A 56151-nucleotide genomic window follows, 5' to 3' on the forward strand; every position below is an offset into this window, starting at 1 on the left:
TTTGCGCCTTTGAGGTTCGCAATAAAGCCAACACCACACGCGTCGTGTTCTTTGGCTGGATTGTAAAGCCCCTCAGTGGCAGCAGTGCGGAGTTTTTCCGTAACGGTGCCTGTCGTGGTAGCACGGGTATTCATAGTTTCCCCCCCACTCATATGCATCGTGTTTCCTCCTTTTTCTGCCATTTTGGCCTCACTTTCACTCATCTCAATGTGACCGACAAAGGTCACTTCCTCGTTCGGGTCGCGGGGATGTCTTCCTCGCGGCTCGTTCGAAGCCCCGGCACGGCTTGCCCCGGATCTGTCGAATGAAGCACGGCCTCTGTGTTGTAGGGCCGCCCATTCGGAGTTTCCTCCGATTTATCTTACCCCTTTGGCGCGTGCATTGCGATATGTCCGCATGGCACACATTTGGGGGAGAATGTGGCGGCGTTGGGAACGCGCCTACATTCTTCTTGCTTGCGTTGGCTGGATCTCTGAGTTGGATCAGCTGGAAGGTGTATTCCAGATCACCATCAACGCGTACGGGATAACAAGGACAGTACTCCTGTCCTTTTCCGCTTCGCGAACATGCCAGATTTAAACAGGTAGAGCAAGAGCATTTCAGGAAGTCTTTATTCCTATTCTTTTAATTTTATTAGGCCGTTTGTCGCATTGCCACCTAAAACTCAATTTAGATGCAATAATATTTCAACTATTCACGAATCTGTGAGGGCGATGACCTAAAACTACTGATTTAATCGCGTGAAAATAACACGCCTTTGATTTCCCATTGATGGTTTAGTTTGCCAAAACTATCTGCAGGGGTGAGCCAAATCTATTGAGCACATCGTCGAATTTCAATTTGAGGAGTTTTGAAATGTCCCAGAAAATGTTTTCCGCTGCTGTCCTTGCAACTGCTGTTACTGCTGCTGTCGCTGGCGCGAATATTAACGCTGCCGAAGCTGCTGCTAAGGAAAAGTGCTACGGTGTTTCTCTTGCGGGTGAGAACGACTGTAAAGCTGGTGCTGGCACAACATGTGCGGGTACATCCACTGTTGATTATCAGGGTAATGCCTGGACGTTGGTTCCAGCCGGTACCTGCGCGAGTATGGAACTTCCTGGCGACCGGAAAGGTTCTTTGACTGAACTTTCCCGCGATCTACCAAGTTAATTTCTCTAACAAACACTTTACTGCGTTGCACCGGGGCGGGGCATCCCGTCCGGTGCTTCTAAAATAAGACGCTTGCCAGAAGATGAGGTGCGGGTATGGTTGCACAACGGGTTAATGCAAAACTTCCTGCACGAGGTGGCGTCGGCTTAAAGGCTGATCACTACCGCACCATTCTCGATGACAAGCCTGATATTGGTTTCTTTGAGGTCCACGCTGAGAATTACATGGGTGCCGGTGGTCCTCCGCATGGATATCTTGAAGCTATCCGCCGGGATTATCCACTCTCTATTCATGGTGTCGGCCTGTCCATCGGTGGTGCGGATCCACTGAACAAAGACCACCTTGCTCGGGTGAAAGACGTTGTTGACCGGTATGATCCGGGGCTCTTTAGTGAGCATCTGGCCTGGTCAACGCATGACGCTGAGTATTTCAACGACCTTTTGCCGCTGCCATATACTGATGCGACCCTGCAGCAGGTTGTTGAGCATATCGACGAAGTGCAGACCTTCCTTGGTCGCCAGATGTTGCTTGAAAATCCAAGCGCTTATGTGTTTTTCAAAGAAAGCACCTTCGAGGAGACCGAGTTCCTTCGCGAAATTGTCAAGCGGACTGGCTGCGGATTGCTACTGGACGTGAACAATGTGTTCGTTTCTGCGACGAACTCTGGTGGCTCACCAGAAGATTATATAGACCGTTTCCCGGTTGACCACGTTCACGAAATCCATCTTGGCGGGCACGCTCCTGATACCGATGAGGCGGGGCTCCCTCTTCTCATCGACGCGCATGATCGTAAAGTCGCTGATCCTGTGTGGGCACTTTATGCGCGGACAATCAATCGAACGGGGCCTCTACCCACACTCATTGAGTGGGACGCAAATGTTCCAAGCTGGGAGATCCTGGCATATGAGGCCGCGCAAGCCGATGTGATGATCCAGTCTCACTGTCAGGCCCATTCGACAGCCTCAGCTGAGCGGAGTGGCCATGTCTCAGAGGTCTGATAACACAGAGGAAAACGTCACAGTGAAAGGCTATGGCGTTCCATTGGAAGATTTGCAGTTGAACCTGCAGCATTTTGATAGATTTTCGGATGGGTTGATGAACCCTGAGGTGCCCGTACCTGACGGGGTTGTCGGGCGCGATGGTCATCCCTCCGAGAAGCGGTATGGCGTTTACCGCAATAACGTGATGGCAAGTCTGATTGACGCATTGGCCGCCAACTTTCCGGCGGTGCATGATCTGGTTGGACGTGATTACTTCCGGGCGCTTGCTGCAGAGTTCATTCGTGAAAATCCGCCAGAGCAACCTGTTCTGAGCGAGTTTGGCAGCAACTTCTCAGAGTTTATCGGCGCTTTCCCTCCGCTAGCAGACTATCCTTACCTAAAGGACGTGGTTGCGATGGAATGGGCGTGGCTGCGTGTGTATCACGGCGCAAATGCAACGGCTGTTGCGCCAGATGTTCTGACTACCGTTGATCCGGCGAAACTTGGGGACGCGGTGTTTACTCCTATCCCTGCATATAGATTGGTCTACTCCCGCTTTCCGCTCAACAGGATCTGGAAGCAGACACGTTCCGATCACGTGGAGGGTTTTACACCGGAAGCTGATCAAGCGATTTTGATTTGTCGCCCGGATATGGACGTGACACTGACCGGGTTGCCTCAGGACGTTGCGGCATTTGCCGATTTGTTGTTCTTCGGCAAGACATTGGGTGAAGCAGCTGAAGCGGTTGCGCCTGCTTACGAAGGTTTTGACTTGTCACAGGCATTGGGCAGCCTACTGAGTGCGCGCGTTTTTGCGCGTGTCGATGTCAAAGCATAATATTGGTTGCAAGGGGCCAGGTGGTGAGGCTTTTGCATGTGCCTGGACGCACCAGAGGGGGAAACAGATGAGAATGCTTGTAAATCTATATCAAGGCATATTTGGTTGGCTGGAGCGGGTGACAGACGGCTGGTTTCTCGGACTGACAGCACGTTTCCTTTTTGCGGGCATCCTGTTTATGTACTTCTGGAACTCGGCCATGACCAAATTGGGTGATGGATTTTTCGGTTTCCTGTCTCCTACTGCCGGTGCTTATGCGCAGATATTGCCGCAGATTACCGAAGCTGCTGGTTATGATGTCTCACAGATCCCGTTTCTCCCGTATGGCCTGATTGTGCTGCTTGGAACGTGGGCAGAGATCGTCATTCCTGTCCTGATCGTTTTGGGCTTGTTCACACGGGCTGCGAGTGTTGGTTTTATTGGCTTTGTGATTGTCATGTCTGTTGTGGACGTGGTTGGGCACGGCGTTGCTGGGGCTACAATCGGGGCGTTCTTTGATGGTAATCCGTCTTCAGTGATTGTGGACCAGCGTGCGCTTTGGATCTTCCTGGCAATCGTACTTGTGGTCCGCGGCCCTGGTGTATTCTCACTGGATTGGGTTCTGGGGAAATGGTTCGGCGTTCAGCATGAGGCCGGCACTAAAGATTCCAAGAGCCTTGCGTAGAGCTTTCATCAAGGGCTGACAGAGCAGCGAGCTTTCTTAAAGACCGAAAGAGCGTATCACTGATGCGGTGGTGCGCTCTTTTTCGTTTTCTTACAAATGGCTTGAGTTTCCTCGGTTTATTGCTATTCAGGCCCTATGATTTTTGCGAGTGATAACTGGGCAGGTGCGACGAGTGCAGTAATGACAGCTCTCTCGAACCATACAGGCGGCTTTGCCACCGCTTATGGGGTTGATCCATTGAGCCGCGCTATTGAGCAGCAGTTCAATGATCTTTTTGAAAAAGAAGTTGCTGTGTTTCTGGTTTCGACCGGTACTGCGGCCAATTCACTAGCGCTTGCGACCTATGCTAAGCCCGGTGGGGCAGTGTTCTGCCATGAAGATGCGCACATCAATATAGATGAGTGCCATGCGCCAGAGTTCTTTACCGGCGGTAATAAGCTGATCGGTATTGGCGGGGAGCATGGAAAAATTACGCCTGACGCTCTGCGTACCGCTATGAACAAAGTGCCCGACAACAATCCGATGCATGGTCGTCCTGCTGCAGTCTCCATTTCTCAGGTGACCGAGTACGGTACCATCTACCAGCTGGATGAGATTCAGGCGCTGGCGGATGTCGCGCATTCCCGCAATGTGCCGCTGCATATGGATGGTGCCCGGTTTGCGAATGCGTTGGTTTCCCTAGATGTTTCGCCCGCAGAGATGACATGGAAATCGGGCGTGGACGTGCTGTCGTTCGGCGGCACCAAGAATGGTTGCTGGTGTGCTGAAGCCGTTGTCTTCTTTAATCCGGAAGAATCTGAGGGCTTTGAGTATCTAAGAAAGCGTGCAGCACAGGTCTTTTCAAAGGCGCGGTTCATTTCAGCGCAGTTTGAAGGCTATCTAAAGGATGACAACTGGCTGGCAACTGCTCGCCATGCCAATGAGATGTGCATGCGCCTTGCCAATGGAATGCGTGATATTGATGGTGTGCGGTTGCCGATTGCGCCAGAGGCAAATGAGCTGTTCCCGGTCTTCACCAAAGCACAGGCTGCGCGTTTGCATGAAGCTGGTGCAAAGTTCTATGAGGTTCCTGCGGATTTTGTTTCCGAGGATGAGGTCTTCCTTCGCCTTGTGACTTGCTTTGCCACCACATCTGAACAGGTCGACGAGTTCCTGACGCATCTGCGTGGCTAAGAGATTTTTTCTGCCTACATCTCGATTGAATTTGATGATTGGGGTGTGGGTGCCTCTGGGTGTGATGGCGCAAGATCCCTGATCTTGTTGAGGTCGCATAAAAAGAACGCCCCGCTGGGGCAAGCGGGGCGTTGATTGTGTCTGGCCGTTTTCGGGGGGAGAGATGACCAGACAGATCCGCATGGGAATAGTGCGGAGGAGGAACCTGTTGATTTGGGGAGGATTGGTTGGCAGGGGCGTACCAACCAATCTTTGAGAGACTTTCCAGAATGTTACAAGGGTGGCCACTCGCGAGGTCGGGAGTTTGGGAGGAAGGTTCCTCGCGAGGGCTGCCGGTTGTTAGTGAGCTACTGTTTCGCCTTCAATCTGTTTATGTTCTTTTTTGTCTCCTGCTGTGATGTTGATTTTGCGCGGTTTCATTGCCTCAGGAATTTCCCTGATAAGGTCAATGTGGAGCAGTCCATGCTCCAAACTTGCGCCAATCACTTTCACATATTCCGCGATCTGGAAGCGGCGTTCAAAAGCGCGGGAGGCGATGCCGCGATATAGAACTTCTTTTTCGTCGCTTTCAGGCTTTTTCTCGCCGGAAACAGTCAAGACATGCTCTTTTGCTTCAATCGTCAGTTCATCTTCCTTGAAACCAGCGACTGCCATGGAGATGCGGTAGGCGCTCTCTCCTGTGCGCTCAATGTTATAAGGAGGATAAGCTGATCCCTGCTGCTCCGTTCCTGCATCCAGCATGGAGAAAAGACGGTCGAAACCAACAGTAGAACGGTAGAGGGGAGTAAGATCGAAATGACGCATTTTATTTGTCCTCTTTTATGTGACCTTCTGGTCATCTGAGCAACATTCACCATTCGCCGCCAAGCGCGCGGACGATGAAATTTTCCTTTTGCTTACAGTGCCTTCCCATTATTGGCGAAGGTTCTAAGCGGTGTCAGACCCACTCTGTGGCGCCTGTGATTTTGAGATAGGAATGGCTCAAATAAGTTTCAAGAGTGATTTTTCAAAATAGGTGTTTTTGCTGGATTGGGCGAAGAGCTCCCAAGATTAACAGAACCTGAACAGGAGCTTCTGATCCCGTACATCCACGGCTTGCTAGTTTCTTCTTGTGTTTAGGCAAGCGCTCTTGCCAACAAGGAGAAAACAGATGAATGCATTCAAGAAAAAAATCACGAGCCTGGCTGTTGCTGCTGCTGTTGCTGTTGGAGTTTCCAGCGCGGTGGCTCCGGCAAACGCGGGTCCCACGCTGTCCTTCGACTTCCCTAATGCGAGCGTTCAGTTGGTGCAGGATCATGGCAAGAAAGCAAAGCACTGGAAAAAGGAAAAGCGTCAGGCGCTGAATAAAAAGCAGATCAAGCGTAAATTGCGTGCCTGGGGTTACCGGGATTTTGATAAGATTGAACGCAAGGGTGATCGATACATTGTTAAGGCAAGCTGGCGTGGGCTCCGTAAGTCACGTCTAGTGATTGATGCTTACAATGGCCGCATTCTGAAGAGACGCTAATTGCGCACTTCCCTCTAATATCCAGGTTTTAATCTGTTCTTCGCCGGACCTGCCTTTATTGATAAAGGCAGGTCTCGCGGTGTTTGGGTTTAGTAAGCCGACTCTTTTATGCGGGCGGGATATGCTTTGTCGTAGGCCTCCCCGTCAAACTCGACTTTTGAGAGAGATTGAGCCATTTGCCCTGCTGATGGAATTGTTTTGCGGTCTACCTTTGCTTCGTCCGTCCATAGGCCAGAGCGATAGATCGCTTTTTGGCATTGGAAGTAGATGGTGTCGACAGTGACTCTTATGACCGATTTGGGCAGTTTGCCTTCCATCTTGTGTTCTTCCAGAAGGGCGGGTTCCGTCGATATTTTGGCTTTGCCGTTGATGCGGATTGTTTCGCCGACGCCGGGGATCATGAACAGGAGAGACACACGCGGATCCTGAACGATATTGCGGAGACTATCGATGCGGTTGTTGCCGCGGCGATCGGGGAATTCAATGGTTTTTTCGTCGATGACCTTTACAAAGCCAGCCGGATCACCGCGTGGTGAACAATCAGTCCCTTCTTCAGAAACGGTGGTCAAGGCGAAGAAGGGTGACGCTTCGATAAAGGTTTTATAGTGCTCTGAAATGTAGCTTACTTCTTTATCGATAGAGATTTGTTTTGGGCTGCCATAGAGTTCTTCGAGTTGAGCTAAACTGGTAACTTCGTGGGAAACAGATGTCAGGTCCGTATCTTGCATATAAATATCCTTGTTGCCGAACGCTGATCTGAAGAAAACTTTCAGAATTTCCGGTTGCGGCCTGTTGCAAGGAAAGGCTATCAAATTGGGTGTGAGAGAACTAGGGGTTAAGCGCTAATGGTACTGTTTGATACGGATCTCAACCCGGTTCCTGAGGGGACACAGTCTGGCTTTATCAAGACGGAAGACAATGTGAAAATCCGTTGGGCACGCTGGGCTCCGACCGGGTCTCCGTTAAAGGGGACCGTGACCATTGTTCAGGGCCGGACCGAGTTTATTGAGAAATATTTTGAAGTTGTTGAGGAATTGCGGTCCCGCGGTTTCTTTGTGGTGGCTTTTGATCTGCGCGGGCAGGGTGGTTCTGAGCGACTGCTAAAGAATGAGCGCCGTGGTCACGTTGAAAGTTTTGATGAATTCGCGCTTGATCTGCACGCTGTGCTCGACAATGTGGCGCTCTCCGACTGTCCGGGTCCCCATTTTCTGTTGGGGCACTCAACTGGTGGTGCTGTGGTCATGCATGCAAACCGGCGTTTGAAGACGAAGATTGACCGGGCTGTGTTAACAGCGCCTCTCGTTAGTCTGGCTATGAAGGGCCGTCTGTTCAAGATGGCGGGAGCGCTTGCAAAATCGCTCGTCTGGGTCGGTATGGGGAACGCTTTTGTTCCTGGTGGTAATGACAAGATCCTTTTGGATTACGATGGTAACACGCTGACGTCTGACCCTGACCGTTTCAAGCGTATGAACGCAATTCTGGAATCCGCGCCTCAGTTGGGGCTGGGTTCTCCAACTGTGAGCTGGTTTCGCGCTATGGGCTTGGCCACGGAGCGTTTCAGAGAACCGGAATTCCAGATTGAATTCGGGGTGCCTTCGTTGGTCATTGGAGCCGGGAATGATCAGATTGTTTCCACGGATGATGCCGAGGAACTCTGTCGTTCCTGTCCAGGCATGAGCTTCTTGGAGATTCGAGGATCCCGCCACGAGATTTTGATGGAGCGAGATCCATATCGCGAGCAGTTCTGGGCTGCGTTTGACGCATTTATACCCGGAAGTGCGGATTAGGCAGCAGCGCTGGCCAATTTGGTGAGGAGCTCGTCGTGGAGGTGCTTGTCGCCTGTCGCTACGACCTGACCGCCGTCCGCTGCGTTGCCGCCTGTCCAGTTGGTGACAAACCCACCAGCGCCTTCAATGATCGGGATCAGGGCAAGGATGTCATAGGTGTTCATGCCGGATTCGATAACCGCATCAAAGCCTGCTGCTGCGACCATGGCGTAGCCGTAGCAGTCTGTGCTGTAGCGGGTAAGGCGGGCTTCTGAGCAGATGGTGTCCCAAACAGGACGTTCGCTTTCAGTGAATAAGGCTGGCTCGGTGGTGGTGATGACTGCTTCTGACAGGGATGCGCAGCTGCGGGTTTTAAGTGCGCGTTCACCCAGAGGGCCACTGATGAAGGCTTCGTCGCAATTGCCCCAGAAACGCTCTCTGGTATAGGGCTGGCTCATGATGCCCTGAACGGCTTTGCCGTTGGTTTTAAGGCCGATCAATGTGCCCCACAGTGGTGTGCCGCAGATGAAAGAGCGGGTGCCGTCGACGGGGTCGAGAACCCAGACGTTTTCTGCGTTGTCGCGGGTCTTGCCGTATTCCTCACCGATAATCCCATGGTCGGGGCGCTCTGCTTCCAGAACTGCGCGAATAGCCTCTTCTGCTGATCGGTCAGCGATTGTAACCGGGTCGAAACCTGCCTCCAGTTTGTTCACGACTTCGTAGCCGCTGCGGAAATGCTGCATGGTCTTGGCGTCTGCCGCGTCAGCAAGTTTGTGAAGAAAAGCGTAGTCAGGATTGGAAGAGGTCATATCAAGTCATCCGGTAGGAGCAGTCGATCGCCTGCGCACAATAGTCGGGATTTTGAAAAGTGCAAATGCGTTGGGCGGTTAGCTCCAACTTAATTCACGATGTCTTATATTGTGCCAGGGCGGCAAGGCCTGCGACCTACCGCTCGTTGGCCTCTGGTAATTCATAGAAACAGCGATAATCCGTGAAAAATCGGGGTGTGGTCATCAAGATACAAACTGGCCAATTCGTCTAGGATCAACCCAAGTGTTTCGCTGAGCGCTTGACGTTTTTGCGACGCGGTGCGAGCTTTGTTGCAGCGCGACATTCGATGTCTGCGCCGCCCTTCGCGAAAAAGGGCGCTCCTCCCTAGACTAAAGGCCGCCTCCCGGATGAGCGCGGCCTTTTTTTTGTTTGGCTGATGCTGTTCTCCGTCGTAGGAAGGGGCCCGTGACAGGGGAGGTTATTGGTGCCGAATTATTTTGAAAGTCCGTTCAAAGGGATACCGCTCCGAGAGCAGGTGTCCAACCCCAATATTATTGTCGGGAAGCATTCCTATTATTCCGGGTATTATCACGGTCATAGTTTTGAATCGTGTGCCCGATACCTGCGCTCCGATGTGGAGGTGCAAGATAAGCTGATTATCGGTTCTTATTGCTCTATCGGCTCTGGTGCTGTGTTTATGATGGCCGGAAATCAGGGGCACCGCGCAGACTGGGCTTCAACATTTCCATTTCACTACTTTGATGAGGATACGTTTGCAGGTGCTCAGGATGGTTTCAGGCCATCTGGTTCAACCTCAATAGGCAATGATGTCTGGATCGGGTCAGAAGCCATGGTTATGCCGGGGGTGCGCATTGGTGATGGAGCGTTGATCGGCAGCCGTGCGGTGGTGACGAAAGATGTGCCAGCGTATGCCGTTGTTGCTGGTAATCCGGCCAAGGTGGTGCGCTCCCGCTTTTCTGAAGGTCAGGTTCAGATGCTTCTGGAGATGAAGTGGTGGGATTGGTCTGATGACGTTCTGAAAGATGCTATACCGCTGTTGTGCTCGTCTGACATCGAGAGGCTTTACGACTACTGGCTTGGGTTCTGAGGGGGATAGGGCAGCAGATTATTCTGCTGCCAGTGTTTCTCTCGTGAAGGTTTCTGTGACCATTTCTACAAGCGCAGTCAGGAAGACCAGAAGATCTTCACGCAAGTCATGAAAACCTGAATGCGGGTGGTGTGTGTGCTCATCCATGTAGAGCGCCCGGTTGATCTCGACCTGAAGGGCGTGCACACCGCGTTCCGGTTTGCCGTAGTTTTCTGTAATGTAGCCGCCGGCATAAGGACGGTTCAGGGTGACGTTGTAGCCCATGTTTTGCAAGATACCGACGGCGCAGGACGAGAGCCAGCTGGAACAGCTGGTGCCGAAGCGGTCTCCAATGACGAAGTCTGCTTTAGGATCGTGGTTCTTATTCGAGTTTGCGGACGGCATTGAGTGGCAGTCGACGAGGACCGCGAGACCAAACCGGTCCTGCACGTTGTTCAACAAGCTACGCAGGGCGTTGTGATAGGGTTTATAGACCTTCTCGATGCGGTCCAGACCTTCTTCTGCCGGAATGCGCGTGCGGTAGATCTCTCTGCGCTCTCCAACGATGCGTGCGATGGTTCCAAGACCTCCTGCAACGCGCAGAGAGCGCGAATTGATGTGCTTGGGGAGTTTGCCCTCAAACATTCTGGGATCTAACTCGTAGGCTTCTCTGTTCACGTCAAGATAGGCCCGCGGGAAGTTTGCCTTCAGGACAGGTGCACCGAGTTGCTCAACGTCCTTGATGAGCAGATCAACAAAGGCGTCCTCGCTTTGCCTGATCTGTGTGGTGTCTAGACGTGATGCCTGAAGGAACGAGGACAGGTATGCCCGCCCGGAATGGGGGCTGTTGAAGACAAATGGGACAGAGTGTTCATCTGGGGAGAGGACCTCAAAAGCGGGTACCTGATCTCCGGCGCCTTGCGTCTGACTGTAGTTCGCTATGGCTTTAATCTGATGATCTTCCAAAACTGACACAGAGCCAACATTCCTTAATTGCCGCAATTCTCACCAGTATAGAGCCAGATCTACGTATGGGCCAGACTTTAGAACGTGAGCTTGTGAAATAGGCAAGAGAGACCGAAGATTTTGCTCAGGCGTGACAGGGAGGTCGCAGTGGGCCTTCATTTGACGCAGAAGTCTCTTTAGAAGTGAACCTGTTTCATTTGCCCCTATTGTTTTGACTGGTATTCCCGAGTAGCTTCCTGAACCTAACAGCGTACGGTATTCGGAATCTGTCGGATTGCGAGGGGGAGTGCGTCTGACATATTCTATTGATTTACGGGGCCGCTCTAGTAGGGGACCCTCGTCGTTGCACCTGGAGTTTTAAGGTTGTCGAACATGTCTCGAATTCTGCTCGCGGAAGACGATAATGACATGCGCCAGTTCTTGTCCAAGGCACTTGAGAAGGCTGGGCACACTGTTGTTTCCTTTGATAATGGAAAGAGCGCATACGAACGTATTTGCGAAGAGCCCTTTGCCCTCTTGCTGACTGACATTGTGATGCCAGAGATGGATGGCATTGAGTTAGCTCGCAAAGCTACTCAGCTGGATCCGGACCTCAAGGTCATGTTTATCACAGGATTTGCTGCTGTTGCGCTTAATCCTGATTCCAAGGCGCCTCAGGATGCAAAGGTACTTTCCAAGCCCTTTCACTTGAAGGATTTGGTGCGCGAAGTGGAAAAAATGCTCATTTAGTTAGTTTTTAGGGCTGAATGTGGAAAGAGACCGCAAATTTCCATTTTTGGACTTGCACGTTCTCCAAATTCCACTTATACGCCTCTCCACCGCAGCGTTAAACCGCTGACGGACGAGCTTCTTAGAAAGTTTCGGGCGTGTAGCTCAGCGGGAGAGCACTACGTTGACATCGTAGGGGTCACAAGTTCGATCCTTGTCACGCCCACCATTTTTCGTCGGTTAACATCTTAGATGTATACCCGGCGGAGCGGGCCCTGACTTCAGGTCCTGCGCCGCTTCGTAAGAATGCAGCGCGGCGAAGTCAAAGGCTGTACACTGGAGGCGCTTTGCGCCTCTTTTCACTGGCGGATCGTGGTACTTCAGGATCCCTAAGTTATTGTCCCTAACCGGGGGTAGGATAATGAAGATTAAGAACTCTCTTAAGGCACTCATGGGCCGCCATCGTGACAACCAGATGGTACGTCGCAAGGGTCGCGTTTACATCATCAACAAAAAGAACCCACGCTTTAAAGCGCGTCAGGGTTAAGTTTGTTGCGCTGAGTTGACTCAAACCAGCGCGAAAAACCCTTGGTTCTAAGAGTTGCGAGCCGCATGGCAAAAGTGAGATGCTTTTGCCATGCGGTTTTTTTTGTTTGCTCGCTCAAATAGCTCCGTTTGTGGTGCATTGACGCCTAAGCAGCTTCGGCTCGCCGGGTTCTCCGGAGGGGGATCTTCGTCACGACATACTAACAGGCTCAAGCATCCAGCAAGGCTTTGTAGTGCTACTTTGCTCTCCTGCTTGTTGTTGCTTTCTCTCGGCATCGGGCAGGTAGTCGCCTCTGAAGATGGGTGGGCCGCTAAGGTGACCCAGGCGCTGCAAACTGCGCGGGGGTTGCCCGATGGGCATCCCAAGTTGAGTACGGGGCCTGAGGTGGCTCTTGAGGGGCCTGCGGGAGGTCCTGCTCAGATCGGTCGGTCTATTCCCGACCGTGACGTTCCTGCTCACTACACGCGCCAAGAACTTCTGGACGCGCTGTTCCTTGAACTAAGGGATGCTGATAGTCTTAGGAATGCTCAGGCGATCTCCAGGCGTATTCATAGCCTCTTCATGCAGTCTGGTAGTCATACGCTTGATTTGCTCATGATGCGTGTTGGCACGGCCATCGATAATAAAGATTACGGTCTGGCGCTTGATTTGCTGGATGCGGTTGTTCGGCTTGATCCGGATTATGTTGAAGGGTGGAACCGCCGGGCGACTGTGCATTTCATGAAAGAAGATCTGGGACGCTCACTTGCGGATATTGAGCAGGTGTTGCGGATTGAGCCGCGCCATTTTCCTGCACTCTCAGGTTTTGGCATGATCCTGAGGCAGGCAGGGGAGGATGAAAAGGCGCTGGAGGTGTTCCAGCATGTGCTGAGCATCTATCCATTGCTGGAGAATGCTCAGGACGCTGTCACAAGTCTTCGTGAGGAGCTGTGGGGGCAATATCACTAAGCGTTGTTGATGTAGGGAGCCTGTGCTCATCCAGAAGGCGATCTGCGGCTCTCGTTATTCCAGCGTGATATTCTGCGTAGTTTGCAACCGTGAGCGACAGACCCTTTGCTAGGGTGTAGAGGATGAAGGCGTCATCATCTGCCTGCTCTTTGGTACGCTCCCTGTGGGCTTCCATAATGACATCTGCGATCTTGAGCATGACCTGCGGTATGAGGCCTTTCCCGACTGCGGATATAACCTGCTCACCCATCTGTACCAGTTCAGCTCCATGGCCAGAGTTTCTTATAAGCTCCACGTGCTGACCGATAATGATGTCGAGCGCATATAGGATGCGAGATTTGGGGTCGTTGGTCTTTTCGGAGAGAATTTCAAGCGCCTGAAGAGCGACCTCTTCAGAGTACTCTGCGATTATGGTCTGGAAGAGCTCTTCTTTGTTTCTAAACTTCTTGTAGAGCGATTGGCGTGAGAGACCGACGGCGCTTGCAATGTCTCCGACGGAGGTTTTGCGAAAGCCATATTGTGCAAAAACAGTCAGCGCTTTCTTTTTATCAAAGTTTATTTTCATGTCTGCCTAGTTGACGAATATAGGCGATATTGTCAACTTCACCGCGCGGTTCTGGGGTGCCGCCTATTGAAGAAAGTAATGAGTACAGCGAACAAGAGCGACCCGGTATGCAGCTGGACTGCAACTGAAGCGCCTTCTTTTGAAGGAGTAAGACTTAAATTATAACAGGAGGTAACCAAGGGATTGGTTTTGAGGCAGGTGGTGAGGGGCTCCTCGGTATTGCCGATCTCTGGCGCTTGTTGTTCAGTGATTTCCGTCTGACCGATGACAAAAAAAGCCCGTGATGCGAGATCACGGGCTTTTAATAATTTTTGCGGTTCCGTTTGGCGATTTATGCTTCTGCAGAGCCTACGAACGCGATGCGCAGCATATTTGTGGAACCTGGGGTGCCGAATGGAACACCTGCGGAAACCAGAATACGCTGGCCTGGCTTTGCGAAGCCTTCGGTGTTTGCAAGAGCACATGCACGATCGATGAGGTCTTCTTCAGTCGCTGCATCCTGATTGGCAACACAGTGCAGGCCCCAACCGATGGTCAGGCGGCGAACTGTGGAGATTTCAGGAGAGAACGCAATGATTGGGGTTGCAGGGCGCTCGCGAGCTGCACGCAGTGCTGTGCCGCCAGATGCGGTGTAGGAAACGATCGCCGCCAGATCCAGCGTTTCAGCGACCTGGTGAGCTGCTGCGGTGATTGCGTCAGCGCCGGTTGCTTCTGGTTCTGTACGCTGAGCGTGGATGATGGAACGGTAGTTCTCGTCCTGCTCAACTTCGATTGCGATTTTGTCCATGGTCGCAACAGCTTCTGTCGGGAAGTCACCGGCTGCAGATTCTGCGGAGAGCATAACTGCATCAGCACCTTCGAATACCGCAGTCGCCACGTCAGAAACTTCTGCGCGGGTTGGTACCGGAGAGGTGATCATGCTTTCCAGCATCTGCGTTGCAACAACAACTGGCTTACCAGCTTTGCGGCATGCGCGGATCATGCGCTTTTGGAGGCCAGGCACCTTTTCGAGCGGCATTTCAACGCCTAGGTCACCACGAGCGACCATGATTGCGTCGGACAGTTCGATGATCTCTGAGAGACGATCAATTGCCTGTGGCTTCTCGATTTTTGCCAGAACCCCAACGCGGCCCTGAGTGATGTTGCGCACTTCGATGAGATCTTCCGGACGCTGCACGAAGGACAGTGCGATCCAGTCAACTTTTTCATCGAGAGCGGCCAGCAGGTCTGCGTGGTCTTTTTCGGTCAGTGCGCCAACCGGGATTTCTGTATCAGGCACAGAAACGCCCTTACGGTTGGAGATGGTACCGCCGACTTCAACAGTGGTGACGCAGCGCTTTGCGGAGGCTTCTGTCACGCGCAGGCTGATTTTGCCGTCGTCTACGAGGAGACGGTGGCCAACTTCAAGGCTGCTGAGAATTTCAGGGTGTGGGAGGTGAACGCGGGTTGCGTCACCTGGGGTGTCATTTGCGTCTACAACGAAGCTTGCGCCATTTTCGAGGACTGGCTTTGCGTCCTCTGCAAAAGTACCAACGCGCAGTTTAGGGCCCTGCAGGTCGGCTAGAATGCCGATTGGACGACCTACTTCCGCTTCTACTTCGCGGATGCGACCAACCAGATTGTTGAGGACTTCGTGGGAGGAGTGGCTCATGTTGATGCGGAAAACATCTGCACCTGCGAGCCATAGCTTCTTGATGGCTTCTTTATCGGAAGACGCCGGGCCGAGAGTTGCTAGAATTTTGACCCGTCTGTTACGCTTCATCGTCCACCTGTTCCTTGCTCTACCGGCTCCGTCAGCTGGACTGTCCAGCTGCTTTGCTCACCTGTGTCTATTTCAAAGAAACCCGTGCGCTCATAACCGCGAGCGACACAGTCTTCTATCCCGCGAATGGTGAATTTCTTTTGACGTACACACATATACGCCTTGCCATCCCATTCGCCTTTCTGATCCGTTTGTACTGCGTACAAGTAATAGTAGCGTGACGGCAAATCACCGGACACCAGTGTGTCGCAGGTGTTTTGATTGATGGTCCACCATCCTTCGGTGATCCACTCAGCGCCATCGCGATAGCCTACAGCGATGTTGACTGTGCTTTCGGTCTTATTACATGCGCGAAAGTCTGCTCTTGCAGAGGGGACCTGCAAAAAGCTGAGAACTCCAAAAGCGACACAGGCAATTGCCAGTGTATTTTGTCGCAAAAGATTAATTACGGCTGATGCAAAGTCGTTTTTGGATGTTTTCATAACAGTCATATGTACAGCTACAAACGGCAGTTTAATGCGTTCAGTTTATGCCCTTGTCAACGTTGTCCAGCCGACGGCTGAAGCGTTTTGGAGCACGACTAGAGGATAATGCAGGTTGTTCCGAGTGAAGAACGTCGCCCAAACTCACCATTGGCCATATAAAAACGGCAGGATGATGGAATGGCTTAAACCCGACATGTCATGCTTTGGTTGCGTCACCCTAATTCTGGATGAATGTGGATGACCCCCGTTAACATTTGAAATATGACCCAAAAGCCGGATCTTACTTCTAGGAACCCGAATATCTTTATTGGCCTGAGTTCTGCATGGAATCAAGCGAAAAGCCAAAAAACCCTGTCACCTCCCACAGTTCCTCGTGTTTTACATGAGGTTTTTTGAAAGTGATGCCAAAGAGATAAACAGTATTTGGGGTAGATATTCGGATTTGGAAGCGTCAGGTCAAGGACTTGGGTATCAACAGAACCCGTTTTCTGCAGACGCGTGCCAAGTTATTTCTTCAAACTGCGACACTTTGCCAGACAATGAACAGGGCAATTGTTCCGCTGAATGGAAGCGTTGGACTTGTCATCTTAAATTACTGATTGAAATCTTCCGGTTAGAATATCTGTATTCTGATATATTTAGCGGGGTGATTTGTCGCGCCGAATTATCCTTGGACAATTGTGAGTATATGGGCATCTATGTAGCGATGCGTAAGTAGTGGCGCCTATCTGTGCGGCGGGCCGTCGTGCAATCTTGGATCCTTGTGCCGGGTAATGGGTACTCATGCAATCTTGCTTGGATGAAATTTTGTCGGGCTTGTGCCAGCGGATTGTGCGTCAATTGAGGCACCTGTTTTATATTCCCATTGAAATTTATTCTTCCCCCAGAACCTGTGAAGCATGCCGAAAAGCAGCGGTCAACGGTTGACCCATCTGCTTAGTTCTGGCAGCAAGACTGTAAGGTTAATTGGTGTTTCGCACGAACGTAAGGTGGATTTCACATGGCAGATGCCGGTGGTGTAGCAGCAGACCAGCTGCGTGCATTTATTGAACGTATTGAACGTCTGGAAGAAGAGAAAAAGGTTATCGCAGACGACATCAAGGATGTTTATGCGGAAGCCAAGGGCAACGGCTTCGACGTGAAAGTTATGCGTAAGATCGTTTCACTTCGTAAGCGTAAGCCGCATGAGCGTGAGGAAGAAGAAGCAATCCTTGACCTTTACCTGCATGCTCTTGGCATGTCTGGTCCGGTTATGGAAGAAGCGTAACGCTTCTGCTTATTCCTAAGAGATTGAAAAAGGCTCCTTACTCCGGTGAGGGGCCTTTTTTGTGTCTGTGGGATGCTTTGTTCGGTCGTTGTTCGTTCCACCTTGAAAGCAGGGGCCGGCTTCTATGAAGAGAGCTTTAGGGCCGGTGCCAGCGCCTTCTGGAAATCCCAGCGTCCCCACATGATTGCAAGGATCAAGGCGGCAAGCGAAATCGAGATGAGGAACGCGAAAGGTTCTCCTGTCGTCAAACTTGCAGCTCCAAGGAGCGTTGCGGCGATGCCTGAGTAAGCTGCGAAGCTTTGCTTGAAGGCTGCCAAAGTGACAGAGACGGTTTCGGTACATGAAAAAATGAAGGCGTTTGAGAACGTTTCAAAATAGGCGCGGGCAATCGAGAGTATGGCAAACAGCAGGGGAATCAGGAGCCAATGTTGCGCACTGAATTCCAGGGTGAGAGTAAGGCTCGCAAATGCGATAGCGCTCAGGATGCAGGCGGCCATCAGGTGATTTTGCGGGAACTCTACGACAGCCAGTTTCTGCCTGACGATTGCGAGGTTGTAGATGATCGCTCCGATTGCCGATGCTGATAAGGACAGGGATAACAGAGACTTGGGAACTCCGTAGAAGTTAAATGTATAGGGCAACAGGTTGGAGAACGTGAGTGACAACCCCGAGACTAAGAGGATGCAGCTGCCGAATCCTGCGAGGAATATAGTTGGGATCTGCTGTGGTTCTGGGATTTTTGCGCTGAAGCCCGGTGATGGGGTTCTGCGAGATAGGGGGTACTTCAGAAGGCTGAGGATTGCGAGGCAGCAAAGGCCGAAGCTGAGCACGAAGACTGCTTGCTCGCCAAAATAGACAGCAAATACTCCGCCGATCGCGGGTACGACAACCTTTGAAAGTGTATTAATGAGGTTGAGAAGTGCGGCAAATTGAGCTTTTTGGCTCTGGCTTACGGATTGTGCCTCTCCTGCGATCAGTGGTTGGAAGAACCCGATGCTGAGCGAGCGAATAAGCAGCAAAGGTAGCAGCGTGCTGAGCGTATCTGCCCAGATCAGGCCGAGTGTGCAAAGTGCGCGTATGATGGTGGTTGCTATCAAGAGATGGTTGGCATTGAAGCGATTGACGCACCTAGCGATGAAGCCGTTTAGTAGGGCCTGCGGTGCGAGCATTGAAATAGAAACCAAGGCAACGCTAATGGCTGAGAATTCCAGCTCATAGCCTACATACGTCATGATACTGATTAGATCGATCCAGGCACTGATACTCAGGAAGGTGACGATCAGTAGGAGAGATTTGTTCTTCATAGAAATCCTAAGCGTGAAAATGGCTGCAATAGACCGTCGCTAACTCGATGAATCTCATCATTATGCATCAGAACAAATGATGAACAAGGTTATGAGTCGAGAGGATGGTCTTGCGCGAAGGATGCGTGAAGATTTTTAAGGCGGGTTGTTGGTCTGACAGATCGGGGGCTATCTACAGGTAGCGCCGCGTGTTTCGGGCGAAGGCCTCAGAATGTTTGGAGAGTGGTGCTTTAAAGCGTCAATCTATTGGTGCCGTCCAGCATGCACAGGCTAACCGGCTCATTGAATAGGATGAAATATTCTACGGGTAAAACCCAGTCGTATTTGCAGATCTTCTTATCTGGACGAGACCTTGATTTCGCCAGTGTAAATCGAATCCAACCACGCGATGGCTGGGCCGCGCTTAATTCGCTTGCTGATTGGGCGATAAGACGTCTTTGTCAAAGAGTCTTTTAGGATCGATGTTACTGACGCCATCAGGACCGTCAGTTGGTTCTGGTCTGGATGCTGCATTGTGATGGTGCGGCGGTTGTTTGCGGTCCATGTTGGATCCAGCATCAGCACTGCATTGGCTTGCGGGGCGGAATGGAAGCCGACTAAGTCAGCTCCCGTAATCGGAGCTCTGGCGACGACGGTCTGTGGAGCAGTTTTCGGCTCGGGCAACAGGTCAGGCAGGCGTTGTTCAACAAATGGGGCCTGCGCTGTAAGCGCAGACTTTTTGTTGAACTTGCTCTGTGCCTGATCCGCTCCAGTATTCGAAGAGGCGTAGGCCAGCTGCGTGTTTATGAGAGGTCGCAGGCTGTCTGGTGTTTGCTCGCCGGTTGCTGCGATGATTGCGGCAATACCGTCTTTGGGTGTTTCAACCTTTTGCGGCATGAGCGGAGTGCGTCGTGGTGCAATAGGTGTGGCCGCCGGCAAAGCGGCGACCTCTATTATTTGTTCTGGCTTAATGCGAGGGCGAGCTGACGCAAATAGCGTTTGCTCGGTTGCTAATGGTGCAGCCTCAGTCTCAGCCGTCGGTTTTGTGTAGGGTGTTAGCGCAGCAAGAGTGGTTGGTGAAGCAGCTTCCGGCACTGGGCTTACGGCTGGCTGAGATGCCAGAAGTGCCACTTTAGGCTGCGGAATTGCATTAAACTCTATTGCTGCCAGACGCTTGGGGTCTTTCTCGGCTACGCTTGGTGCCTTGGAGATCGGAGTTGGTGCTGGTTTGCTCGTTTCTTTTTTACCAGAGTTGCCGAACAGGCGAGAGAAGAAACCTCCACCGCTTTTGGAGGAGCTCGCTACGCTGGATGAACGGCCTGAATCTCTTTTCTTGATAGCAGCAAGCGTCTGCTTATAGCGTGCCATTGGTTTCCCGTCGGATGGGATGTGAATGGTATCGCCTTTTGGAAAGACTTTTTTCAGCTGGGCGCGGGTCATCCGTGGCCAGTGGCGTACAGAGCCGGTGTCCAAGTGAACAAACGGTGTGTTCGAGCGCGGATAGTATCCAACGCCGCCAACATGTTGCTTCAGACCAAGTGCGCGCAACTTGGCTGTGCTTACGCCTGGAATGAAGAAATCGATTGCACGGCCTTGGGTGTGTTGGCTGTTTTTAGCCACACCGCTGGACCGTGAACGGAGCATATTGTTGGTTTTGGGTGAGCGGTACGCCGAGACAACGTTGATGTACTTGTTTGAACCGGTCTTCTGATAAACTTCCCAAAGCAAGTCGAAGAGTTCCGGGTCCATCTTTGTTGGCTCTTTTTGGCGCCAATCCCGAAGGAAGTTGTTGAGCTTACGAAGGCCGGCTTTGTCATAGCGACCGTTCCGTTTGAAGGTAATTTCTGCCCGTTCTTTTGTGTGGGTGAAATACAGCTTGAGCGTGCGTGTGCTCGCGCTAGCTGAAGCGATTGAGGTGAGGGAGAAGGCACAAAAAACAGCTGCTACCAGCAAAGAAATGCCTGGCAGACGTTTACCAAAGTCCGAGCGCCCGAATGCAACTATGTCACGCAATTGAATCTCGCTTTCGCGTTATTTGGCTACTACCTTACCCAAGAGCCCCACCTCTTTTGTTTAGTGCGGGCAAGGTTAACGAGGCTTTACTTTAGTGACAATTAGCGCGAACTAGTGGCAGCCCGGCAACAATCGCAGTTTTTTGCCAGAATCTGCTATTTACCTGCGACAAATGCGCGCGAATCCGCACGCATAAGTCGATATCTCACTGTGGATACATGTGAATAGTGACAATTTTAGAGACTTAGGGCGTCGATGGTCGCTTGATTGTGGCCATAGATATCCGGACGTCTCTGCAGCTTGCCGCCTTCATCCACAAAGGCAGTGAAGTAGGAGAGGTGCACTGGAATATCCCTTTGCAGATTCACCTGTGTTTGCTTCTTGCCGACCAGAGAACGGATGTAATTGCCAGTGATGGTGTTCTGCGTTGCCATCAGTGCATCTGCAAATTCGAACGGGTTTTGCACGCGGACACAGCCATGGGAAAAGGCGCGCTCAGAGCGGTTGAACAGCGACTTTGAAGGTGTGTCATGCAAGTATACATTGTGCTTGTTCGGGAACATGAACTTGATTTTGCCAAGTGCGTTGCCACGTCCCGGACGCTGACGGATACGGATCTGCTTAAAGGTGACTGCATCCCAGTTCACCCGGCGTGGATCAACAATCTTGCCGCCGTATACGATCTCGTAGTTGCCTTTTTGCAGGTAGCTTTGCGGGTTGGTTGCCCGGAGCTCCGGCAGAAGTTCCTTGGATGCGATGGAGTATGGAACGTTCCAATATGGGTTTACGACCACATGCTGCATCTTGTCGGAGAATACCGGCGTCTGATTAGAGCGTTTGCCAACCACAACGCGGGTTTCATAAAGAACGAAGCCATCCATGTTCAGGCGAACCATGAACTCTGGGATGTTTACCCGCAAGTGGGTCTCGCCCAGATCACGGGGCATCCAGCGCCAGCGCTCCATGTTGGCGATGACATCTTTAATCGGGTCACCGCTGACACGGCCATTGAGGGCGAGTAGGGTCCGTGGGCCGACGGCGCCATCCGGGTGCAAACCGTTTGCAGCCTGGAAGGCCTCGACCGCATACGCCAGATCCTGCGTGTAGACGTTTGCCTGGTACTCCACGGTTGGAACGCCAAGGCGTTCGCGAAGCAGGGCAACGCGGGAGCTTTTTGTGCCGATCTTAAGAACTTTGCCGGATGGAATGACGACCTGCTTCTCTAGATCCCCATTCTGAGTTTGCTCGCGTAGCAACGCGAGTTGTTCTTTCAGTGCTTTGTACTCAGGATGCTGCGGGTTGAAAGCTGCAAGAACTTTTGCCGGGGCAACCGAGCGCGCGACAGATGCCAGCGCTTCAATCGGATCCGGTCTTTCCGGGCGAAGGGTAATATCCTTGGAGATTGAAGACGGGCTGACACGACCTGCCTGCGCATCCTCTGCGTATTTGAGGATCGAATGGGTCAGCTCAAGCTCAGCAACTGCGATTTGTTCAGGTGTCGCCTTGCCATCTGCGTTGAAGTTAGCTGCCAGAACCGGGTAGTCGGCGGAGCGTAAACCTTCTTCATCGGCGGATTGCAGAGTTTCCATAACAGCAAGGGCGCTGGTGGTCAGTTTGCCTTTCACGATCCAGGCTGGCTGGAAGCTTCTGTTTTCGTAAAACAGCTTTGCAGCGGCGGCCTCGCGTTTTGCGTGAAAATTCCGCGGGCGAAGCTTTTTGCTGAATGCTTGTTGAATTTCCTGAGCAACAGGGTTGCCCAGGGCAAGGTTTACTTGCTCAAACTGCGCGTCAAAATTGTCAGGAATCGCTGCTTGTGCAGAGTACACAGTTGATGAAAGCGCAAAAACTGCCCCTGCGAGCAATACTGATGTGCTCGTTCTACCAAACATTTATGACTACCCACCTGATAACTCTTTGATCTTTCACGACGTAAGAAGAACGCCTTGAAATCACAGAGTGTTGTTTTGCCCAAACTTATATTTATTACGCATATACACTAATGCGTCTGAGATAGCACGGCAGCGCAATGTTTTAAATTCAAGGTTTAGTGATTTTAACTTAAACCCACGGGTTTTTGTTGGTTGCTGTGCTTAATCGATTTCATGTGGCACGCTCCAACGCCTATCGGAGCGAGCCTTTTGTGCAGCTAACCAGAACCCAAAGGTATTGAGCCTTAGTGCGCTGCCTTTTGTGCTGGCGTTTCTTCCAGACCGTATTCTTTTAGTTTGCGATAGAGCGTTGAGCGCCCAATTCCCAAACGCCTTGCCACCTCGGTCATACGGCCCCCGTAATGAGAGATTGCTGTGCGGATCATCTCTTCCTCCACGCTGGTCAGCGTGCGCACATGACCTTCGCCATCTAGGGAGCGCATGTATCCAAAGGGAGGTTGTTCCGCATCGAAGGCTGAAACGGCTTCGACCTGAAGAAATTGCTCGTCCTGCTGTTCCTCCCATTTACTCGCCACACCTAGGGATGAAGAATAGACGTCAGTCTGCGGTTCTTTATTTCCGACAGGCGGTGCTGCCACATAACTCATTGGCGTATCAGTCGCTTGAGCTATTTGCGGGAAGTCTTCGCATGTCAGGCTTGGACCATCGCACAGGACAACGGCGCGGAATACTGCGTTTTCAAGCTGGCGAATGTTGCCAGGCCAGTCATAACTCCTAAGCATATTGATTGTGTCAGAAGTGATGCCCGTGACTTGAGGTTTGCTTTCTTCTGCAGCAAATCGCGCAAGAAAATGGCGTGTTAACTCGGGGATATCCTCACTACGATCTCGGAGGGGAGGGACCCAGATCGGGAAGACATTGAGGCGGTAGTAGAGGTCTTCGCGAAACTTACCGTCTTTCACCTGGTCGATCAGGCGTCGATTGGTTGCGGAGATCAGACGGAAGTCTACTTTTACCGGTTTGCGTGCTCCGACTGGGTCCACTTCGCCCTCCTGCAAAGCGCGGAGAAGTTTGACCTGAACCTCAAGTGGCAGTTCTCCGACTTCATCAAGGAACAGAGTGCCGCCGTTGGCCTCCTGGAATTTGCCAATGTGCTTTTCGACAGCACCGGTGAACGCGCCTTTCTCGTGGCCAAAGAGAATGGATTCCACCAAGTGGTCTGGAATAGCGCCGCAGTTTACGGTGACGAATGGTTTGGACCGCCGTTCACTGGAACCTTGAATGGCGCGCGCGATAAGCTCCTTTCCAACGCCGGACTCGCCTTCGATCAGGATTGGAATATTGGAGGAGGCGGCTCGTTCGCCCAGTCGCAATACACGATCCATGGGTTCGGATCGGGTGATGATATTATTGAAGGTGAGGGTGCCGTCAGCGTGTTTGTGGAGGCGAATGAGTTCGCCTTCCAACGCGGCAACCTTGAGCAGGTTTGTGATGGAGACCTGCAACCGTTCTGGCCGACAGGGCTTTACGACGAAGTCCTGCGCTCCGGCCCGCATGGCCTCAATGACCGTTGCGATGCTGCCATTCGATGTCTGAACAATGACAGGGACTGCATTTTTGGCAGCGCGTGTTTCTTTGAGAACCTGAAACCCGTCTACTGAGGGCATCATTAGATCAAGGATCACCAAGTCAATTTCTGACTGCGCCTTGCCTGTCAGGATTTCCAGTGCTTCGCGGCCATCAACGCAGCTCTTGGTGCGATATCCGAACTGCTTTACGGCGGCTTCCAGCAAGCGACGTTGGACCGGATCATCGTCGACGATCAAAATGCGCTGCGCCATGGAATTCCCTTCAAATTGACTGGAGAGTAATGCATAGTGTGCCAATTCAGGTCATCCTGCACGCAATTTGGTAAACAAATTGCCCACTTCAATTTGGGGATCTTGCAAAAAGACACCATTGCATGTGGAAGGATTGGACGCATATTAAAACAGTGTGCTGCAGAACTGGTTTTGCGCACTTCAGGTTCTTTTTTTGGCGCAATGCCAACCCATAATCGGACGCTCATATGACACTCAAGTACGTCACTCCTTCTTCCATCGCCTATCAAAGCGCTGATGCAGCCACGGCAGAGTCTGCCCTTGGTGATCTTCCGGAGTGGGATCTTTCTGTTTTCTATAGCTCTATTGACGATCCGGAGATTGATCGGGATATGGCGCGGGCGAAAGATCTGGCTGAGCAGTTCGAGAGTGATTGCAAGGGCAAACTTGCAGAGATTGCAGCGCGTTCTGGCGATGAGCTTGCGACGGTTGTTCGTCGCTATGAAGAGCTTGAAGACCTGATGGGCCGCATTGGTTCATTTGCAGGTCTCGCTTATACCTACCTCACCACTGATCCAGCTCGCCAGAAGTTCTATGGTGATGTGCAGGAGAAGCTGACGACGGCAAGCCTGCATATGCTGTTCTTCTCGCTTGAGATGAACAAGATTGAAGATGAAGTGCTGGAACAAGCACTTGCCTCTGAGCAGCTTGCCCACTACCGCCCATGGCTGGAAGACCTGCGCAAAGAGCGGCCTCATGAACGTAGTGAGGAAATTGAACAGCTGTTCCATGAAAAGCATGTGAGCGGTGCTGCTGCGTGGAACCGGCTGTTTGACGAAACGATTTCCTGTTCTCGCTACGAAATTGATGGTGAAGAGCTTTCCATTGAGCAAACGCTGAACTTGCTGCAGGGTCCTGACGGTGAAATGCGTGAGAAGGCTGCTGCGGCACTCTCCAAAACGTTCGCCGAGAACTTGAGTATCTTCACGCTGATCATCAACACACTGGCGAAAGATAAAGACACCTACGATCGCTGGCATAACTTTGATGATATTGCCGACAGCCGCCACCTTGCCAACCGTGTGGAGCGCGAAGTTGTTGATGCGCTCGTGGATGCGGTTAGAGCGGCTTATCCGCGCCTGTCGCACCGCTACTATGCGATGAAAGCCAAGTGGCTTGGTGTTGAGAAAATGAAGTTCTGGGACCGAAACGCACCACTGCCGCAGGCGGATACCCGCGATATTCCATGGGCTGAAGCGAAGAGCACGGTTCTGGATGCTTATTCAAAGTTTTCGCCAGAGCTTTCGGAGATTGCAGAGCAGTTTTTCGACAAAAACTGGATTGATGCCGCTGCGCGTCCAGGTAAGTCGCCAGGTGCGTTTTCTCACCCAACTGTGCCAAGTGCACATCCGTTTGTGCTGATCAACTATCAAGGCAAAATTCGTGATGTGATGACGCTGGCGCATGAGCTTGGCCATGGGGTGCATCAGGTTCTGGCCGCACCAAATGGCGCATTGATGGCACCAACACCGCTGACGTTGGCCGAGACGGCTTCCGTGTTTGGTGAGATGCTAACCTTCAAGGATTTGCTGGCGAAAGCGGAGAGTGCAGAAAAGCGCCAGATTATGCTGGCTGCCAAAGTGGAAGACATGCTGAACACAGTTGTGCGTCAGATTGCGTTTTACACTTTCGAGCGTCAGTTGCATGAACTGCGTAAGGAAGGTGAGCTGACTGCTGAGCAGATCTCCGCAATCTGGATGGGTATTCAGGAAGAAAGCCTTGGTGATGCGATTGATCTGGAGGGTGGTTATGAGAATTTCTGGACCTATATTCCGCACTTCATCCATTCCCCGTTCTATGTCTACGCCTATGCCTTTGGTGATTGTCTGGTAAACTCGCTCTATGCGGTTTACGAGGAAGCGGAGGAAGGCTTCCAGCAGAAGTACTTTGACCTTCTGAAAGCAGGCGGCACCAAACACCACAGCGAACTGCTGGCTCCATTCGGCCTAGACGCAACAGACCCTGCCTTCTGGCAGAAAGGTCTGGCAGTAATCGAGCGCTTTATTGATGAGCTTGAAGAGATGGACAAGGCGTAAGTTATACGCAGCTTGAGTTTTTCAAGGCGGGAGCTTCGTGCTCTCGCCTTTTTTGTTGGTATCCCGGATCTATGACTTTTCCCAAGCAAACTTACATTTCCAATAAGAAGTTAGAGGCGCGAGCGCAGACGTTTCGTTTTAGAGTTGGGGTATACTGATGAGGTTAGGGGCAGCTCATGCGCAAATGGTTGGTAATGCTTGCAGTAGCGTTATTTGTGAGCTCGTGTGGGGCGCATAAGCCTATCATCTTTCAATCAACCCTAGATAAATTCCCGATTGATGCGACCAAGAATTATCTGGTTTGGCCGTATGATAGTGTCGGTGGAGATATGGCTGCGGTGTTTTGTAGGGTCCAGGCCTCGGGTGTGTTCCAAGACTGCAGGCACGAAGACAAGAATGATATCAATAGACTGAATTTCAAGGTATTTGATGGTTTGCTTGGGTCTTATCGGACTATTTTCAAGAATAACGATGAATACTTCTTGATCTCTTATGCAGAGGCTACGCGCACTGGTGAGTATGCATTTGTCCATGGAGAATCTGAAATTGCTCAACCACGGCGAATTCTTAGGTTCGGTAACTCCACATTTGTAGGAGATTTCAAGCCGGGAGCAGTGACTGTTATCCCTTATGGGTGGGAGAACCGACGTAGCGCTGCTGGGATAAAACGCACTGTTGAAGCAGGTTTAAGGCAGGCCTTCGGCCCACGAGCGGATGTGTTGACCGTTGAGGTCGCTCGTAAAGTTCCAATTAATTGTACTGTGAAGAATCTGGGTTTCTTGAAGGGAACAGATACGCGATGTGAATTGAAATGAAACAAGCAATTTGGTCTTTGAGGAGGCTGTATGGGGACCTACAGGATACTATTTTTGATCGGAGTCTTTACTCTTAGCGCTTGCGGAACAGGCGCTGAGACAGAAGAAATGATATCTGATGCTGATTTGCAGAACTGGGAGTTGTTTGAAAAAGCTTGCATTCTATTGAAGCCAGAAGAGCGTGAGAGTTTCCTCATGGCGGAGGGATGGCAGCTGGTCCCTTCATCTGCAGGGGCTGAGCTCCCGTTTATGCCAATCGGAGAAAGTCGTCGTTTCAATCTAGAGAATGCAAAGGTTTACCGCTCTGGAAGTGATGGCGGTGTTTTGATTACTGGAGATTTTCAGTCGGCAGATGCGACAGAGGCCTCTCCAGCTTGCTCATATGCAGTAAATGTTCAGTACAGCTCTGCTAAGTTTTTCGATGAAAACGTTAAGAAGTACGTCTTTCAGACCTACAAAAGGGATGCAGACAGCTACTCAAGGAGTATCAATGTATCTGGAGGCGTGACCCGAACCAGTTGGCTCGGTGAAGCAGTATCAGCCTCCGACGGCAAGAAGTCTATTGACGTTGCTGGTGTCAGCTACATTCCGGATGCACGCGGAGATCTGGAACCGTCACTTATCCTGCGCGTTAACAAATAGTCAGCGGTGTTGGTCTATCAGAATTGGATTTCCATCTGGATCGATTACCGTGAAGCTTGCTGGGCCTGATGTGGTTTCATCTGCTTCTGGTCCGTGAACCTCGATGCCATCGGCTTTCAAACGTTTTTGGAGGTCCCTCACATCGGTGAAGTCATTGAGGGCTTGTGCTTGCTGATCCCAGCCCGGGTTGAATGTGAGCGTGTTTTTCTCGAACATTCCCTGAAACAGACCGATGACTGTCACATCGTTCTTCATGATGGCCCAGCCAGCTGCGCCGTCACAGGCTGGATCGCACGTGAAGCCGAGCTTTTGGTAGAACGCGATTGAAGCTTTGATGTCTTTGACCGCCAAGCTGATTGAAAATGCGCCCAGTTGCATGTGACTTCCCCCTTAAGAATCACAGTGAAACATCCCAGAGACAGCATAAAGCAAGTTTTGCTGCGCTCAAGTTGGACAGATCTTGTATCGCTATTGGCTCGTGTTTTATTGTGATGATTTAATTGAAAATAGAAGATGTTTTTTTCGGGTAATGAAGAAAAATTCATCGCGTACATAGCGACGCTAAATTCTCCAAAAAAACGCGTTTTTTCGGTATTTCTGGGGCTTTCTGGCATTGTTCTGGAGGGCCTGTCCTGCTACATGCTGCGACAGAATTGTAACGCATACGAGGACTGGCATGATCCCGCGCTATTCGCGTCCTGACATGGTCGCTATTTGGTCTCCTGAAACGAAATTCCGCATCTGGTTTGAGATTGAAGCTCATGCCTGTGATGCATTGGCAGAGTTGGGTGTGATCCCGAAAGAGTCTGCTGCGAAGATCTGGGAGAAGGGCGGTCCTGCGACCTTCGATATCTCTCGCATTGATGAGATCGAGCGTGAAACAAAGCACGATGTGATCGCGTTCCTCACCCATCTGGCTGAGATCGTTGGTCCGGATGCGCGTTTTGTGCACCAGGGCATGACCTCTTCTGATGTTCTGGACACGTGTTTCAACGTTCAGCTGGTTCGTGCTGCAGATCTTCTGCTGGCTGATATGGACAAGCTGTTGGCTGCGCTGAAGCGTCGTGCTTTTGAGCATAAAGACACAGTGACCATCGGCCGTTCCCACGGCATTCACGCAGAGCCAGTGACCTTCGGTCTGAAAATGGCGCAGGCGTATGCTGAGTTCGATCGCTGCAAGAAGCGTCTTGAATTGGCACGTGAAGAGATCGCGACATGTGCGATTTCCGGCGCTGTTGGTACCTTTGCAAACATTGACCCGCGGGTTGAAGAACACGTTGCTGAGAAGCTGGGTCTGGGTGCTGAGCCTGTGTCCACTCAGGTTATTCCGCGTGACCGTCATGCCATGTTCTTCGCGGTTTTGGGTGTGATTGCTTCTTCTATCGAGCGCCTTTCTACAGAAGTTCGTCATTTGCAGCGTACCGAGGTTCTGGAAGCTGAGGAGTTCTTCTCCAAAGGCCAGAAGGGTTCTTCTGCAATGCCGCATAAGCGCAACCCAGTACTCACCGAAAACCTGACCGGTCTGGCGCGTATGGTGCGCTCCTACGCGATGCCTGCGATGGAAAACGTTGCGCTGTGGCATGAGCGCGATATCTCGCACTCTTCCGTTGAACGTATGATTGGTCCTGATGCGACTGTGACGCTGGACTTTGCGCTGGCTCGTTTGACCAATGTGATGGAAAATCTGGTGGTTTACCCAGAGCGTATGATGGGTAACATGGATCGTCTCGGCGGTTTGGTGCACTCCCAGCGTATCTTGCTGGCACTGACACAGGCTGGTGCGTCTCGTGAAGACAGCTACCGTCTGGTCCAGCGTAATGCGATGAAGGTTTGGGACAGCTATCAGGTTTCCGGAGATGCGAAGGTGGACTTCCTCACTGAGCTTCTGAAGGATGAAGATGTCCGTAAGTACCTGTCTGAAGAGCAGATCCGCGAGCGCTTTGACCTTGGCTATCACACCAAGAATGTTGATGTGATCTTCAAGAGGGTTTTTGGCGAGGCCTAAGTCGCCCAATACACACGAGTGGAGAGGAAGATGAAGCTTTATGGTCTACGGATTTTTGTAAGTGACATCGGAAAGGCCAAGGAGTTTTATGCTGAAACGCTTGGTCTTCCACTCAGCTGGGAAATGCCTGAGCTTGGCGCATTTGGTGCCAAGCTTGACAACGCTGAACTTATTGTTGAGCAAGCGCATAACGAAGAAGACCGGGAGTATGTAGGCCGATTTCTCGGTGCCTCACTTCAGGTCGATGATATTGTCGATACCTATGAACGCCTTTGTGAGAAGGGCGTTGCCTTCTCCAGTCCCCCTGAAAAACAGGTGTGGGGCGGAGTTCTTGCACATTTTCATGATCCGTTTGGCAATGTTTTGACACTGCTGGGCGAACCTCGCTGACAACACGGTCGCTTCTGTTTTAATGGGGCGTACGCCGATCAGGAGTCCTTGCTATGAGAATTGCGGTTATCTCAGACATTCACGGCAACCTGCCAGCGTTGGAAGCTGTTCATCGCGACATCAAGCGCAAGTCGCCGGATCTAATTTTTAATCTGGGTGATTGCGTTTCCGGGCCGTTGTGGCCTGAAGAAACGGCACAATACTTGATCGCAGAGAATTGGCACACAGTGCGAGGCAATCACGACCGGCATCTGGTGGACCATGGGCAGTCGGAAATGGGACCAAGCGATGCTTATGCCTATTCCGTGCTCTCCGATGAGTCCAAAGCGTGGCTGAAACAGTTGCCGATGCAAATGGAGCACGTGGAGAATGTGTTCCTGTGTCATGGAACGCCGATGGCGGATGATGTTTATCTCACCGAGGAGGTTTGCAAGGATCACACGAAAATCGCATCGCCGGAACATGTGCAGAAGCACATTGGAGATGTGACCTCACCGCTGATTGTGTGTGGGCACACGCATATCCCACGGGTGATTTGGGTTGAAACCACCGGGCAGATTGTGATGAATGCGGGCAGTGTCGGGTTGCCAGCATATGAGGACGACAAGCCACATACACATGTGATGCAGGTGGGAAGTCCCCACGCACGCTACACAATTGTGACGCGGGTTGGGACGCGGTGGTCCTTTGAAGAGCGGACGGTGAACTACGATTGGGACCATGCCAGTAGAAAAGCTGCGCGTAATCAACGCGGAGATTGGGCTGGCGCTTTGAAAACCGGGTATTTTCGTCCTATTAAGCTGCCAGAGTTTTTAGCACGACCACGTATTGAGGAACCCTATGAAGATTTCTGAGGCGGACATTCTGATTGTCCCCGGCCTGTTTGGCTCCGATGCAAACCACTGGCAGAGCCGCTGGCAGGCAAAATTCTCCACTGGTCGGCGTATTGAGCAGAGTGATTGGAGCAAACCCAACCTTGAGGAATGGGTCAACACTGTTGTGAAAGCCGTGGAGGAAGCGACGCGCCCGGTGGTGCTTGTTGCGCATTCTGCTGGTGTTGCCACGGTGGTTCATGCTGCGCCCCGTATCAAAAATTGGGTGAAGGGTGCTTATCTGGTTGCACCCGCAGATGTCGATGACAGCTCTCGTGTGCCCTCGGAATTGCAAGGGTTTGGGCCGCTTCCGACATCCCCGTTGCCGTTCCATGCAAAGCTTGTTGCAAGCCGCAATGATCCCTATTGCACATTTGAGCGTGCCGAACAGCTTGCAAAGCTTTGGAATGTGCGTTTACAGGATGCTGGTGAGACGGGGCATATCAACTCTGACAGCGGGCAAGGGCCGTGGCCAGAGGGGATCATCTCGTTTGCTCATTTCATGAAAGAGCTTGGCTAACTCTTCTATCTTTATGAAAAACAGCTGGATAACAAGGGTATCAAGACCCTTGTATTCGCCATCACGGATGCGCTGGATATGATTAGGAGCGAGCCGGTTCAGGTGTCTGCGGGCTCTGACAGATAGTAACTCGGGGCGTGTCCGGTCAGTTTTTTGAACGCTTTGCCGAAGTGGGCGTGGTCGAAGTAACCGAGGGATTGGGCGAGATCGGTCAGGCGAAGGTCTTGTCCGGTATTGATCTTGTCGACTGCGGCCAACATGCGGTAACGCTCAATTACCCATTTAGGATTAACGCCGACATGGCTCTGGAACAGGCGCTGGATCGTTCTGGGTTGAATGCCGGAGGTATTGGATAGATCTGTCAGGTTGTTGATCTCTTCTGATTTGGCGATGAGCTCGACAAGCGCGCGGGCATCTTGGGCCTTGGTGGTCAGGGGCTTCTGACGTGAGATCAGGACCTTATCTATGTGATTGGCGAAGGTTTTGGGATCTTCAGCAGACCTCAACTGAGAAACCAGATGGTTCTCAGACTGTCTCAGAAACGGCTCGATAACAGTGTGGGTGTTGAGGAGCCGGGATGGATTGTATCGGAAGAAATCCGCAAAGGCGCCTGGACGAAATTTAATGCCAAACACACGGCCAGTTTCCTGAAGGGTGTAGTAGAATACTCCCGTATTGATACCAAAAACACCTGTGCTCTGAGAGGTGTCGATGACGATGTGCTGGGATGGGTGGGGCAGGTTGGCCTGTTCGTAAGGTGGTTTATCCTCTAAATCCCAAGTGATTAGCCAATAAAATTCGATTGCTGGCTGTAAAGGTTCTGCCGGAAGAAACCTGTCCAGCTTGAAGTGTTGAAGGCTGCTGTGCTGGTTCAGTAGGCCGCTAATCTGGTTTGGAGAGTCAATCTGATCTGGCATAGGAATAAAAGATCGTAGCTGACGCGCTTTTACAAGCCCTCACTGTGCTCTCGTAGTAGATGCTTTGTTCTTTCGAACAAGGAGCTGACGATGGTGAAGGTGGTATGCACATTTAATCTTCAAGAGTGGAAGGAAGAGGTTGTTGAGGTACTCTCTCAAACAGGAAAGGTGTCGTCTGTACGGGCGTGTGGCCCTCTTGAGGGAGATATTGCCGGCCAAGTGAACACGTTATATTTGCTTTATTATGTGACCGAGAAGCAGGGCAACTACACTGGATATACGCGAGTTTCGGGTCATCATGACATGCGTGAAGGTACCTTTATTATCGAGGAAACCGGGGTGTTTGATGAGGAAGTTGTTCGTTCCTCGGTGCGCGTTGTTCCCGGTTCAGGAACTGGAGATTTCAAGGGTATTCTAGGCACAGGGAGTTTTGCTAGCTCCCATGGAAGCTCTGTTGAAAGTCGGTTTGAGTTGGAGTTTGCGGAGAGAGTTGAAACCATGGGCACAAAGATGTGATTAGGTAATTCTTAAAACTTCCCTTGGGTTATCTGCGTTTTCTGTTAGTTTTGCAGTGCACTATATATTGCAATAAGAGGATGAGACGCAGGAACCCTATATGCCTTCTTCTCGTGACCATGAAGCAAATCGGATGACCGCTCGCATTGGCCGCTATGCCAAGGTTGGTGGTAATATGAGCGGTATTGCAGCCAAGCTTGCCGCTGGGAAGTTGCTTGGGTGGGAGCAGGACCCGACCAAGAATGCGACTGCTATTGCAGAAACTCTCGGCGAGCTAAAAGGGCCACTGATGAAGGTGGCACAACTGCTCTCGACCATACCGGACGCCGTTCCACCTGAATATGCGACTGAGTTGGCGAGCTTGCAGGCGAATGCGCCGCCGATGGGCTGGGCGTTTGTTAAGCGACGCATGCGTGCCGAGCTTGGGCCGGGTTGGCAAGACAAGTTTGACCGGTTCGAGAAGGAACCGGCTGCCGCAGCTTCTCTTGGTCAGGTGCATAAGGCTATGGATCTGGAAGGGGCTCTGCTTGCCTGTAAATTGCAGTACCCGGATATGGACAGTGCGGTTGAGGCAGATCTGAACCAGTTTAACATGCTGCTTGCTTTGCATCGGCGGTTCCGGCCTGCAATTGAAACTTCTGAAATTGAGAAAGAGATTGCCGATCGGCTGCGCGAAGAGCTGGATTATCGCAGGGAAGCGCGGCATTCCAGACTTTACGCCAATGTGTTTGCTGCGGATGAGCAGATTCGGGTTCCGGATGTGTTTGAAGATCTGTCAACGCGTCGACTGCTTTCCATGTCTTGGTTGGAAGGTCGTCCGCTTTTAGCCTATCGGCAGGAGAAGCTGGAGGCACGCAACAAGATCGCGCAGGTTATGTTCAAGGCGTGGTGGCATCCGTTTGCGCAATATGGTGTGATCCATGGTGACCCGCATCTGGGGAACTACACGATCTTTGAGGACGGGACAGAGCCTGTGGGTGTCAACCTGCTGGACTATGGCTGTGTGCGCATCTTTCCGCCTGATTTTGTTCAGGGGGTCGTGGATCTGTACTATGGCTTGCTTGATGACCATCCAGAACGCGTTGTGGCGGCTTATGAGACATGGGGTTTCAACGGGCTGACAAATGAGCTCATCGAGACGCTAAATATTTGGGCCAACTTCATTTTTGGGCCACTGCTGAGTGACCGGGTCCGCTCCATTGCCGATGGTGTTTCGCCTGCGACTTATGGGCGAAACGAGGCGTTCCGGGTGCATCAGTCTCTCAAAGAGCTGGGGCCGGTGAAGATCCCTCGTTACTTTGTCTTTATGGACCGAGCGGCTATTGGGCTGGGGTCTGTGTTCCTCCATTTGAGGGCCGAACTTAATTTCCACCGTCTGTTTAACGAGCAGATTGATGGTTTTGGGCAGGATGCCCTGACGGCCCATCAAAAGCATCAGTTGGACCTGTGCGGATTGACTGATGAGCGCTGAGGCACTTACTCTCCCAGTTGGAATTATCCCCGAAGCCGAGGTTATTTCCGAGGTGGTTCTTTAGGGAAGTTGCGTCACCCGACAATGTGGTGTTAAAGACTGATATCAGGAAAACTACTTGTTTCGAGGGGGAAACATGGCTGACGGGAGTGCGTCTGTTATGGATTATAAGGAACACGAGAAGACCTACAAGAACTTCATCAACTTCTCAAAAGTTGGAATTCTTGCAGCTCTCACATTTGTACTCGCTATTGCAATGGTTGGATTTGGTGGCACTGCCGGGACGGTATGGGCAAGCATCACCACAGTCGCAACTGTGATTGCAGCAGGTGTTGGAATGGCATCTGGCGATAGGTCCCACGTTGTGCCAGGGATCGTCTTCCTGCTTGCGGGCGTGGTGACAATTGTACTGACAGTCTAAGAAACCTCCGGGTTTTAGAAGTTTTTTGAGGATCGCAGGAACCGTGTGTTTCTGCGATTTTTCATTTCAACCCCGAAATCTGCCAGAAGCGCTGCCCTTTTCCGATCATTATTGAAGGATAAGGTTTTTAGTAAAGTTGTTATGAGTTCGGGTATCTTATGTCTACTGCGCAAACTGTTCGCGTTCTTCTGCGCTGTTCGTTGCTACTTGCAATCTTCATTGTGGTTGCAATTGTGTCATCGCCTTCGCATTCCGCTGCACCTGATCCGGGGTTCTCTCAGGTTCTGAGGGACGAGGGTCTCACAGTGCGTGGCGACAATTACGAGATTGTACCTCCGGTTTTGCGCGACGGGACGTTACTCGTTTATAATCTCAAAGTTCAAGGCAAAACCTACAAAGTGCACGGAACAGCGACTTTGAAGAAGCGCATCAATGAGCTTTATGCGGTTGAGAACATCGAGAAGCTGGATACGGTTTCTCAGGCGGGTGAGGGCGTCGTAACGGCGGTTGCCAAACCTTTAAGGTTTCTTGGCAATCTGGTGACAGCTCCGAAGCAAACCTTGAGCTCAACAGTTGATGGTGTTGGCTTGTTGTATAATGGGACTGTGAATGCAATCAACGGCAAGGCTGGTACGACTGCTCGTTCGCAAGGCGACCCGCAAGAGCCATCTACGGTCAAAAGTATTGCTGCTGCAGTGGTGGGGCGAGATAAAGCACGTCGGTACATTGCAGTTGCAGCGAACGTGGACCCTTACACAACGTTTCCTCCCCTATCAGATGCGCTTGATGAAGCTGCCTGGGCCTATGCAACATCCAACCGTTTGACTAACCTTGCCACCATCTTTATTCCCGGTGGTGTCGGGACTGCCGTTTACGGTGTCGTGACGACAACCAATTTTAGTGAATCGCTCAAGGCCAGTCCTACGGTCGCGGATGAAACCATGCGCGAGATGCTTAGTGAGATGGCTATCCCCCAGCCCGCGACACAAGCCTTCCTGAGTGCGACTTCTATGACGCGTGGTGAGAAGATTGTGTTTGTTGCAAGTCTTAAAGCGCTGAAGGGTGTTCAGGGTCGAAGTGCGCTGGTTGATCAGGTTAGTCGCAAAGGCGTTTCGCAGGACGCTGGTTACTATTATCTTCTGGGCCTGATGATGATTGCTGATTATCACATTGATAGTGAGCGTCTTGTTTCTGTAGAGCTTGTTGATGGCGTTCCAGTTGGTACGACGCGTACCGGTCGCAAGGTTGCCTTTGTTGCAGGAGACAGAATTGGTTGGGACGCGCAGCAATCTGCGACCATGCTTGATATTGCTGGCCGGATCAGTCATGCCCGTTCGGAGACTGGTACAAATGCGCTGCGTGTGCTGGGGCTGGTTCATCCCATGCTGAAAACTGAGCTTGGAGCTATGAACTGGGTTATCCGCGAAAAAGCGCCCTTGGCAACTTTTGCAGAAATTGACGTAACCAGCTGATTAAAAATGTGTTTGGGGTGAACTCTGAAAGTGCCACCCGAAAACCCAAGGAGCAACATTCAAAATATCGGTGCTTATGGTGAGAGCGCGCTGGCAGGTGATTGGCAGCGCCTTACGCCCTTTCATGATCGAGGTGGTCCATGAAAATTGCCGATATACTCGATAAGGCTTCTATGCCGATTGCTTCACCTGCTTACCCTAAAGGGCCATACAGGTATATAGACCGCGAGTTTTTGGTGGTCTCCTATGAAAGTGATCCTGACGCCATTCGCGCAGCATTGCCCGAACCTTTGGAGCCGGATGGGTCCAATACGGTGATGTTTGAGGTGATCCGGATGCCGGACTCCGCTGGCTTTGGGGATTACACCGAATCCGGTATTGTGATTCCCGCCAAGTATCACGACAAACCAGTTAACTTCACTCAGCAGATGTTTCTTGATGATGCGCCTCCGATCTTTGGTGGGCGAGAGATCTGGGGGTTTCCGAAGAAACTCGGTCATCCAAAGTTGAGCGTGAAGGGAGCGACGTTGACGGGGCACCTGGAGTTTGACGGGGTGACGATCGCCATCGCGACCATGGGCTATAAGTATCAGCATCTCCTGTATGATGTTGAGCATGGGACACAATGCCATCCCGATGCTGTTCTCAAAAAGCTGCAGAAAACCCAAGTGAACCTGAAGCTGATCCCTGATGTGGATGGTTCTCTGGCGATTGCACAACTGGTTGCCTATGAGGTTTCCGATGTCACGGTGAAGGGGGCCTGGTCCGGCCCTGCAAGCTTGCAATTGTTCCACCATGCAAATGCTCCGGTTGCTGAATTGCCGATGCTCAAATCACTTGGCGGGGTTCATTTCATCACGGATCTTACGCTACCTTATGGCAGGGTCATGTATGACTACCTGAACCCCTAATGAGTTTCCTGAAGGGGAGGTGCCTCATGCAACGCTATTTCGGGGTTCTCTGGTGTGTGATGGTCAGCTTTCTTGCTGGGCTCGAATGGCTGCCCCATGCGGCTGGTTTTGAGTTGAAGCCATTCAAGGATGAGCTGTTTGCCTACCCGCGTGTGCTCGAACAGGCGATGGATGGGGCTTTCTTGCGGCTTGATTATCAGATCCAGCGGGATTTAAGGGACCGTGATGAGGTGCCTGAGCGGCGGGTTGACGGGCGTTATGTTTCAAGCAGGCCTTCCTGGTATGTGCGAGAACGCTCTGCAGTGCTTGCGGGTAGCAAACGCAAGCATATCCGTGTTGGGATACCTGATGGGGATACGAGACTGCTGTTAGTTTATCTGCATGGCAAGGGAGGGAACCGAAAGCAGGGTAATGCGGACTGGACGTTTGGGGGGAACTTCAATCGCCTCAAAAACCTTATGGTGCGGAATCAAGGGGTCTATCTGTCTCCGGATGTGAAGCTTGAAAGCCCAAGGGGTACGCAGGAAATCCGCGAGTTGGTTGCGCAATACCGGCAGGAAGCGCCGCGGGCCAAGGTGATTGTTGCCTGTGGTTCGATGGGCTCGCAGGTTTGTTATGCGCTTGCGGATGATGCAGGTGTTGCAGGTCCGCTGAGCGGCCTGTTTATTCTGGGAGGTGCAACGGATCGGCGACTATTGACCAGTGAAGCGGTCAGATCAGGTGTGCCGATCGTGTTTGGGCATGGAAGTGCTGATCGGGTTTACAGCTGGGAGAAGCAATACCAGTTGTTTCAGGCGGTCATTTCGAGAAAGAAAGGCTATCCGGTGCGCTTTCGGTTGTTCGAGACTGGCTCTCACGGAACGCCCATCCGGATGATAGATTGGCGTGATGAGATTAACTGGATGCTGTCTGGCGCTGCAAAAGATGAGCAATAAAAAGGCCGGTAAACCGGCCTTTGGAGACTGAATGGGGGCTGGCTTAAGCTTGTGGCACACCCGTTGTTACAGCCAAACGTTTGAAGCCGTCCCGTGCGGTCTGGTTCGTCGCAGAAATCTGCAGAGCTCTGCTGTAAGACTGGCGTGCTTCGGTGACCTGGCCGAGAGCTTCTTCTGCACGACCACGGTTTGCCCAGGCGGATGCGGATTGGCCGTTCAGTGCGATTGCCGCGTTGAAATCCTTTAGAGCGGACTTTGCATCTCCGAGAGAAAGATAGGTTGCTCCGCGCGCGATCAAAGGTGAGTAGGCGCGAGAGTTCAGGCCGACTGCTGCGGAAAAGTCATTCAACGCCGCTTCCTGCATGCCCTGTGCCTGATAGATGAGTCCGCGGTTGTGGTAGGCCTGTGCGTCACCGGAGTTCAGGCGGATGACTTCGTTGTAATCGCGCAGGGCTGCCGTGTTCTGACCAATTGAACGATAGGTGTTCCCGCGACCGTTGAGAGCCTTCACGTAGTCAGCTTTAATGGACAGTGCTTTGCTGTAGTCCTGTATGGCCTGAGAGGTATTGCCTTTGCGGCGCTCTACGAGCGCACGGTTTGCATAAGCTTGATAGGAACTGGGCCGTAGCCGTAGAGACTTGTTGAAGTCTTCGATTGCCTGATCAAGGCGTCCGGCTTTTGCGTAGGCGATACCACGTTTGTTATAAGCGTCCGCATCGACAGGATTGGTTTCGATCACAGCACTCAGACTATCGATGTTGGAGGATGAGCCAACAGCTTTGTCGATAGGTACATTCTGATAAACAAGGCTGGATGAGTTGGATTGGCATGCTGCGACGCCTAAGGCGAGCAGGCACACGCAGGCGCCTTTAGCCAGTTTAATGTTCACGAGAATGTGCCCCATTCTTGAAGTGTCCTTGCAATAACACAGTAGCCTACATCTTAGTGTGGCAAAAAAAGGTCGAATGAACCAGCAGAAACAACAAACGGACCAACCGGGGTGCCGGATGGTCCGTTTTAAATTCTAATTCCAGAAGAAGCGCAGGCCTGTTTCAGGCATCGCTGAACCTTAGCTGTGCGCAGTCCCGGATATGGCCGAATTAACGACGACCTTTGCCGACCAGCAGGCCTTCACGCTGTGCGCGCTTACGAGCCAGCTTGCGAGTGCGGCGGATAGCTTCAGCCTTTTCGCGAGCCTTCTTTTCAGATGGCTTTTCGTAGTGGCCACGAAGCTTCATTTCACGGAAGATGCCTTCACGCTGCATCTTTTTCTTAAGCGCTTTCAGCGCCTGATCGACGTTATTATCGCGAACGAGAACCTGCACGCGTTTATCCTTACCTTCGAGCGTTCCGGATAGCATCCTCAGAACGACATAGATGAAATGATTGATAGCGATACTTAGCGAATGTCTACGGGCTACAAGAACACCGTCGCCGCTGATGCGTCGCTTCTTGACGGGGTAACTAGCAGACTGAGTGTGGGCTGTCTAGCTCCTTACTTGGGAATCTATGTTAATTTATAGATGGGATAGGGGGGAATACCTCTCGATAAGCAAGGCAATCGCAGCAGCATCCGATTGTATTCTTCAAATCGGCCTGCCGAGGCACTCTTCACTAAAGTAAAAGATAAGTAAAAATTACTTTCAAAATTCGCTATGACTTAGGTATCTGACCTGTTGCGACCATATGCAATCTTTAGTTGCATTGGTGGGGTGCTCTCCTTTTATGCGGAAAAAAGTCGTAAGAGCTTTTCTGAACGGTGGAAATCTAGGTGGAAATTTGAGTGAAACTTGCTTCAAACGACGTTCGCTCCCATTCGCCCCGGTACTGAGTCGGGTAACTTCATTTTGCCCTATCGGTGGTGGTGTTGAAGAGCGCGTTTTGAACCCGTGGGATGATTATTGAGAAAACTCTCGGTTCTTGTTCTCGGCAAGGGGTTTATGCGTGCAGGTGGATCATGCATACTCCGAGGGTCTTATTTGGGTAATCGATCAGAAGAAAGAATAAAGTAATGTGCCGCTGGCTTGCGTACCGTGGAGCTCCCATTTTTATGGAAGAGCTCGTTTCTATGCCCAACCACTCTCTGATCGCGCAGAGCATGCATTCTGCAGAAGCCAAAGTGAACACGAATGGGGATGGCTTCGGGATTGGGTGGTATGCACACAAAGCGGAGCCGGGCCTTTACCGTGATACGCAGCCTGCGTGGGGCGATGAAAACCTCTTAAGCATTACCAAGCAAGTGAAGTCCTCTTTGTTCTTTGCTCATGTGCGTGCGTCTACGGGCACGGCGACGTCCCGCCCCAACTGTCACCCGTTTGCTGTTGGCAAATGGATGTTTATGCATAATGGGCAGATCGGGGGGTATGATGATATTCGCCGGCAGATCGAAAATCTTATCAGCGATGACTTCTACCGGTACCGGCAGGGGACGACGGACAGTGAAGCTCTGTTTCTTGCCATGTTGAGCCATGGTCTGTCTGAGGACCCTGTGGGCGCTGTGCAACAGGTGCTCGTGAAAACGCTCGAGATTATGCATTGCAATAAAGTCATTGCTCCCTTGCGTGTGGTGATGGCCTTAACTGATGGCGAGCGTCTTTACGCGGTGCGTTGCTCTAGCGACAATATCGTACCGAGCTTGTATTATCGCTTACATAACAGCAATTTGAGTATTGTTTCCGAGCCGTTGGAGAAGGGTGGCCAAGGCTGGTATGAAGTGCCGTGCGGGCACGTAATGGTTTACGGTGGTGATACGGCGCCTTGCTTTATTCCTCTGGACATTCCCAGAGAGTTTTGCGAAGTAGCATAGTCAACATTTTTTTGAGCGGTCTTGCCTAGGCAGCAAACCGCTTGCGAAAGTGGCGGTCTGTTTCTTTTATAGGAAGCTTCCTCCCAGCGAGATGTAGCGGTCAATTGCGGACTGCGGTTTCGTTTATGTTCTTGAGAGGCTCAAGTTCTGGAGGGGTTCCATGCCCTTTTCTTCAGGAGCTTATGATGACGCGGGTTGAATACACCAGCGTTGCCAAACCCACAGGCATGTCTGCATGGTGGGGGGAGTCTAATGCAACGCTGCTATTGGGATTGCCATTAATCGGCGCGCAACTGGCGCAGATGGCAATTAATGCCACCGATGCGCTGATGATCGGGTGGCTGGGCGCAACAGAGTTGGCAGCATCAGTGCTGGCATTGCAGCTGTTCTTCTTAACGTGGCTGGCAGGGCTTGGGTTCTTGCAAGCGGTTATGCCATTGGCCTCAAGAGCAGAAGGTAAAGGCGACATTCGTAGTGTGCGCCGCGCTTCGCGGATGGGGCTTTGGGTTGCACTCATTTACACGACGCTGGCGATGCTTGTGCTCTGGAACGGCGAGAGCATTTTGCTTGCGCTGGGGCAGGACCCTGAGGTTTCTACTATTGCCGCAGAATATCTGCGTGTCATGCAATGGTCGATGTATCCATCGCTGTTTGTTGCAGCATTGCGCAGCTTCCTTAGCAGTATTGAGCGATCGCAAATTGTGTTATGGGCGACCGTGGTAGGCGCGGTGGTTAATGCGCTGCTCGATTATGCGCTGATCTTTGGCTATTGGGGCTTTCCTCAGCTGGGTATTGTTGGTGCGGGTATTGCTTCTGTCTTAACAGCTTTCGCGTCCTGTGTGATTTTGATCGCCTATGTGTTCTTTGAGGAGAAGTCGCGCAAGTATGAGGTGTTTGTTCGCTTCTGGCGTGCGGATTGGCCTGCCTTCTTTGAGATTCTGCGCCTTGGGTGGCCGATTTCCCTGATGCTCATTGCTGAAGCTGGCTTGTTTGGTGCTGCCGCCTTGATGATGGGGTGGATCGGAACACTGGAGCTTGCTGCGCATGGGATTGCTGTTCAGCTCTCTGGTATCGCGTTCATGATTCCACTTGGCCTCTCCAGTGCTGCCGTCGTGCGCGTCGGTATTGCGACGGGTCGTTCGGATCCAGATGGCATCACCCGTGCAGCGTGGGTTGCTTTGATCTGGGCGATTATCATGGGTGTGCTTGGAGCAGTTTTGTTCGTTGCGATGCCTGACACGTTGATTGCCTTTTATCTCGACAGCCGGAACCCTGATGCGGCTGATGTGATCCGGCTTGGTGTGCCGCTGGTGTTCATCGCTGCGGTTTATATGGTGGTTGATGGCATTCAGGTGGTTGCTGGCGGTGTTTTGCGCGGTCTTTCCGATACGCGCATGCCAATGGTGATCGCAGTGATTGGCTACTGGATTATTGGCGTGCCGCTTTCCTACGTGATGGCATTTAATTTCGGCTGGGGCCCGGAAGGGATCTGGGTTGGGTTGGCCAGCGGTTTGTTCATCACTGGCATCCTGTTGCTGATCCGGTTCCAGAAACGTGATCAGCTTGGGTTGGTCAGGCTCGGATAATAAGGACAGAAAAATGAAAGCCCCGAAGATCATGCAGTCTTCGGGGTTTTTTTTTTGTTTTGCGGGCAGATCAGGACTTTGGAGAGAGGCGGTTGATGTGGCCCATCTTGCGCCCTTCGCGGGTCTCTGTCTTGCCGTAGAGTGTGAGGCGTGCGTTTGGCTCGGACAAGGCCGCTTCCCAAATGTCGACATCACTGCCGATCAGGTTCTCCATAATGACGTCATGTGCGCGGGTGGGGACGCCCAGTGGCCAGCCTGCAACGGCGCGAACATGTTGCTCAAACTGGGAAACGGGGCATGCGTCTTCTGTCCAGTGACCGGAGTTGTGAACGCGTGGGGCGATCTCATTCACCTTCAGCTTGGTCGCATCGCCGTTCTTGACGACGAATAGTTCCACGCCCATCACGCCAACATATTCGAGGGCCACTGCAATGCGTGTGGCCATCTGGATGGCTTCCTCTTTGGTTTCCTCCGGAATGTCCGCAGGTACACTGGAAGTCTTCAGGATTTGGTTTTTGTGATAGTTGTCAGAAGGGTCGTAGCACTTCACCGTGCCGTCCACGCCGCGGGCGACAATCACAGAGATCTCTTTTTCAAACGGGACGATCCCTTCCAGAATGGCTGGCTGGTTGCCGAGATGCTCCATGGCGCCATTGATATCTTCCGGCGTGCGGATCATTATCTGGCCTTTGCCGTCATAACCAAACCGGCGGGTCTTGAGGACACCTTGCCCGCCGAGCTTCTCAAGAGCGGCTTCCAGCTCTTCCTGAGTATCGACCTTGATGAATGGCGCGACCTGTGTGGCGGCTTCTTCTGACAGGAAGGTTTTTTCTACCAGACGGTCTTGAGAGACCTTGAGTGCGCGCGGTCCCGGACGAACCGGAACGAACTGTTCCAGAATGCGGGCTGTTTCGCCGGGCACGTTTTCAAACTCGTAGGTGACCACGGAGACGCTCTTTGCGAATCGGGTGAGGGCCTGTTCATCCTCATAGGCTGCTACAGTCTTTTCGCCGGAGACTTCAAAAGCCGGGCTGTCTTCATCAGGGCAATAGATATGGCACTTTAGGCCCATCCTGCTGGCTGCTTGTGCGATCATGCGGCCAAGCTGGCCTCCACCCAGAATACCAATCGTGTCGCCAGGACGTAGTGTGGAACCCATTTCGAAAACTTCCTAGATTGTTAGGTGGCCATATTTTAGGGGCCAGATGTTAGCGCAGGTTGAAACAAAAAAGGCGCCTGCAATTGGGCGCCTTTGAAACTCTTACTCTTCCGGATTGACTGGCTTTTCTGCAATCGCCTGGCTTTGCTTGTCGCGCCAATCATCCAAGTTGGCAGCGATTTCCGGATTATTGAGCGCCAGAATAGCTGCTGCCATGAGGGCTGCGTTGACAGCACCGGCGCGGCCAATAGCGAGGGTTCCGACCGGGATACCCGCTGGCATCTGAACGATGGAGAGCAGGCTATCTTGGCCTTTTAGGGCGCGCGACTCAATTGGCACACCGAAAACAGGTAGTGGAGTCATGGATGCAGCCATGCCCGGAAGGTGGGCGGCGCCGCCTGCACCGGCGATAACAACCTTGAAGCCGTTGTCTTTTGCGGTTTTGGAAAACTCTACCAGACGGTCCGGGGTGCGGTGCGCGGAGACGATGCGAGCATCATAGGAGATTCCCAGTGCTTCTAGCGTGTCTGCAGCGTTTTTCATGGTTGGCCAATCGGATTGGCTTCCCATGATGATGGCGACTTCTGGCTGGTCTGTGCGGCTCATAAAACTGGCACCTCTGAAGGTCTGGGAAGAAAGCGCGGATTATAGGAATACCGCCGCATGTTTCAACCCAATTATAACAAGAAATGCCAATAGTATACGAAGGTTAGAAGCATGCCTCTAAATTAGGCAATAATGTCAGGCAACAGCTGTGTCTCCAGCATCTGGATTTTGTCTTTCAACATGAGCTTTTTCTTTTTCAGGCGTTGGAGCTGAAGAATATCCGAGCGTCTTGTCTCTATGAGGGCTTCGATGGAATGATCGAGATCCCGATGCTCCTGTCGCAACTCAGCAAGCTCGGAGCGAAGGCCCTGCTGATCTAGGTTGTCTTCCGTCATTGTTTTATCCTCACATGACACCCATCGGCCTGTGTGCAATTTCCTCTATCAAAAAATTCTGATAGGGCGCATTGTCGCAATTTTTTGCCTTCTATCAGTATAGCGAATCTGGCGGCACGATGAACATGAGTCTCTCGATTTTTACAGGAAGTGTGTGTATCCGCGTAAATTACGCAGCGTATATGAAGGGTTGAATACTAAGTAGAGTTCTCTTTTGGGTGGAATGTGAAGCCCATTAAATTTACTGGGTCATTTATTAGTTCATTAAGTTTTTCATGAACTACCGATCTCGCGTTGTATGGGCCGCAAAAAAACAGCTAATCATCGTTCGACAACTGAATAAAATGGTGCCATCATCTTCCTGTAACAGAGACAATGTAGGAGGATCTGAACCTATGTCCATCCGTGAGCATTTGACTGAGCTGGAACGCCGCCATGCTACTCTTGAGAAGCAACTGCAATCAGCCAAGCACCATCCTTCAATGGATGAAATTGAACTAGGCAATCTAAAAAGGCAAAAGTTGAAGCTTAAGGACGAAATCTCGCGATTACGAGTGACTGGGTAGCCTTATCTCTTCTATGAACTACGTGAATGCGCCGCTAAATGCGGCGCATTTTTTGTTGGGAATCACGGAAGCGCCTTTGCTTCCTCGCGCAACACGAACTTCTGGATCTTGCCGGTGGAGGTTTTGGGAAGGTCTTTGAAGACAACAGTCTTAGGTGATTTGAAGCTAGCGAGATGCTGTTTGCAATAGGCTAAGATGTCTTCTTCCGACACGTGGCTTTCTTCCTTCAACTCCACAAAGGCGCAGGGGGTTTCGCCCCATTTTTCATCGGGGCGGGCGACCACAGCTGCTGCAGAGACATCCGGGTGCTTGTAGAGGATCTCTTCGATCTCGATAGATGAGATGTTCTCACCTCCTGAAATAATGATGTCTTTGGATCGATCCTTCAGCTGGACGTAGCCATCTTCATGCTGAACTCCGAGATCTCCTGAGTGGAACCAGCCACCTGCGAAGGCTTCCTGCGTTGCAGATGGATTCTTCAAATACCCTTTCATCACCACGTTGCCTTTGAACATGACCTCGCCGATGGTTTCTCCATCTGCCGGAACCGGTTCCATGGTCTCGGGATCAAGCACAGCCAGGTCCTCCAGAGCGACGTAATTGACGCCTTGCCTTGCCTTCAGTGCAGCTTGCTCGGAGATTGGCAGCGTATCCCAGTGCTCATGCCATTCATTGACGACGGCAGGGCCGTAGACTTCTGTGAGGCCATATAGATGTGTGACGTTGAAGCCCTCTTCGGCCATTGCGGCAAGCACGGCTTCTGGTGGCGGGGCTGCGGCGGTGAAAAACTCGACCTCGTGCGGGAGTTTACGCTTCTGGTCCTCTGGCGTGTTGAGAAGCGTGGACATGATTATCGGCGCGCCGCAGAGGTGGGTGACCTTCTCATCTGCCAATGCGTTCCAGATTGCCTCCTGTCGTACCTGGCGGAGACAGACGTGTGTTCCGGCAACGAGTGACAGCGACCATGGGAAACACCAACCGTTGCAGTGGAACATTGGCAGGGTCCAGAGATACACCGGCTTTTTGCCCATGGCAGCGGTGATGATGTTGGCCTGTGCCAACAAATAGGCGCCGCGATGGTGGTAGACCACTCCCTTGGGGTTGCCTGTGGTGCCGGAGGTGTAGTTGAGTGAGATGGCGTCCCATTCATCCGCTGGCAGTTGCCACTGGAACTGTGGCGAGCCACTGGCAATAAGCTCTTCGTACTCCAGCTCTCCAATGAGGGGCGCTGTTTGCGGGAATTCCTTATCGTCGTAGAGCACAACGGTTGGCTTAACTGTTGCCAGTTCCAGTGCTTCGCTCATAACCTTTGAGAACTCGCGATCAACAATTACCAGCTTGCTTTCTGCGTGATCCAACTGGAAGGCGATGATCGCGGCGTCGAGCCTTGTGTTCAAGGCGTGCAGCACAGCACCAGCCATGGGTACCCCGTAATGGGCTTCTAGCATGGGAGGGGTGTTGGACAGCATCACGGAGATGCAATCATTCTTTCCAATGCCACGCAGCTGCAGAGCGCTGGCAAGTAAAAGGGAGCGTTCGTAAAACTCTTTATAGGATCGGCGAATGCTGCCGTGGATGATGGCTGTGTGGCTTGGGAAAACTTTTGCGGCTCTCTCTAAAAAACTGAGTGGTGTCAAGGAAGCGTAATTGGCATCGTTTTTTGGGAGGCCTTTGTCGAAATATGACTTGTTTGAGCTACTGTTGTTCATGAAATTCCTCAGTATTCGAAATCCCACTCAAGAGAATATGAAGCTCCCTTGAGGTGACAGCCCGCTTACCCAAGATAGTCACAGGCTCGGATGCAGTGATAAGGATTGAGGGCGTCACTTATATTGACATATCTGAATACAGGCGAAGAAGGTAGCCTAGTTGGCTTAGATGTTTGTCTGATGGTCTTCTTGCTATTAGCCTTTACTATATAAGTAGTTCTATGAATTTAATAAAATAAGGCGACATATCCGGCGAATTAATATGCGTCGGTTGCAATATGGATGTCTGTTTAACCGAAAAAGTGAAATCCTATTGCTCATTGGGGCGGAATGAAAGCTCGCGACAATTTGCAACACCTTGGAAGCCTTCCACCTTTGCTTTTCGATTTGTAATGTGGACCTGTCTGACAAAAGAATAAACTGCGACCCGTTTGATGCGGTGCGTGATGATAAGCAGGGCACATATGACTGTTACGACACCAAATCCGCAGGGAAAGATCGCCCTATTCTTGGGCATAGTTTTCTGTGTGCTTACGGTGGTTCTTACAGGGTATATCTTCACTCTTGGTCCTGAGGCATCACAGGACGCACAGTGGCTTGTGCTGCTGGTGGCGTTTCCCGCTGTCATCCAACTTTATCTTAAGCGTGCGGTTATTCTCAGTCATTTTCGGGAGCATTGGTATCTTTGGGCGGTTACGACTGCGGTCACTATGGTTGTTGGGCTTCAGCTCAACTATGCTCAGCTGAGCTCCTCAGATAGCATGGCAGTTCAGCTGCGGACCTATTTCTTCTCGTGGGTGGAAGGACAGTCAGCCAACTCAGAATATGCTGGTGACTCAACTGACTCCTACAACGTGAAGCAAGTGCGATATCGCGTTGTTTCGCCCTCACGTGGTGAGTTGGATTTGACGGATCCTTCCAACTATCTTCAGAACACAGTGACGTGGAAGCCCTTGCCGGAAGACACCTATAAGGCCAGGGGGCCGATCGCCGCCATTAAGCGGGTGCTTTACCACGGCTTGGGTGAGCGGAATTGAACCGTTTGCGATCAGCTGTAGCGCTTGTCTTAGGGTATCGGCATTAAGCGCCTAAAGTCCCATCCCAAATTAGTTTCAGTGCGACAATGAAGAGCGCTCCATAGGTGATCTTGTAGAAGAGTACCTTGTCGATGTGTTTTGCGATCCTAATCCCTGCCAATGTTGCCAAAGGAGCTAGTGGGAGCAGAATCAGAGATGTTGCGATATTTTTGGCATCAAACTGGCCAAGTGCGAAGTAGGGCAGGACCTTAGAGAAGTTGATGACCGCGAAGAAGATGACTGCTGTTCCGGCCATGACGGGTGGTGCCAGTCTGAGTGGGAGAACGTACATCTGAAAAGGGGCTCCGCCTGCATGGGCGATGAAACTGGTGACGCCAGAGGTTGCACCCCAAAATCCACCCATAATGACGTTGTGCGGTTTAGGTGGTTTGCTGGCTTTATTGTTGAACCAATAGTCGAGCACAAAGACCAAGGCGATGCCGCCGGTGATCAGCCGAATATGGGTATCAGAGATATGAGCAGCGCCGAAATATCCGATTAATGTTCCTGCGAGGCCAGCGGGTATGACGATGAGCAATGTTTTCCTGCAGTATATGGCCCGATAAGACAGCAACCCAACGGCGTCCATAACAAGCAAGATCGGGAGAAGTATGCCTGCTGCTTGCACAGGCGGAATTGCCAATGACATGAGCGGTACGCCGACGAGAGCAAGACCGCCTCCGAACCCTCCTTTTGCCATGCCAACAATGAAAACAGCGGGTATTGCACAGAGGTAGAAGTAGGGATCGGTGATTGGCAGCATGATGTATTCCCTGCGGAGGGGCAGGCAAGTCCTTTTTAATTAAAGGGAAAGCAAGAAATACCCGGATTGGAGGCGCGGGTTCATCATTCGTTATAAGCCGATTTTCTAATATGGCACAACTTGCCTTTGGGCCTTTCTGGGCTCAGTCTTACGCGAACCTGTGGTCAGGTACTGTGCAGGGGTGCATGGGAGGAGAGCAGTTATGACGAGCCGATATCACGACATCTATAATGGATGGAAAGAGAACAAAGAAGCCTTTTGGGATGAGGCTGCAAAGGGCATCGACTGGTTCTCGCCCTATACCAAAACCTTTGATGCGTCACTAGGAGCGTATGGTCGTTGGTTCGTCGGTGGTGAGTGCAACACCTGTTATAACTGCGTTGACCGGCATGTGGAACATGGCCGCCCAGGGCAACCTGCAATCATTTATGACAGTGCGGTTACTGGTGAGAAGCGGACTTACACCTACCATGATGTGCAAGAGGAAGTGGGCGCTATGGCGGCTCTGCTTCGGGAGAGGGGTGTAGAAAAAGGCACAATGGTGCTGATTTATATGCCGATGATCCCACAGGCGATGTTCGCGATGCTGGCCTGTGCGCGTCTTGGTGCGATCCACTCAGTTGTATTTGGGGGGTTTGCTGCGCAGGAGCTTGCTGTTCGTATTGAAGATTGCAAGCCCAAGGCGATCGTTAGCGCGTCCTGTGGTATCGAGCCGGGGCGTGTGGTGGCTTACAAGCCGCTGCTTGACCAGGCGATTGAACTGTCCTCCCACAAACCTGATTTCTGTTTTATTCAGCAACGCGAGCAACTGACCGCTGATCTTATTGAAGGCCGCGACTTTGATTTAGGCGCGCTGATGACAACTGCGGTGTCAGAGAAGATGACCACCGAGTGCGTTCCTGTTGCTGCGACCGATCCTCTCTATGTGCTTTACACCTCCGGCACGACTGGCCAGCCCAAAGGCGTGGTGCGTGATAATGGTGGCCACATGGTTGCGCTGAAGTGGTCCATGGACAACCTTTATGGCGTTGATCCGGGCGAAGTGTTCTGGGCCGCTTCTGATGTGGGCTGGGTTGTTGGGCACTCCTACATCGTTTACGCGCCGCTGCTTCATGGGGCCGCGACTATTCTTTATGAAGGCAAACCAGTGGGAACGCCGGATGCCGGTGCGTTCTGGCGTGTGATTTCCGAGCACTCAGTGGTTTCGCTGTTCACTGCGCCGACGGCGTTCCGTGCCATCAAGAAGGAAGACCCGGAAGGCAAGGAATTGGCCAAGTACAGCACATCTGGTTTGCGGTCACTGTTCCTTGCTGGAGAGCGTGCTGATCCGGATACCATTTTGTGGGCGGAGAACCTCCTCGGTGTGCCTGTGATCGACCATTGGTGGCAGACGGAAACCGGCTGGTGTATTGCTGGCAACCCTCTGGGACTTGGCAAGCTGCCGGTCAAACTGGGCAGTTCCACCGTGCCGATGCCGGGCTATGACATGCGTGTGTTGGATGATGAAGGCAATGAGCTTGGTGTTGGTGAACTGGGCAATATTGTGGTGAAGCTGCCGATGCCTCCGGGCTCGCTGCCAACACTTTGGAATGCAGATGACCGTTTCAAGGAAGCCTATCTTGCCGAATTCCCGGGCTACTACAAGACGGCGGATGCTGGCCTGATAGATGAAGATGGCTATCTTTTCGTCATGTCGCGCACTGATGACATCATCAATGTTGCTGGACATCGTCTGTCCACTGGCGGAATGGAAGAGGTGCTTTCAGAGCACCCCGCTGTAGCCGAGTGTGCGGTGATTGGTATTTCCGATAATCTCAAAGGTCAGCTGCCATGCGGGTTTGTTGTGCTTAAGAGTGGGGTTGAAAAGCCTACGGACGAGATCGAAAAAGAGCTTATTGCTCTGGTGCGTGAAAAGGTTGGGCCTGTTGCAGCCTTCAAGCTGGCGATTACGGTTGAGCGCCTTCCAAAAACGCGGTCAGGCAAAATCCTGCGTGGGACCATGCGGAAGATCGTTGATGGCGAAGATTTCAAGATGCCCGCAACGATTGATGACCCCGCGATATTGGATGAGATTGCCGAGGCGATTTCTGTTCGTGGCCTGGCATCGGTCGGTTAAATTCAGAGGAACTACGTAGTTTTTACTGTAGAAGTACGTCGACATAGCTAACCTTTACGACTAAGGTCGGCAAAATTTTCGGCAATGCCAGAGGTATCTTCAAAGTGAAACTAGAGAAAAAAGTTGCGATTGTAACCGGTGGCGCTCAAGGCATCGGTTACGCAATAGCGCAGCGTTTCTTGCAAGATGGCGCCAAAGTCATGATTTCCGACGCTGATGAGCGTGCGGGTGAAGCAGCACAGGAAGCTCTCTCGGAGTTTGGACCTGTGGCGTTCAGCCATTGCGATGTCAGTGTTCGACTGGATGTACGTAACATGGTTGCGAACACCCTTGATGAGTTTGGTGATGTTGACGTGTTGGTGAATAACGCCGGCATCACCGCCGCAGGCGATTTCCTACAGGTTTCCGAGGAAGATTTTGACCAGGTTCTTCGCGTCAATCTCAAGGGCGCCTTCCTGTGTTCCCAGGCTGTTGCCCGGCACATGGTGGAGCGGGTTGAAGACGGTGGGCCTGCAGGCTCAATCATCAATATCAGCTCGGTCAACAGTGTTCTGGCGATCCCTGATCAAGTGCCTTACACAGTCTCCAAGGGTGGCTTAAATCAGCTGACCAATGTTTCTGCAGTTGCTTTGGCCAAGCATGGCATTCGTGTAAATGGCATTGGGCCGGGTTCTATTGAAACCGAAATGCTCAAGAGTGTCGTTCAGGATGCGGGTAAGATGCAAACCGTGCTGTCCCGCACTCCGCTTGGTCGTCTGGGCCAGCCAGCAGAAATCGCAGGTATTGCGGCTTTTCTTGCGTCAGACGATGCGAGCTATATTTCTGGGCAAACGATCTTTGCAGATGGCGCACGCTTGCCGCTGAACTATACAGTGAATGTGAACGAGCCAGAGTAATCTGTTTGTTCGCCTTATCAAAAGCCGCGCTCCTTAGAAGCGCGGCTTTTTTTGTTCTAACTTAGCTGTTGCTGCGAGTTGAGCGCTTCGGCACCAACTTCGAACTGCATTCTGGCGAGCTTAGCGTAAAGACCGTTTTGGGCGACCAGCGTGTCGTGGGTGCCTTCCTCAACGATCTTGCCGGCCTCCATCACTACGATGCGGTCTGCTTTGAGCACTGTTGCCAGACGGTGAGCAATGATGAGCGTTGTACGCCCTTCCATCAGCTTATCGAGTGCTTTTTGAACGATGGTCTCGCTGGCAGCATCAAGTGCGCTGGTGGCTTCGTCTAGAAGGAGCACAGGTGCATCCTTCAGGATAGCGCGGGCAATGGCGATGCGCTGGCGTTGACCGCCAGAGAGGGTGACACCACGCTCGCCAATGAGGGTGTCATATCCATCCTTCATGGTGCTGATGAAGTCGTCTGCCAGCGCGAACCTTGCGGCGTCCACGATTTGCTCACGGGTCGCGTTGTCTTTGCCAAAGGCGATGTTTTCTGCAATGGAGCTACCAAAGATCGCGGTATCCTGCGGCACCAATGCGATGTGCTCGCGCAGGTCACGTGGATCTGTGGCATCAAGTTCGGTGCCATCCAGTGTGATTTTGCCGGAGACGGGGTCGTAGTACCGCATCAGCAGCTGGAATAGGGTGGACTTGCCTGCACCACTTGGGCCAACGATTGCGACGGTCTCGCCTTTTTTGACTGACAGGTTCAGCCCTTCCAGAACGCCAGCTTCTTTCGCTGTGGGGTAATGGAATGTGACATCGCTAAACTCGATCTCACCGATGGCCGGTGAGGGCAGGGCGACCGGATTTTCCGGAGCGTTGATATCGGAGGGCACATGCAACAATCCGGTAATGCGGTCTGCGGCACCTGTGGCCTTTGCCAGTTCGCCCCATACCTGTGAGAGTTCGCTCATAGCTCCAGCGGCAATGATGGAGTAGATGAGGAACTGTGTGAGCTGACCACCCGTCATACGTCCATCAATCACGTCCAGTGCGCCAACCCAGAGTACGGCTACGATGCTGGAGGCGATGATTAGGATGATTGTGGCGATGAGAAGTGCGCGGGCGCGGGTGGCAATGAGAGCAGCTTCATAGGTTGTCTCGATATCGCCCTCAAATCGGTCGGACACGTTCTTTTCGTTTGTGAAGGCCTGAAGCGTACGGATGGAGCCAAGCACTTCAGTTGCGTAGGCGATTGCGTTGGCGAGCGTTGATTGTACATGGCTGGTTCTGTTGCGCACTGCACGACCAAAGCCAAGCAATGGAAGCACGATCAGTGGAATTGCAAGCAGCACAAACAGGGAGAGACGCGGGCTGGTGATGACCATCAAGGTGGTGGAGCCCGCAAACATCAGTAGGTGGCGCAGGGCGATTGAGGCACTGGCGCCGAAGGCAGATTGAATCAGTGTGGTATCTGCAGTAAGGCGGGAGATGATTTCGCCAGACTTGGTCTTGTCGTAAAACGACGGAGACAAGTAGGAGAGGTGGCGGAACACATCGGAGCGCAGATCAGCAACGACTCGTTCGCCGATCATCATCACCATGTAATAGCGTAGTGAGCTGGTGATCGCGAGCAAGGCGATTACAAAAATGATGAAGATGAAATAGTCATCGATCAGGTTGGGATTGTCGCCCGTAAAGCCGTAATCAACCATGTAGCGGACTGCAATTGGCAGCACCAAGGTGAGACCGGCTGCAGCCAACAGAGCGAAGGTTGCCAGAACCAGACGGGCCTTGTGCCTTAAAAGATAAGGGAAAAGCGTTGCTAGTGGCCGCAAGATCTTTTCCCGATTGTTTGAGTCCTGCTGGCTCATGCCACCCCCGGATTTATGCCAAATCATCAATGTTTATCTTATGATGCAGTAGATGTGTCCCGCCAGATTTAATTGCAAGCACTTTCTCTGGATTTCTGCGGGGTGTACCCCCTTGTCTCCTCGGTTTGGATGGGTTATAGACCCCTTCACGATTATGCCGTGTTTAGTAAAGCGCGGCTTCTTTCTACCGATGCTTCAGGCCAGCCCAAAGCCCATCTTTTGATCGAGGCGGCCCGGCCGTTGCTGACAGGACAGTTTAGTCATGAAACAGGACATTCATCCAGATTACCACACCATCACTGTAAAGCTCGTTGATGGTAGCGAATTCACCACCCGTTCTACTTACGGTAAAGAAGGTGACACTCTGCAGCTCGACATCGACCCGAGCTCCCACCCAGCATGGACTGGCGGTGACCGTCAGCTTATGGACCGTGGTGGTCGCGTGTCCCGCTTCACCAACAAGTTTGGTGGCTTCCTGGGCAAATAACTGCTCTGAAGTTTGCGAAATTAAAAAACCCGAAGCGTTTGCTTCGGGTTTTTTTGTGCGCGTTTGAGGAGTGCGCAGGGTTGCCAGCGGAGTTTACGGCCAGCGAACTCTATTGGACTTACTTGAAGGTGGCCTTGATATGGGACAGCTGATCACCCACCGGATTGGAGGTGTTGGCGGCTTGTTCTCGCAAGAGCTCTTCCTTGAGCATATTGTCGATATGTTTGACGCGTCTTTGTAGCTGGAAGGACATCTGGATCAGGGAGCGCAGCTTCTCGGGCAGGTCAGTCCAGGCCGGGTTCTGCAGGTCTCTGGATGCATTGTCGACGCGTATCTTGTTTTTCTCATTCTGTGCTTCGGCTTGCATGATCTCGCCGTTGTTGACCGCGCGTTGCAAGAGAAGCCAGGAGGCCAGTTGCATGAGGCGGGTGGTGAGACGCATGGATTCTGTGGCGTAGGCGAGTGAGGCGGCCGTCCCGAGAGCTTTGCTCTGTTTTCTTCCTGGCCCGTCAAGATAGGAGGCTGTTTCTTCAATCAGCCCCATGCCTTCGCGGAATAGCAGCATGAAGTTTTCTGAGGACATGAGCCGTTGCGCAAAGCTGAAGGTATTTTCTGGTCCTGTTTCAGTACTGAATTCACCCATTTTAAAACCCCTCAGTGATCACGTTAGGTTTCTCTTGCGCTTGTTCCCGGCTTTCCCAGTCTGAAACACTTAGGGCTCGAAAGTTGAAGTGAGCCTTTGGGAAAGACTAAAACTGTCTCGAAATGGAGCAAGAGATCTTACTTCATTTTGAGAGCAGCAAAGCCCGTGCCAAGTCAGGGTTGTAAATTGAGTGGTTGATCTCGGGCAGGACGGTTTTCAGGCAAAAAAAGAGCCGCATCGGTGCGGCTCTAAGGTGTTTTAACAGGGAGGCGTCAAGCAGAGTGAGCAATCACTCTGGATCCAGATCAACTGGAATAGCTAAGTTTTAATTTAAAATAGTTAACGATGCGTAAATTATAAGTATATCATCTATATATTTTGCGTTATGTCCAAATCTATTTTATGTATATATGTTTGTTTTGTTTTAAGCAGTGTTTTATTACTTGAAGAATCTTTCTGCAGACGCGCTGATATTGGACTTTGTTTTGATCTCATCCTCAACGCGTGTGATTTCTGCCTTAAGTTGCTCAAGGCGTTCGTTTAATTCGTGGATCGACAAGGCGCTGAGTGGTTCTCCCAGGACTACTCCGGAGGTTGCTCTGCGTGGTGTATCATCATCATCAAAAATACCCATGGCTTCTACGAACTCCTTCTTTTGGCCTTCAGCGTATTCTCTGTTTCAAAAAAACAGAGAATTCACCATTGGTGGGGTAGACGGGCTCTGGTTGCCAACTATTCTTCTCCGAATTGAACAAGTGAGCAAGCGGCAGTTTTAGCTATTTGCGAAGATCGAGGCAAAAAATGACAGTAGATGATCGCCCAGAACTGATGAAAGCCGTGGTTATGAATGGTGCCGGGGGCTCGGAGGTTCTCGAGATTGCAGAGGTCAATGTGCCGAAACCTGGTGCGGGTGAGGTGCTGATCAAGGTGCATGCTGCCGGTATCAACCGTCCGGATGTCTTTCAAAGAATGGGCGCATATCCGGCGCCTCCGGGTGCGTCTCCTTTGCTGGGTCTGGAAGTCTCCGGTGAGATTGTCGAGTTGGGAGAAGGCGTTGCCTCCCATACGTTGGGCGAAAAAGTCTGCGCTCTGACGCCCGGTGGCGGTTACGCGCAGTACTGCGTTGCGCCTGCTGCTCACGTGCTGCCTGTTCCTGCCGGACTGTCCATGGAGGAAGCGGCGGGTATTCCAGAAACCTTCTTTACAGTTTGGTCGAATGTGTTTGACCGACTGGGGTTGCAGTCCGGTGAGAGGTTCCTTGTTCATGGTGGCTCCTCCGGGATCGGGACAACGGCAATTCAGTTGGCAAAGGTGTTTGGGGCTGAGGTGTTTACGACCGTTGGGTCTGAGGAGAAAGCGCAGGCGGTCCGAGA

General features: G+C 51.8%; 57 protein-coding genes and 1 tRNA gene (2 of these 58 only partly in view). 34 read left to right on the top strand and 24 right to left on the bottom strand.

All coding sequences use genetic code 11. The annotated features are described in order from the left end of the window. Window positions 1-134, bottom strand: the beginning of a protein-coding gene (gltB, locus tag IE076_RS15010; RefSeq protein ID WP_189437604.1) for a glutamate synthase large subunit. Its footprint begins 4549 nt before the window's first position; 134 of the gene's 4683 nt are visible here — the first part of the coding sequence; it begins with the start codon at window positions 132-134; the stop codon falls past the left edge of the window. A 721-nt stretch (window positions 135-855) separates the two neighbouring features. Here gltB and IE076_RS15015 point away from each other — a divergent pair. The 5 genes from IE076_RS15015 (at window position 856) to IE076_RS15035 (ending at window position 4804) form a co-directional block, all read left to right on the top strand. After that, window positions 856-1149 carry a BufA1 family periplasmic bufferin-type metallophore gene (locus IE076_RS15015; RefSeq protein ID WP_189437605.1) on the top strand — a complete coding sequence of 98 codons (294 nt, stop codon included), beginning with the start codon at window positions 856-858 and terminating at the stop codon, window positions 1147-1149. Window positions 1150-1244: 95 nt separating this feature from the next. Beyond that, a complete protein-coding gene (gene bufB, locus IE076_RS15020) occupies window positions 1245-2147 on the top strand; it encodes an MNIO family bufferin maturase (RefSeq protein WP_189437606.1) in 903 nt (300 codons plus the stop codon). Further along, window positions 2131-2967, top strand: coding sequence for an HvfC/BufC N-terminal domain-containing protein (locus IE076_RS15025; RefSeq protein WP_189437607.1), 837 nt, complete (start codon window positions 2131-2133; stop codon window positions 2965-2967). The genes bufB and IE076_RS15025 overlap by 17 nt, the downstream gene beginning before the upstream one ends. A gap of 67 nt (window positions 2968-3034) precedes the next feature. Continuing rightward, window positions 3035-3631, top strand: a complete 597-nt coding sequence (locus IE076_RS15030) for a DoxX family protein (RefSeq protein WP_209009148.1) — start codon at window positions 3035-3037, stop codon at window positions 3629-3631. Window positions 3632-3766: 135 nt separating this feature from the next. Next, entirely contained in the window at window positions 3767-4804 is a 1038-nt protein-coding gene (locus tag IE076_RS15035; RefSeq protein WP_189437609.1) for a threonine aldolase family protein, read from the top strand. Between the two features lie 339 nt (window positions 4805-5143). Here IE076_RS15035 and IE076_RS15040 read toward each other — a convergent pair whose 3' ends face one another. Beyond that, window positions 5144-5608, bottom strand: a complete 465-nt coding sequence (locus tag IE076_RS15040) for an Hsp20 family protein (protein ID WP_189437610.1) — start codon at window positions 5606-5608, stop codon at window positions 5144-5146. A 346-nt stretch (window positions 5609-5954) separates the two neighbouring features. Between IE076_RS15040 and IE076_RS15045 the strand changes: the two genes are divergently transcribed. Next, the gene (locus tag IE076_RS15045; protein WP_189437611.1) at window positions 5955-6311 is read left to right on the top strand and encodes a hypothetical protein; all 357 of its coding nucleotides are present in this window, start codon (window positions 5955-5957) and stop codon (window positions 6309-6311) included. An 89-nt stretch (window positions 6312-6400) separates the two neighbouring features. On the opposite strand, the gene IE076_RS15050 is transcribed toward IE076_RS15045, so the two are convergent. Next, window positions 6401-7039: a pyridoxamine 5'-phosphate oxidase family protein gene (locus IE076_RS15050; RefSeq protein ID WP_189437612.1), complete on the bottom strand. Its 639-nt coding sequence runs from the start codon at window positions 7037-7039 to the stop codon at window positions 6401-6403. Between the two features lie 117 nt (window positions 7040-7156). On the opposite strand from IE076_RS15050, the gene IE076_RS15055 reads away from it, so the two are divergent. Next, window positions 7157-8098, top strand: a complete 942-nt coding sequence (locus IE076_RS15055; protein ID WP_189437613.1) for an alpha/beta hydrolase — start codon at window positions 7157-7159, stop codon at window positions 8096-8098. Here IE076_RS15055 and hisN read toward each other — a convergent pair. Next, entirely contained in the window at window positions 8095-8886 is a 792-nt protein-coding gene (hisN, locus tag IE076_RS15060) for a histidinol-phosphatase (protein ID WP_189437614.1), read from the bottom strand. The two genes, IE076_RS15055 and hisN, sit on opposite strands and share 4 nt — an antisense overlap. A 446-nt stretch (window positions 8887-9332) precedes the next feature. Here hisN and catB point away from each other — a divergent pair, with 446 nt between their 5' ends. Next, the gene (gene catB / locus IE076_RS15065; protein WP_189437615.1) at window positions 9333-9956 is read left to right on the top strand and encodes a type B chloramphenicol O-acetyltransferase; all 624 of its coding nucleotides are present in this window, start codon (window positions 9333-9335) and stop codon (window positions 9954-9956) included. An 18-nt stretch (window positions 9957-9974) separates the two neighbouring features. On the opposite strand, the gene IE076_RS15070 is transcribed toward catB, so the two are convergent. Next, complete coding sequence (locus IE076_RS15070; RefSeq protein WP_189437734.1) at window positions 9975-10877, bottom strand: N-formylglutamate amidohydrolase; 903 nt, start codon at window positions 10875-10877, stop codon at window positions 9975-9977. 396 nt (window positions 10878-11273) lie between these two features. On the opposite strand from IE076_RS15070, the gene cpdR reads away from it, so the two are divergent. The 4 genes from cpdR to IE076_RS15090 all read left to right on the top strand — a co-directional run bounded on the left by cpdR (window position 11274) and on the right by IE076_RS15090 (window position 13104). Further along, complete coding sequence (gene cpdR, locus IE076_RS15075) at window positions 11274-11630, top strand: cell cycle two-component system response regulator CpdR (protein WP_054662725.1); 357 nt, start codon at window positions 11274-11276, stop codon at window positions 11628-11630. A 133-nt stretch (window positions 11631-11763) separates the two neighbouring features. Then, window positions 11764-11838, top strand: a tRNA-Val gene (locus tag IE076_RS15080). 192 nt (window positions 11839-12030) lie between these two features. Beyond that, window positions 12031-12156: a type B 50S ribosomal protein L36 gene (gene ykgO, locus IE076_RS15085; RefSeq protein WP_054662728.1), complete on the top strand. Its 126-nt coding sequence runs from the start codon at window positions 12031-12033 to the stop codon at window positions 12154-12156. 252 nt (window positions 12157-12408) lie between these two features. Further along, window positions 12409-13104, top strand: a complete 696-nt coding sequence (locus tag IE076_RS15090) for a tetratricopeptide repeat protein (protein ID WP_209009150.1) — start codon at window positions 12409-12411, stop codon at window positions 13102-13104. Here the strand turns inward: IE076_RS15090 and IE076_RS15095 are convergent. The 3 genes from IE076_RS15095 to IE076_RS15105 all read right to left on the bottom strand — a co-directional run bounded on the left by IE076_RS15095 (window position 13064) and on the right by IE076_RS15105 (window position 15922). Next, window positions 13064-13669, bottom strand: a complete 606-nt coding sequence (locus tag IE076_RS15095) for a TetR/AcrR family transcriptional regulator (protein ID WP_189437616.1) — start codon at window positions 13667-13669, stop codon at window positions 13064-13066. The genes IE076_RS15090 and IE076_RS15095 overlap by 41 nt on opposite strands. Before the next feature lie 331 nt (window positions 13670-14000). Further along, window positions 14001-15431, bottom strand: a complete 1431-nt coding sequence (gene pyk, locus IE076_RS15100; RefSeq protein WP_189437617.1) for a pyruvate kinase — start codon at window positions 15429-15431, stop codon at window positions 14001-14003. Then, window positions 15428-15922: a DUF1036 domain-containing protein gene (locus tag IE076_RS15105; RefSeq protein ID WP_189437618.1), complete on the bottom strand. Its 495-nt coding sequence runs from the start codon at window positions 15920-15922 to the stop codon at window positions 15428-15430. The genes pyk and IE076_RS15105 overlap by 4 nt, the downstream gene beginning before the upstream one ends. Window positions 15923-16916: 994 nt before the next feature. Here IE076_RS15105 and IE076_RS15110 point away from each other — a divergent pair. Further along, the gene (locus IE076_RS15110) at window positions 16917-17183 is read left to right on the top strand and encodes a DUF2312 domain-containing protein (RefSeq protein ID WP_054662737.1); all 267 of its coding nucleotides are present in this window, start codon (window positions 16917-16919) and stop codon (window positions 17181-17183) included. Window positions 17184-17305: 122 nt separating this feature from the next. Here the strand turns inward: IE076_RS15110 and IE076_RS15115 are convergent, their stop codons facing one another. The 4 genes from IE076_RS15115 to IE076_RS15130 form a co-directional block, all read right to left on the bottom strand. After that, on the bottom strand, window positions 17306-18487 hold the full coding sequence (locus tag IE076_RS15115) for an MFS transporter (protein WP_189437619.1): 1182 nt from the start codon (window positions 18485-18487) through the stop codon (window positions 17306-17308). A gap of 336 nt (window positions 18488-18823) precedes the next feature. Beyond that, a complete protein-coding gene (gene mepK / locus IE076_RS15120) occupies window positions 18824-20479 on the bottom strand; it encodes a peptidoglycan L,D-endopeptidase MepK (RefSeq protein WP_244649691.1) in 1656 nt (551 codons plus the stop codon). A gap of 236 nt (window positions 20480-20715) precedes the next feature. Continuing rightward, window positions 20716-22368 carry a L,D-transpeptidase family protein gene (locus tag IE076_RS15125; RefSeq protein WP_209009151.1) on the bottom strand — a complete coding sequence of 551 codons (1653 nt, stop codon included), beginning with the start codon at window positions 22366-22368 and terminating at the stop codon, window positions 20716-20718. Between the two features lie 284 nt (window positions 22369-22652). Further along, entirely contained in the window at window positions 22653-24209 is a 1557-nt protein-coding gene (locus IE076_RS15130) for a sigma-54-dependent transcriptional regulator (RefSeq protein WP_189437620.1), read from the bottom strand. A 227-nt stretch (window positions 24210-24436) separates the two neighbouring features. On the opposite strand from IE076_RS15130, the gene IE076_RS15135 reads away from it, so the two are divergent. From IE076_RS15135 to IE076_RS15145, 3 genes are all read left to right on the top strand, one after another. Then, the gene (locus tag IE076_RS15135; RefSeq protein WP_189437621.1) at window positions 24437-26284 is read left to right on the top strand and encodes a M3 family oligoendopeptidase; all 1848 of its coding nucleotides are present in this window, start codon (window positions 24437-24439) and stop codon (window positions 26282-26284) included. A gap of 176 nt (window positions 26285-26460) precedes the next feature. Then, the gene (locus tag IE076_RS15140) at window positions 26461-27099 is read left to right on the top strand and encodes a hypothetical protein (RefSeq protein ID WP_189437622.1); all 639 of its coding nucleotides are present in this window, start codon (window positions 26461-26463) and stop codon (window positions 27097-27099) included. 108 nt (window positions 27100-27207) lie between these two features. Further along, a complete protein-coding gene (locus tag IE076_RS15145; protein ID WP_189437623.1) occupies window positions 27208-27741 on the top strand; it encodes a hypothetical protein in 534 nt (177 codons plus the stop codon). Here the strand turns inward: IE076_RS15145 and IE076_RS15150 are convergent, their stop codons facing one another. Further along, the gene (locus IE076_RS15150) at window positions 27742-28119 is read right to left on the bottom strand and encodes a VOC family protein (RefSeq protein WP_189437624.1); all 378 of its coding nucleotides are present in this window, start codon (window positions 28117-28119) and stop codon (window positions 27742-27744) included. A 298-nt stretch (window positions 28120-28417) separates the two neighbouring features. On the opposite strand from IE076_RS15150, the gene purB reads away from it, so the two are divergent. Genes purB through IE076_RS15170 form a run of 4 tightly spaced genes read left to right on the top strand, consistent with a single transcriptional unit; the run spans window position 28418 to window position 31528 of the window. After that, window positions 28418-29746, top strand: a complete 1329-nt coding sequence (purB, locus tag IE076_RS15155; RefSeq protein WP_189437625.1) for an adenylosuccinate lyase — start codon at window positions 28418-28420, stop codon at window positions 29744-29746. 30 nt (window positions 29747-29776) lie between these two features. Next, window positions 29777-30136 carry a VOC family protein gene (locus IE076_RS15160; RefSeq protein WP_189437626.1) on the top strand — a complete coding sequence of 120 codons (360 nt, stop codon included), beginning with the start codon at window positions 29777-29779 and terminating at the stop codon, window positions 30134-30136. A 53-nt stretch (window positions 30137-30189) separates the two neighbouring features. Then, on the top strand, window positions 30190-30990 hold the full coding sequence (locus IE076_RS15165; RefSeq protein WP_189437627.1) for a metallophosphoesterase family protein: 801 nt from the start codon (window positions 30190-30192) through the stop codon (window positions 30988-30990). Beyond that, window positions 30977-31528: an RBBP9/YdeN family alpha/beta hydrolase gene (locus tag IE076_RS15170; protein ID WP_189437628.1), complete on the top strand. Its 552-nt coding sequence runs from the start codon at window positions 30977-30979 to the stop codon at window positions 31526-31528. Before IE076_RS15165 ends, IE076_RS15170 begins: the two co-directional genes overlap by 14 nt. A gap of 98 nt (window positions 31529-31626) precedes the next feature. On the opposite strand, the gene IE076_RS15175 is transcribed toward IE076_RS15170, so the two are convergent. Then, window positions 31627-32445, bottom strand: a complete 819-nt coding sequence (locus IE076_RS15175) for an AraC family transcriptional regulator (protein ID WP_209009152.1) — start codon at window positions 32443-32445, stop codon at window positions 31627-31629. A 90-nt stretch (window positions 32446-32535) separates the two neighbouring features. Here IE076_RS15175 and IE076_RS15180 point away from each other — a divergent pair, with 90 nt between their 5' ends. From IE076_RS15180 to IE076_RS15205, 6 genes are all read left to right on the top strand, one after another. Further along, a complete protein-coding gene (locus IE076_RS15180) occupies window positions 32536-32961 on the top strand; it encodes a DUF3224 domain-containing protein (protein WP_189437629.1) in 426 nt (141 codons plus the stop codon). A gap of 100 nt (window positions 32962-33061) precedes the next feature. Then, window positions 33062-34432, top strand: a complete 1371-nt coding sequence (locus IE076_RS15185; protein ID WP_189437630.1) for an ABC1 kinase family protein — start codon at window positions 33062-33064, stop codon at window positions 34430-34432. A 136-nt stretch (window positions 34433-34568) separates the two neighbouring features. After that, window positions 34569-34853: an aa3-type cytochrome c oxidase subunit IV gene (locus IE076_RS15190; RefSeq protein ID WP_209009153.1), complete on the top strand. Its 285-nt coding sequence runs from the start codon at window positions 34569-34571 to the stop codon at window positions 34851-34853. A 158-nt stretch (window positions 34854-35011) separates the two neighbouring features. Continuing rightward, window positions 35012-36325 (top strand): hypothetical protein, encoded by a 1314-nt coding sequence (locus tag IE076_RS15195; protein WP_189437631.1) that lies wholly within the window; start codon window positions 35012-35014, stop codon window positions 36323-36325. Window positions 36326-36465: 140 nt separating this feature from the next. Next, window positions 36466-37236: an acetoacetate decarboxylase gene (locus tag IE076_RS15200; protein ID WP_189437632.1), complete on the top strand. Its 771-nt coding sequence runs from the start codon at window positions 36466-36468 to the stop codon at window positions 37234-37236. A 26-nt stretch (window positions 37237-37262) separates the two neighbouring features. Beyond that, entirely contained in the window at window positions 37263-38171 is a 909-nt protein-coding gene (locus IE076_RS15205; protein WP_209009154.1) for an alpha/beta hydrolase, read from the top strand. A gap of 43 nt (window positions 38172-38214) precedes the next feature. Here IE076_RS15205 and IE076_RS15210 read toward each other — a convergent pair whose 3' ends face one another. Then, window positions 38215-39075: a tetratricopeptide repeat protein gene (locus tag IE076_RS15210; protein WP_189437633.1), complete on the bottom strand. Its 861-nt coding sequence runs from the start codon at window positions 39073-39075 to the stop codon at window positions 38215-38217. Between the two features lie 196 nt (window positions 39076-39271). After that, window positions 39272-39496, bottom strand: coding sequence for a 30S ribosomal protein S21 (gene rpsU, locus IE076_RS15215; protein ID WP_057462062.1), 225 nt, complete (start codon window positions 39494-39496; stop codon window positions 39272-39274). 725 nt (window positions 39497-40221) lie between these two features. Here rpsU and IE076_RS15220 point away from each other — a divergent pair. Further along, window positions 40222-40977 (top strand): class II glutamine amidotransferase, encoded by a 756-nt coding sequence (locus IE076_RS15220; protein ID WP_189437634.1) that lies wholly within the window; start codon window positions 40222-40224, stop codon window positions 40975-40977. A gap of 185 nt (window positions 40978-41162) precedes the next feature. Further along, a complete protein-coding gene (locus IE076_RS15225) occupies window positions 41163-42563 on the top strand; it encodes an MATE family efflux transporter (RefSeq protein ID WP_209009155.1) in 1401 nt (466 codons plus the stop codon). A 70-nt stretch (window positions 42564-42633) separates the two neighbouring features. Here IE076_RS15225 and IE076_RS15230 read toward each other — a convergent pair whose 3' ends face one another. From IE076_RS15230 to IE076_RS15240, 3 genes are all read right to left on the bottom strand, one after another. Further along, window positions 42634-43722, bottom strand: a complete 1089-nt coding sequence (locus IE076_RS15230) for a 5-(carboxyamino)imidazole ribonucleotide synthase (RefSeq protein ID WP_189437636.1) — start codon at window positions 43720-43722, stop codon at window positions 42634-42636. Between the two features lie 102 nt (window positions 43723-43824). Further along, complete coding sequence (gene purE / locus IE076_RS15235; protein WP_189437637.1) at window positions 43825-44328, bottom strand: 5-(carboxyamino)imidazole ribonucleotide mutase; 504 nt, start codon at window positions 44326-44328, stop codon at window positions 43825-43827. 122 nt (window positions 44329-44450) lie between these two features. Further along, the gene (locus tag IE076_RS15240; protein WP_189437638.1) at window positions 44451-44663 is read right to left on the bottom strand and encodes a YdcH family protein; all 213 of its coding nucleotides are present in this window, start codon (window positions 44661-44663) and stop codon (window positions 44451-44453) included. A gap of 395 nt (window positions 44664-45058) precedes the next feature. Here IE076_RS15240 and IE076_RS15245 point away from each other — a divergent pair, with 395 nt between their 5' ends. Then, entirely contained in the window at window positions 45059-45229 is a 171-nt protein-coding gene (locus IE076_RS15245) for a YdcH family protein (protein ID WP_189437639.1), read from the top strand. Window positions 45230-45291: 62 nt separating this feature from the next. On the opposite strand, the gene IE076_RS15250 is transcribed toward IE076_RS15245, so the two are convergent. Continuing rightward, the gene (locus tag IE076_RS15250) at window positions 45292-46938 is read right to left on the bottom strand and encodes an acyl-CoA synthetase (RefSeq protein WP_189437640.1); all 1647 of its coding nucleotides are present in this window, start codon (window positions 46936-46938) and stop codon (window positions 45292-45294) included. A 464-nt stretch (window positions 46939-47402) separates the two neighbouring features. On the opposite strand from IE076_RS15250, the gene IE076_RS15255 reads away from it, so the two are divergent. Further along, on the top strand, window positions 47403-47975 hold the full coding sequence (locus tag IE076_RS15255; protein ID WP_189437641.1) for a hypothetical protein: 573 nt from the start codon (window positions 47403-47405) through the stop codon (window positions 47973-47975). Window positions 47976-48018: 43 nt separating this feature from the next. Here IE076_RS15255 and IE076_RS15260 read toward each other — a convergent pair whose 3' ends face one another. Beyond that, window positions 48019-48777 carry a sulfite exporter TauE/SafE family protein gene (locus IE076_RS15260; protein ID WP_189437642.1) on the bottom strand — a complete coding sequence of 253 codons (759 nt, stop codon included), beginning with the start codon at window positions 48775-48777 and terminating at the stop codon, window positions 48019-48021. 202 nt (window positions 48778-48979) lie between these two features. On the opposite strand from IE076_RS15260, the gene IE076_RS15265 reads away from it, so the two are divergent. Both IE076_RS15265 and IE076_RS15270 read left to right on the top strand, forming a co-directional pair. Beyond that, a complete protein-coding gene (locus IE076_RS15265; RefSeq protein ID WP_189437643.1) occupies window positions 48980-50893 on the top strand; it encodes a propionyl-CoA synthetase in 1914 nt (637 codons plus the stop codon). Between the two features lie 104 nt (window positions 50894-50997). Then, entirely contained in the window at window positions 50998-51789 is a 792-nt protein-coding gene (locus IE076_RS15270; RefSeq protein WP_189437644.1) for an SDR family NAD(P)-dependent oxidoreductase, read from the top strand. Window positions 51790-51845: 56 nt separating this feature from the next. Here the strand turns inward: IE076_RS15270 and IE076_RS15275 are convergent, their stop codons facing one another. Then, window positions 51846-53648 (bottom strand): ABC transporter transmembrane domain-containing protein, encoded by a 1803-nt coding sequence (locus IE076_RS15275; RefSeq protein WP_209009156.1) that lies wholly within the window; start codon window positions 53646-53648, stop codon window positions 51846-51848. 262 nt (window positions 53649-53910) lie between these two features. On the opposite strand from IE076_RS15275, the gene rpmE reads away from it, so the two are divergent. Beyond that, window positions 53911-54135 carry a 50S ribosomal protein L31 gene (rpmE, locus tag IE076_RS15280; RefSeq protein ID WP_008551475.1) on the top strand — a complete coding sequence of 75 codons (225 nt, stop codon included), beginning with the start codon at window positions 53911-53913 and terminating at the stop codon, window positions 54133-54135. Window positions 54136-54253: 118 nt separating this feature from the next. Here rpmE and rcdA read toward each other — a convergent pair whose 3' ends face one another. Both rcdA and IE076_RS15290 read right to left on the bottom strand, forming a co-directional pair. After that, a complete protein-coding gene (gene rcdA, locus IE076_RS15285; protein WP_189437645.1) occupies window positions 54254-54778 on the bottom strand; it encodes a protease adaptor protein RcdA in 525 nt (174 codons plus the stop codon). Between the two features lie 439 nt (window positions 54779-55217). Then, on the bottom strand, window positions 55218-55412 hold the full coding sequence (locus IE076_RS15290; protein ID WP_189437646.1) for a DUF1192 domain-containing protein: 195 nt from the start codon (window positions 55410-55412) through the stop codon (window positions 55218-55220). 167 nt (window positions 55413-55579) lie between these two features. Between IE076_RS15290 and IE076_RS15295 the strand changes: the two genes are divergently transcribed. Continuing rightward, on the top strand, window positions 55580-56151 hold the 5' portion of the coding sequence (locus IE076_RS15295; RefSeq protein ID WP_189437647.1) for an NAD(P)H-quinone oxidoreductase. 436 nt of this gene lie beyond the right edge of the window; only the first 572 of its 1008 coding nucleotides appear in the window; the start codon lies at window positions 55580-55582; its stop codon lies beyond the right edge, outside the window.

Source organism: Pseudovibrio japonicus (assembly GCF_014651595.1).
Lineage (GTDB): Bacteria > Pseudomonadota > Alphaproteobacteria > Rhizobiales > Stappiaceae > Pseudovibrio > Pseudovibrio japonicus.

Coding starts and splice junctions, on each gene's coding strand:
- IE076_RS15015 (WP_189437605.1), top strand. CDS start 856: ATGTCCCAGAAAATGTTTTCCGCTGCTGTCCTTGCAACTGCTGTTACT.
- bufB (WP_189437606.1), top strand. CDS start 1,245: ATGGTTGCACAACGGGTTAATGCAAAACTTCCTGCACGAGGTGGCGTC.
- IE076_RS15025 (WP_189437607.1), top strand. CDS start 2,131: ATGTCTCAGAGGTCTGATAACACAGAGGAAAACGTCACAGTGAAAGGC.
- IE076_RS15030 (WP_209009148.1), top strand. CDS start 3,035: ATGAGAATGCTTGTAAATCTATATCAAGGCATATTTGGTTGGCTGGAG.
- IE076_RS15035 (WP_189437609.1), top strand. CDS start 3,767: ATGATTTTTGCGAGTGATAACTGGGCAGGTGCGACGAGTGCAGTAATG.
- IE076_RS15040 (WP_189437610.1), bottom strand. CDS start 5,608: ATGCGTCATTTCGATCTTACTCCCCTCTACCGTTCTACTGTTGGTTTC.
- IE076_RS15045 (WP_189437611.1), top strand. CDS start 5,955: ATGAATGCATTCAAGAAAAAAATCACGAGCCTGGCTGTTGCTGCTGCT.
- IE076_RS15050 (WP_189437612.1), bottom strand. CDS start 7,039: ATGCAAGATACGGACCTGACATCTGTTTCCCACGAAGTTACCAGTTTA.
- IE076_RS15055 (WP_189437613.1), top strand. CDS start 7,157: ATGGTACTGTTTGATACGGATCTCAACCCGGTTCCTGAGGGGACACAG.
- hisN (WP_189437614.1), bottom strand. CDS start 8,886: ATGACCTCTTCCAATCCTGACTACGCTTTTCTTCACAAACTTGCTGAC.
- cpdR (WP_054662725.1), top strand. CDS start 11,274: ATGTCTCGAATTCTGCTCGCGGAAGACGATAATGACATGCGCCAGTTC.
- ykgO (WP_054662728.1), top strand. CDS start 12,031: ATGAAGATTAAGAACTCTCTTAAGGCACTCATGGGCCGCCATCGTGAC.
- IE076_RS15095 (WP_189437616.1), bottom strand. CDS start 13,669: ATGAAAATAAACTTTGATAAAAAGAAAGCGCTGACTGTTTTTGCACAA.
- pyk (WP_189437617.1), bottom strand. CDS start 15,431: ATGAAGCGTAACAGACGGGTCAAAATTCTAGCAACTCTCGGCCCGGCG.
- IE076_RS15105 (WP_189437618.1), bottom strand. CDS start 15,922: ATGACTGTTATGAAAACATCCAAAAACGACTTTGCATCAGCCGTAATT.
- IE076_RS15110 (WP_054662737.1), top strand. CDS start 16,917: ATGGCAGATGCCGGTGGTGTAGCAGCAGACCAGCTGCGTGCATTTATT.
- IE076_RS15115 (WP_189437619.1), bottom strand. CDS start 18,487: ATGAAGAACAAATCTCTCCTACTGATCGTCACCTTCCTGAGTATCAGT.
- IE076_RS15125 (WP_209009151.1), bottom strand. CDS start 22,368: ATGTTTGGTAGAACGAGCACATCAGTATTGCTCGCAGGGGCAGTTTTT.
- IE076_RS15130 (WP_189437620.1), bottom strand. CDS start 24,209: ATGGCGCAGCGCATTTTGATCGTCGACGATGATCCGGTCCAACGTCGC.
- IE076_RS15135 (WP_189437621.1), top strand. CDS start 24,437: ATGACACTCAAGTACGTCACTCCTTCTTCCATCGCCTATCAAAGCGCT.
- IE076_RS15140 (WP_189437622.1), top strand. CDS start 26,461: ATGCGCAAATGGTTGGTAATGCTTGCAGTAGCGTTATTTGTGAGCTCG.
- IE076_RS15145 (WP_189437623.1), top strand. CDS start 27,208: ATGATATCTGATGCTGATTTGCAGAACTGGGAGTTGTTTGAAAAAGCT.
- IE076_RS15150 (WP_189437624.1), bottom strand. CDS start 28,119: ATGCAACTGGGCGCATTTTCAATCAGCTTGGCGGTCAAAGACATCAAA.
- purB (WP_189437625.1), top strand. CDS start 28,418: ATGATCCCGCGCTATTCGCGTCCTGACATGGTCGCTATTTGGTCTCCT.
- IE076_RS15160 (WP_189437626.1), top strand. CDS start 29,777: ATGAAGCTTTATGGTCTACGGATTTTTGTAAGTGACATCGGAAAGGCC.
- IE076_RS15165 (WP_189437627.1), top strand. CDS start 30,190: ATGAGAATTGCGGTTATCTCAGACATTCACGGCAACCTGCCAGCGTTG.
- IE076_RS15170 (WP_189437628.1), top strand. CDS start 30,977: ATGAAGATTTCTGAGGCGGACATTCTGATTGTCCCCGGCCTGTTTGGC.
- IE076_RS15175 (WP_209009152.1), bottom strand. CDS start 32,445: ATGCCAGATCAGATTGACTCTCCAAACCAGATTAGCGGCCTACTGAAC.
- IE076_RS15180 (WP_189437629.1), top strand. CDS start 32,536: ATGGTGAAGGTGGTATGCACATTTAATCTTCAAGAGTGGAAGGAAGAG.
- IE076_RS15185 (WP_189437630.1), top strand. CDS start 33,062: ATGCCTTCTTCTCGTGACCATGAAGCAAATCGGATGACCGCTCGCATT.
- IE076_RS15190 (WP_209009153.1), top strand. CDS start 34,569: ATGGCTGACGGGAGTGCGTCTGTTATGGATTATAAGGAACACGAGAAG.
- IE076_RS15195 (WP_189437631.1), top strand. CDS start 35,012: ATGTCTACTGCGCAAACTGTTCGCGTTCTTCTGCGCTGTTCGTTGCTA.
- IE076_RS15200 (WP_189437632.1), top strand. CDS start 36,466: ATGAAAATTGCCGATATACTCGATAAGGCTTCTATGCCGATTGCTTCA.
- IE076_RS15205 (WP_209009154.1), top strand. CDS start 37,263: ATGCAACGCTATTTCGGGGTTCTCTGGTGTGTGATGGTCAGCTTTCTT.
- IE076_RS15210 (WP_189437633.1), bottom strand. CDS start 39,075: ATGGGGCACATTCTCGTGAACATTAAACTGGCTAAAGGCGCCTGCGTG.
- IE076_RS15220 (WP_189437634.1), top strand. CDS start 40,222: ATGGAAGAGCTCGTTTCTATGCCCAACCACTCTCTGATCGCGCAGAGC.
- IE076_RS15225 (WP_209009155.1), top strand. CDS start 41,163: ATGACGCGGGTTGAATACACCAGCGTTGCCAAACCCACAGGCATGTCT.
- IE076_RS15230 (WP_189437636.1), bottom strand. CDS start 43,722: ATGGGTTCCACACTACGTCCTGGCGACACGATTGGTATTCTGGGTGGA.
- purE (WP_189437637.1), bottom strand. CDS start 44,328: ATGAGCCGCACAGACCAGCCAGAAGTCGCCATCATCATGGGAAGCCAA.
- IE076_RS15240 (WP_189437638.1), bottom strand. CDS start 44,663: ATGACGGAAGACAACCTAGATCAGCAGGGCCTTCGCTCCGAGCTTGCT.
- IE076_RS15245 (WP_189437639.1), top strand. CDS start 45,059: ATGTCCATCCGTGAGCATTTGACTGAGCTGGAACGCCGCCATGCTACT.
- IE076_RS15250 (WP_189437640.1), bottom strand. CDS start 46,938: ATGAACAACAGTAGCTCAAACAAGTCATATTTCGACAAAGGCCTCCCA.
- IE076_RS15255 (WP_189437641.1), top strand. CDS start 47,403: ATGACTGTTACGACACCAAATCCGCAGGGAAAGATCGCCCTATTCTTG.
- IE076_RS15260 (WP_189437642.1), bottom strand. CDS start 48,777: ATGCTGCCAATCACCGATCCCTACTTCTACCTCTGTGCAATACCCGCT.
- IE076_RS15265 (WP_189437643.1), top strand. CDS start 48,980: ATGACGAGCCGATATCACGACATCTATAATGGATGGAAAGAGAACAAA.
- IE076_RS15275 (WP_209009156.1), bottom strand. CDS start 53,648: ATGAGCCAGCAGGACTCAAACAATCGGGAAAAGATCTTGCGGCCACTA.
- rpmE (WP_008551475.1), top strand. CDS start 53,911: ATGAAACAGGACATTCATCCAGATTACCACACCATCACTGTAAAGCTC.
- rcdA (WP_189437645.1), bottom strand. CDS start 54,778: ATGGGTGAATTCAGTACTGAAACAGGACCAGAAAATACCTTCAGCTTT.
- IE076_RS15290 (WP_189437646.1), bottom strand. CDS start 55,412: ATGGGTATTTTTGATGATGATGATACACCACGCAGAGCAACCTCCGGA.